This window comes from Caldicoprobacter faecalis (assembly GCF_900115765.1).
Taxonomy (GTDB): domain Bacteria; phylum Bacillota; class Clostridia; order Caldicoprobacterales; family Caldicoprobacteraceae; genus Caldicoprobacter; species Caldicoprobacter oshimai.
In genome coordinates, this window is the sequence record NZ_FOXR01000006.1 from 1 (window position 1) to 57,368 (window position 57,368).

General features: G+C 47.7%; 63 protein-coding genes and 1 pseudogene (1 of these 64 running past the window's edge). 61 read left to right on the forward strand and 3 right to left on the reverse strand.

The annotated features are described in order from the left end of the window. Positions 1-170 precede the first annotated feature (170 nt). From BM241_RS12745 to ylqF, 21 genes and pseudogenes are all read left to right on the forward strand, one after another. Positions 171-437 (forward strand): annotated as a pseudogene (locus tag BM241_RS12745) (transposase); the annotation flags it as partial. Positions 438-814: 377 nt separating this feature from the next. Then, positions 815-1,384, forward strand: coding sequence for a transcription factor FapR (gene fapR / locus BM241_RS03770; protein WP_025746435.1), 570 nt, complete (start codon positions 815-817; stop codon positions 1,382-1,384). Between the two features lie 23 nt (positions 1,385-1,407). Then, positions 1,408-2,409 (forward strand): phosphate acyltransferase PlsX, encoded by a 1,002-nt coding sequence (gene plsX / locus BM241_RS03775; protein WP_025746436.1) that lies wholly within the window; start codon positions 1,408-1,410, stop codon positions 2,407-2,409. A 1-nt stretch (position 2,410) separates the two neighbouring features. Beyond that, the gene (locus tag BM241_RS03780) at positions 2,411-3,406 is read left to right on the forward strand and encodes a beta-ketoacyl-ACP synthase III (RefSeq protein ID WP_092282059.1); all 996 of its coding nucleotides are present in this window, start codon (positions 2,411-2,413) and stop codon (positions 3,404-3,406) included. Positions 3,407-3,606: 200 nt separating this feature from the next. Further along, the gene (fabD, locus tag BM241_RS03785) at positions 3,607-4,557 is read left to right on the forward strand and encodes an ACP S-malonyltransferase (RefSeq protein WP_025746438.1); all 951 of its coding nucleotides are present in this window, start codon (positions 3,607-3,609) and stop codon (positions 4,555-4,557) included. Next, complete coding sequence (gene fabG, locus BM241_RS03790; protein ID WP_025746439.1) at positions 4,557-5,300, forward strand: 3-oxoacyl-[acyl-carrier-protein] reductase; 744 nt, start codon at positions 4,557-4,559, stop codon at positions 5,298-5,300. The genes fabD and fabG overlap by 1 nt, the downstream gene beginning before the upstream one ends. A gap of 1 nt (position 5,301) precedes the next feature. Next, the gene (locus BM241_RS12365; RefSeq protein ID WP_177206082.1) at positions 5,302-5,454 is read left to right on the forward strand and encodes a hypothetical protein; all 153 of its coding nucleotides are present in this window, start codon (positions 5,302-5,304) and stop codon (positions 5,452-5,454) included. Positions 5,455-5,459: 5 nt separating this feature from the next. Next, a complete protein-coding gene (gene acpP, locus BM241_RS03795) occupies positions 5,460-5,693 on the forward strand; it encodes an acyl carrier protein (RefSeq protein WP_025746440.1) in 234 nt (77 codons plus the stop codon). Between the two features lie 218 nt (positions 5,694-5,911). Continuing rightward, a complete protein-coding gene (gene fabF, locus BM241_RS03800; RefSeq protein WP_092282060.1) occupies positions 5,912-7,150 on the forward strand; it encodes a beta-ketoacyl-ACP synthase II in 1,239 nt (412 codons plus the stop codon). Positions 7,151-7,289: 139 nt separating this feature from the next. Continuing rightward, entirely contained in the window at positions 7,290-7,994 is a 705-nt protein-coding gene (rnc, locus tag BM241_RS03805; RefSeq protein ID WP_025746442.1) for a ribonuclease III, read from the forward strand. Between the two features lie 14 nt (positions 7,995-8,008). Next, positions 8,009-11,575, forward strand: a complete 3,567-nt coding sequence (gene smc, locus BM241_RS03810; RefSeq protein ID WP_092282061.1) for a chromosome segregation protein SMC — start codon at positions 8,009-8,011, stop codon at positions 11,573-11,575. 39 nt (positions 11,576-11,614) lie between these two features. Beyond that, positions 11,615-12,532: a signal recognition particle-docking protein FtsY gene (gene ftsY / locus BM241_RS03815; protein WP_025746444.1), complete on the forward strand. Its 918-nt coding sequence runs from the start codon at positions 11,615-11,617 to the stop codon at positions 12,530-12,532. A 237-nt stretch (positions 12,533-12,769) separates the two neighbouring features. Further along, the gene (locus BM241_RS03820) at positions 12,770-13,168 is read left to right on the forward strand and encodes a putative DNA-binding protein (protein WP_092282062.1); all 399 of its coding nucleotides are present in this window, start codon (positions 12,770-12,772) and stop codon (positions 13,166-13,168) included. Next, entirely contained in the window at positions 13,158-14,495 is a 1,338-nt protein-coding gene (gene ffh / locus BM241_RS03825; RefSeq protein WP_025746446.1) for a signal recognition particle protein, read from the forward strand. Before BM241_RS03820 ends, ffh begins: the two co-directional genes overlap by 11 nt. Positions 14,496-14,655: 160 nt before the next feature. Next, on the forward strand, positions 14,656-14,898 hold the full coding sequence (gene rpsP / locus BM241_RS03830; RefSeq protein WP_025746447.1) for a 30S ribosomal protein S16: 243 nt from the start codon (positions 14,656-14,658) through the stop codon (positions 14,896-14,898). An 80-nt stretch (positions 14,899-14,978) separates the two neighbouring features. Further along, a complete protein-coding gene (locus BM241_RS03835; RefSeq protein ID WP_025746448.1) occupies positions 14,979-15,206 on the forward strand; it encodes a KH domain-containing protein in 228 nt (75 codons plus the stop codon). Between the two features lie 33 nt (positions 15,207-15,239). Next, positions 15,240-15,764, forward strand: a complete 525-nt coding sequence (rimM, locus tag BM241_RS03840; RefSeq protein ID WP_242948242.1) for a ribosome maturation factor RimM — start codon at positions 15,240-15,242, stop codon at positions 15,762-15,764. Further along, complete coding sequence (gene trmD, locus BM241_RS03845; protein ID WP_092282063.1) at positions 15,754-16,500, forward strand: tRNA (guanosine(37)-N1)-methyltransferase TrmD; 747 nt, start codon at positions 15,754-15,756, stop codon at positions 16,498-16,500. The genes rimM and trmD overlap by 11 nt, the downstream gene beginning before the upstream one ends. Positions 16,501-16,628: 128 nt before the next feature. Continuing rightward, positions 16,629-16,973, forward strand: coding sequence for a 50S ribosomal protein L19 (gene rplS / locus BM241_RS03850; RefSeq protein WP_025746451.1), 345 nt, complete (start codon positions 16,629-16,631; stop codon positions 16,971-16,973). 449 nt (positions 16,974-17,422) lie between these two features. Beyond that, positions 17,423-17,947 carry a signal peptidase I gene (lepB, locus tag BM241_RS03855; protein WP_092282064.1) on the forward strand — a complete coding sequence of 175 codons (525 nt, stop codon included), beginning with the start codon at positions 17,423-17,425 and terminating at the stop codon, positions 17,945-17,947. A gap of 12 nt (positions 17,948-17,959) precedes the next feature. Further along, positions 17,960-18,811, forward strand: coding sequence for a ribosome biogenesis GTPase YlqF (gene ylqF / locus BM241_RS03860; protein ID WP_025746453.1), 852 nt, complete (start codon positions 17,960-17,962; stop codon positions 18,809-18,811). 3 nt (positions 18,812-18,814) lie between these two features. On the opposite strand, the gene BM241_RS03865 is transcribed toward ylqF, so the two are convergent. From BM241_RS03865 to BM241_RS03875, 3 genes are all read right to left on the reverse strand, one after another. Next, positions 18,815-20,344 carry a YifB family Mg chelatase-like AAA ATPase gene (locus tag BM241_RS03865; RefSeq protein WP_092282065.1) on the reverse strand — a complete coding sequence of 510 codons (1,530 nt, stop codon included), beginning with the start codon at positions 20,342-20,344 and terminating at the stop codon, positions 18,815-18,817. 17 nt (positions 20,345-20,361) lie between these two features. Continuing rightward, a complete protein-coding gene (locus BM241_RS03870; RefSeq protein WP_025746455.1) occupies positions 20,362-20,715 on the reverse strand; it encodes a YraN family protein in 354 nt (117 codons plus the stop codon). A 188-nt stretch (positions 20,716-20,903) separates the two neighbouring features. Next, entirely contained in the window at positions 20,904-21,548 is a 645-nt protein-coding gene (locus BM241_RS03875; protein ID WP_051456281.1) for a ribonuclease HII, read from the reverse strand. A gap of 158 nt (positions 21,549-21,706) precedes the next feature. On the opposite strand from BM241_RS03875, the gene dprA reads away from it, so the two are divergent. The 40 genes from dprA to spoIIIAE all read left to right on the forward strand — a co-directional run. Then, complete coding sequence (dprA, locus tag BM241_RS03880; RefSeq protein ID WP_177206083.1) at positions 21,707-22,813, forward strand: DNA-processing protein DprA; 1,107 nt, start codon at positions 21,707-21,709, stop codon at positions 22,811-22,813. Positions 22,814-22,826: 13 nt separating this feature from the next. Then, the gene (topA, locus tag BM241_RS03885; protein ID WP_025746457.1) at positions 22,827-24,935 is read left to right on the forward strand and encodes a type I DNA topoisomerase; all 2,109 of its coding nucleotides are present in this window, start codon (positions 22,827-22,829) and stop codon (positions 24,933-24,935) included. Then, the gene (trmFO, locus tag BM241_RS03890) at positions 24,928-26,253 is read left to right on the forward strand and encodes a methylenetetrahydrofolate--tRNA-(uracil(54)-C(5))-methyltransferase (FADH(2)-oxidizing) TrmFO (protein ID WP_025746458.1); all 1,326 of its coding nucleotides are present in this window, start codon (positions 24,928-24,930) and stop codon (positions 26,251-26,253) included. Before topA ends, trmFO begins: the two co-directional genes overlap by 8 nt. 63 nt (positions 26,254-26,316) lie before the next feature. Next, positions 26,317-26,847: an ATP-dependent protease subunit HslV gene (gene hslV / locus BM241_RS03895; protein WP_025746459.1), complete on the forward strand. Its 531-nt coding sequence runs from the start codon at positions 26,317-26,319 to the stop codon at positions 26,845-26,847. Positions 26,848-26,860: 13 nt separating this feature from the next. After that, complete coding sequence (gene hslU, locus BM241_RS03900; RefSeq protein ID WP_025746460.1) at positions 26,861-28,246, forward strand: ATP-dependent protease ATPase subunit HslU; 1,386 nt, start codon at positions 26,861-26,863, stop codon at positions 28,244-28,246. An 86-nt stretch (positions 28,247-28,332) separates the two neighbouring features. Then, positions 28,333-29,064: a GTP-sensing pleiotropic transcriptional regulator CodY gene (codY, locus tag BM241_RS03905; RefSeq protein ID WP_025746461.1), complete on the forward strand. Its 732-nt coding sequence runs from the start codon at positions 28,333-28,335 to the stop codon at positions 29,062-29,064. A gap of 26 nt (positions 29,065-29,090) precedes the next feature. After that, positions 29,091-29,549 carry a Fur family transcriptional regulator gene (locus BM241_RS03910; protein ID WP_025746462.1) on the forward strand — a complete coding sequence of 153 codons (459 nt, stop codon included), beginning with the start codon at positions 29,091-29,093 and terminating at the stop codon, positions 29,547-29,549. A gap of 160 nt (positions 29,550-29,709) precedes the next feature. Continuing rightward, entirely contained in the window at positions 29,710-32,136 is a 2,427-nt protein-coding gene (locus BM241_RS03915; protein WP_025746463.1) for a sugar phosphate nucleotidyltransferase, read from the forward strand. Between the two features lie 157 nt (positions 32,137-32,293). Then, positions 32,294-33,955 carry a ribonuclease J gene (locus BM241_RS03920; protein WP_025746464.1) on the forward strand — a complete coding sequence of 554 codons (1,662 nt, stop codon included), beginning with the start codon at positions 32,294-32,296 and terminating at the stop codon, positions 33,953-33,955. A 38-nt stretch (positions 33,956-33,993) separates the two neighbouring features. Further along, positions 33,994-34,368 (forward strand): YlbF/YmcA family competence regulator, encoded by a 375-nt coding sequence (locus tag BM241_RS03925; RefSeq protein ID WP_025746465.1) that lies wholly within the window; start codon positions 33,994-33,996, stop codon positions 34,366-34,368. Next, entirely contained in the window at positions 34,365-34,847 is a 483-nt protein-coding gene (locus BM241_RS03930) for a QueT transporter family protein (RefSeq protein WP_025746466.1), read from the forward strand. Before BM241_RS03925 ends, BM241_RS03930 begins: the two co-directional genes overlap by 4 nt. Positions 34,848-34,939: 92 nt before the next feature. Then, complete coding sequence (mltG, locus tag BM241_RS03935) at positions 34,940-36,142, forward strand: endolytic transglycosylase MltG (RefSeq protein ID WP_092282067.1); 1,203 nt, start codon at positions 34,940-34,942, stop codon at positions 36,140-36,142. A gap of 192 nt (positions 36,143-36,334) precedes the next feature. Continuing rightward, complete coding sequence (locus BM241_RS03940) at positions 36,335-37,573, forward strand: peptidase U32 family protein (RefSeq protein WP_092282107.1); 1,239 nt, start codon at positions 36,335-36,337, stop codon at positions 37,571-37,573. 148 nt (positions 37,574-37,721) lie between these two features. Then, positions 37,722-38,441, forward strand: a complete 720-nt coding sequence (gene sigK / locus BM241_RS03945) for an RNA polymerase sporulation sigma factor SigK (protein ID WP_025746469.1) — start codon at positions 37,722-37,724, stop codon at positions 38,439-38,441. Between the two features lie 89 nt (positions 38,442-38,530). Next, positions 38,531-39,022: a YqeG family HAD IIIA-type phosphatase gene (locus BM241_RS03950; RefSeq protein ID WP_025746470.1), complete on the forward strand. Its 492-nt coding sequence runs from the start codon at positions 38,531-38,533 to the stop codon at positions 39,020-39,022. Continuing rightward, positions 39,019-39,876, forward strand: a complete 858-nt coding sequence (gene aroE / locus BM241_RS03955) for a shikimate dehydrogenase (RefSeq protein ID WP_092282068.1) — start codon at positions 39,019-39,021, stop codon at positions 39,874-39,876. The genes BM241_RS03950 and aroE overlap by 4 nt, the downstream gene beginning before the upstream one ends. A 98-nt stretch (positions 39,877-39,974) precedes the next feature. Continuing rightward, complete coding sequence (gspE, locus tag BM241_RS03960; protein ID WP_092282069.1) at positions 39,975-41,669, forward strand: type II secretion system ATPase GspE; 1,695 nt, start codon at positions 39,975-39,977, stop codon at positions 41,667-41,669. Between the two features lie 73 nt (positions 41,670-41,742). Continuing rightward, positions 41,743-42,798 (forward strand): type IV pilus twitching motility protein PilT, encoded by a 1,056-nt coding sequence (locus tag BM241_RS03965; RefSeq protein ID WP_092282070.1) that lies wholly within the window; start codon positions 41,743-41,745, stop codon positions 42,796-42,798. 137 nt (positions 42,799-42,935) lie between these two features. Next, positions 42,936-44,054 carry a type II secretion system F family protein gene (locus BM241_RS03970; protein WP_051456282.1) on the forward strand — a complete coding sequence of 373 codons (1,119 nt, stop codon included), beginning with the start codon at positions 42,936-42,938 and terminating at the stop codon, positions 44,052-44,054. Between the two features lie 32 nt (positions 44,055-44,086). After that, on the forward strand, positions 44,087-44,428 hold the full coding sequence (locus tag BM241_RS03975) for a type II secretion system protein (protein ID WP_025746475.1): 342 nt from the start codon (positions 44,087-44,089) through the stop codon (positions 44,426-44,428). Positions 44,429-44,572: 144 nt separating this feature from the next. Beyond that, a complete protein-coding gene (locus tag BM241_RS03980) occupies positions 44,573-45,331 on the forward strand; it encodes a prepilin peptidase (protein WP_092282071.1) in 759 nt (252 codons plus the stop codon). A gap of 6 nt (positions 45,332-45,337) precedes the next feature. Then, complete coding sequence (locus tag BM241_RS03985; RefSeq protein WP_025746477.1) at positions 45,338-45,799, forward strand: type II secretion system protein; 462 nt, start codon at positions 45,338-45,340, stop codon at positions 45,797-45,799. After that, entirely contained in the window at positions 45,796-46,572 is a 777-nt protein-coding gene (locus BM241_RS03990; RefSeq protein WP_025746478.1) for a type IV pilus modification PilV family protein, read from the forward strand. The genes BM241_RS03985 and BM241_RS03990 overlap by 4 nt, the downstream gene beginning before the upstream one ends. Positions 46,573-46,620: 48 nt before the next feature. After that, positions 46,621-47,076, forward strand: a complete 456-nt coding sequence (locus BM241_RS03995; RefSeq protein WP_025746479.1) for a PilW family protein — start codon at positions 46,621-46,623, stop codon at positions 47,074-47,076. A 13-nt stretch (positions 47,077-47,089) separates the two neighbouring features. Continuing rightward, the gene (locus BM241_RS04000; protein WP_092282072.1) at positions 47,090-48,364 is read left to right on the forward strand and encodes a pilus assembly PilX N-terminal domain-containing protein; all 1,275 of its coding nucleotides are present in this window, start codon (positions 47,090-47,092) and stop codon (positions 48,362-48,364) included. 65 nt (positions 48,365-48,429) lie between these two features. Beyond that, positions 48,430-49,371, forward strand: coding sequence for a type IV pilus biogenesis protein PilM (pilM, locus tag BM241_RS04005; protein ID WP_025746481.1), 942 nt, complete (start codon positions 48,430-48,432; stop codon positions 49,369-49,371). A gap of 4 nt (positions 49,372-49,375) precedes the next feature. Continuing rightward, the gene (locus tag BM241_RS04010; protein ID WP_025746482.1) at positions 49,376-49,906 is read left to right on the forward strand and encodes a PilN domain-containing protein; all 531 of its coding nucleotides are present in this window, start codon (positions 49,376-49,378) and stop codon (positions 49,904-49,906) included. Between the two features lie 30 nt (positions 49,907-49,936). Beyond that, on the forward strand, positions 49,937-50,548 hold the full coding sequence (locus tag BM241_RS04015; RefSeq protein ID WP_025746483.1) for a hypothetical protein: 612 nt from the start codon (positions 49,937-49,939) through the stop codon (positions 50,546-50,548). A gap of 113 nt (positions 50,549-50,661) precedes the next feature. After that, on the forward strand, positions 50,662-50,997 hold the full coding sequence (locus BM241_RS04020; RefSeq protein WP_092282073.1) for a late competence development ComFB family protein: 336 nt from the start codon (positions 50,662-50,664) through the stop codon (positions 50,995-50,997). Further along, entirely contained in the window at positions 50,969-51,517 is a 549-nt protein-coding gene (locus tag BM241_RS04025; protein ID WP_177206084.1) for a shikimate kinase, read from the forward strand. The genes BM241_RS04020 and BM241_RS04025 overlap by 29 nt, the downstream gene beginning before the upstream one ends. Then, entirely contained in the window at positions 51,501-52,391 is an 891-nt protein-coding gene (locus BM241_RS04030) for a TIM barrel protein (protein WP_092282075.1), read from the forward strand. Before BM241_RS04025 ends, BM241_RS04030 begins: the two co-directional genes overlap by 17 nt. Positions 52,392-52,438: 47 nt before the next feature. Continuing rightward, on the forward strand, positions 52,439-52,903 hold the full coding sequence (aroQ, locus tag BM241_RS04035) for a type II 3-dehydroquinate dehydratase (RefSeq protein ID WP_025746487.1): 465 nt from the start codon (positions 52,439-52,441) through the stop codon (positions 52,901-52,903). Further along, positions 52,900-53,361 (forward strand): aminopeptidase P family N-terminal domain-containing protein, encoded by a 462-nt coding sequence (locus tag BM241_RS04040; protein ID WP_092282076.1) that lies wholly within the window; start codon positions 52,900-52,902, stop codon positions 53,359-53,361. Before aroQ ends, BM241_RS04040 begins: the two co-directional genes overlap by 4 nt. Next, positions 53,321-53,878: an elongation factor P gene (efp, locus tag BM241_RS04045; RefSeq protein ID WP_025746489.1), complete on the forward strand. Its 558-nt coding sequence runs from the start codon at positions 53,321-53,323 to the stop codon at positions 53,876-53,878. Before BM241_RS04040 ends, efp begins: the two co-directional genes overlap by 41 nt. Positions 53,879-53,950: 72 nt before the next feature. Further along, positions 53,951-54,367, forward strand: a complete 417-nt coding sequence (locus BM241_RS04050) for a CD1247 N-terminal domain-containing protein (RefSeq protein ID WP_092282077.1) — start codon at positions 53,951-53,953, stop codon at positions 54,365-54,367. A 105-nt stretch (positions 54,368-54,472) separates the two neighbouring features. Beyond that, positions 54,473-55,465, forward strand: a complete 993-nt coding sequence (gene spoIIIAA, locus BM241_RS04055) for a stage III sporulation protein AA (RefSeq protein WP_025746491.1) — start codon at positions 54,473-54,475, stop codon at positions 55,463-55,465. 15 nt (positions 55,466-55,480) lie between these two features. Then, complete coding sequence (locus BM241_RS04060; protein ID WP_025746492.1) at positions 55,481-56,005, forward strand: hypothetical protein; 525 nt, start codon at positions 55,481-55,483, stop codon at positions 56,003-56,005. A gap of 18 nt (positions 56,006-56,023) precedes the next feature. Continuing rightward, positions 56,024-56,221, forward strand: a complete 198-nt coding sequence (gene spoIIIAC, locus BM241_RS04065) for a stage III sporulation protein AC (RefSeq protein WP_025746493.1) — start codon at positions 56,024-56,026, stop codon at positions 56,219-56,221. Between the two features lie 12 nt (positions 56,222-56,233). Further along, positions 56,234-56,626, forward strand: a complete 393-nt coding sequence (gene spoIIIAD, locus BM241_RS04070) for a stage III sporulation protein AD (protein ID WP_092282078.1) — start codon at positions 56,234-56,236, stop codon at positions 56,624-56,626. A 13-nt stretch (positions 56,627-56,639) separates the two neighbouring features. Then, a protein-coding gene (spoIIIAE, locus tag BM241_RS04075; protein WP_092282079.1) for a stage III sporulation protein AE crosses the window boundary here: on the forward strand, positions 56,640-57,368 show its 5' portion. 465 nt of this gene lie beyond the right edge of the window; 729 of the gene's 1,194 nt are visible here — the first part of the coding sequence; the start codon lies at positions 56,640-56,642; its stop codon lies beyond the right edge, outside the window.

Consider the following 57,368-nt stretch of genomic DNA (forward strand, 5'->3'; position numbering starts at 1 on the left):
GCTCTTTAAGCCTGGTAGTAGGGCTATTGGCTTGCCCCACAGGTGTGAGGTACACACCACACCTGTGTTGCCCTATTGAGTGGAATATCCACCCAGTAGGGAAGACGGCCTGAAATTCGGAGCTGTCAAGAATCCTCGCCCCTTCCAGGGCGGGGAGAAGTCAAAAGGGCGAAGCATATTTTGTCCATCCTTACTCATCGTGGGAAAGAACAAGCAATGAAAGGCAAAACGGGATTATAAGGCGTTTTATTCCCAAAGGCAAAGCGATAAAAGATGTACCGTTATCAGAGGTGAAGGAGGTAGAAAGATGGATGAACCAATATCCCAGGAAGGTACTGAACTATAGTACAGCAGAGGAATGTTTTTACAAGGAGCTATTGAAGATATGCGAGGGAAAAGGCAAAGTGCTAGAGGAACAGTATGTCCAGGCAAGCTAATACAGCAGATATTTAAAGAGAAGAATGTAAATGATAGTGTATAGTTAAGGCCTTTTGGCCAGGCATGCCAAAAGGCCTAGGGACAATTATATTATTTGCGTAGGTTGTCAAGGTCGGGTAGTATTTTCTCGCTTACACTCGAAAATCTCCACCGTTCCCTTGACAATGTAAGGTTTTATAGTTCGTATAAGAGTAAAAATTTGGATATCTATATCATACTTTTTCTTAAAAAGTGTTGCATTTAATATTGCAATTTAGAAAATAACACTCGTATCAAAAAACTATTGCATTCTACCAAAAATTTTTGTATACTACTTTTAGTACCTGGTATTAATATTAGCTAATGAACCCAAAATATACTTTGAGGTGATTTATAGATGGCGCGGTTGAACCTCCCTAAAAAGGCCAGGCAAAGGGCGCTGATGGAGCGCCTTAAGGCTGATCCCTTTTTAACTGACGAGGAGCTTAGCGATATCTTTCACGTAAGCGTACAGACCATTCGTCTAGATAGGCTTGAGTTGGGGATTCCCGAGCTTCGTGAGAGGATCAAAAGCGTTGCAGAGCGGAATTACGAAAAGATTCGCGCCATCGGCGGTCAGGAGATCGTGGGAGAGCTGATTGAACTGGAGCTGGGCAAAAGCGGCATTTCAATATTAACCCCGACTGAGGATATGGTATTTCAAAAGACCAAGATAGTGCGAGGGCATTACATCTATGCCCAGGCTGAGTCCCTGGCCATTGCGGTGATTGATGCCAAAGTGGCTTTGATAGGCGTAGCCAACATAAAGTATAAGACGCCGGTTTACCTGGGCGATAAGCTGGTTGCCAAAGCGGAAGTGGTAAGGCGCAGAGGTAACAAGTATTTCGTGTGGGTAAAGACAAAGGTAAACCATCAAGAAGCCTTCAGAGGGAAATTTATACTGGTTTCAATAGATGATGATCAATAGGAGTTTACAGGAGGGTTTATATTATGAACATAATCGTGGATGCCATGGGGGGAGACAACGCTCCGGGCGAGATTGTACAGGGGTGTATCGATGCGGCGCGTGAATACGGTATTTCTCTCACCCTTGTGGGAAAAGAGGATGTCGTATGGGGGGAATTAAAAAAGCGGAATGCGCCGGAAGGTAAATTTACAGTGGTTCATGCCCCGGAAGTCGTCGAGGCCGATGATGCTCCGGTGGCCGCTATAAGGGCGAAGAAGGATTCGTCAATGGTAAAGGGACTTGAGCTGCTCAAACAGGACCCCAAAGCCGTGTTTGTGTCGGCCGGGAACACGGGGGCTTTGATGGCCGGTGGGCTCCTTAAAGTTGGCAGGATAAAAGGGATTGATCGGCCTGCCCTTGCGCCAATGATACCCAATTTGAAGGGAAGCACACTGCTCATAGATGCGGGGGCCAATGCCGAGTGCAAGCCTCAAAACCTCGTACAGTTCGCCGTGATGGGTTCCATATATATGGAAAAGGTGATGGGCTATAAAAATCCCACGGTAGGGCTGGTCAACATAGGGCAGGAGGAAACCAAGGGCAATGAGCTGACCAAAGAGGCTTATAGGCTGCTTAAGGCCGAGAAGTCAATCAATTTTGTTGGCAATGTCGAACCGAGGGATATGCTGGAAGGCGTGGTGGATGTCCTGGTATGCGACGGGTTTGTGGGCAACGTCATATTGAAGCTTACCGAAGGCGTGGCCTTGGGCCTGTTTCAAATGCTGAAGGAAGAGCTCACAAAAAACGCCGTGACAAAGATGGGGGCTCTGCTGCTCAAACCCGGGTTTAAGAGGATCAAAAAAAGGATGGATTATGCCGAGCATGGCGGTGCTCCTCTTCTGGGTGTAAAAGGCGGGATTATAAAGGCTCATGGCAGCTCGGATGCAAGGGCAATTAAGAATGCGGTGCGCCAGGCCATGCTGTTCATTCAAAACAACGTGCTGGAGACCATTACCGATTACGTGAGATCGTCTGAGGAGGTCTAGTATGGCAAAGTTATTTCATGGCGGCATAATCGCCACTGGAAGTTATGTGCCAGAAAAGGTCATAACTAATCATGACCTGGAAAAGATAGTTGACACCTCTGATGAATGGATTGTAACCAGGACCGGTATTCGGGAGAGGCGCATTGCCGATAAGGATACTGCCACATCTGACCTGGCTACCATAGCTGCGCAGAGGGCGCTCGAGAGCGCACGCCTCACAGCGCAGGATATCGACATGATCATAGTTGCAACCGTCACCCCTGACATGCATTTCCCATCAACTGCCTGCCTGGTTCAAAAAAATATAGGCGCAGTGAATGCTTCGGCTTTTGACCTGGAAGCTGCATGTTCGGGCTTTTTATACGGAATAGTTGTGGCCAACCAGTTCATAGCCACCGGGCTTTGCCGCAATGTGATGGTGATCGGCGCCGAATGCTTGAGCAAGTTCGTCAACTGGAAGGACCGCAACACCTGCGTCCTTTTCGGCGATGGTGCAGGAGCGGTTATAGTAAGCCGAGTGGAGGAGGGCTATGGCTTTCTCTCACAGATTCTGGGGGCCGATGGTACCGGTGCCAGCCTTCTCATGCTGGAGGCGGGAGGTTCAAGGCGGCCGGCTTCTTTTGAGACTGTCGAAAAGCAGCTGCATTACATCCACATGGAGGGGAGCGAGGTTTTCAAGTTTGCCGTGCGCATTATGGCCTCCATGGCTGAAGAGGCTGTAAAGAGAGCCGGCCTCACCAAAGAAGAAGTGGATTTCTTGATTCCCCACCAGGCCAATATAAGGATTATAGAGGCGGCGAGAAAGCGGCTCGAGCTTCATGAGGATAAGGTATACGTCAACCTGGACCGTTACGGCAACATGTCGGCGGCTTCCATACCTGTGGCGCTGGATGAGGCGGTACGATCGGGGCTTATTAAAAAGGGCGACAACATAGTCATGGTAGGTTTTGGCGGCGGCCTTACCTGGGCTGCGTGTGCCATGAGATGGGCGGTCTAAAGCCCCGTGGAACTGTTCTGAATTGAGTTGGCCAAGTTGCCGTGTTTTTTTAACAGGTCTATAGCGGTGGAAGCTACGGCAAAGGATGCAAAGCAGTTGATAAAAATGGTTGAGAAAATCTGTAGTTGAGATTTTAATGGGCGTTAATACATAAATAGTTAACATGAAGATTGCGGCATATAAGAAAGAGGAGGTTTCATATGAAAAATAAAATTGCCTTTGTATTCCCAGGTCAGGGAGCCCAGTATGTGGGCATGGGCAGGGAGCTGTATGACAACTACCATGAGGTCAAGGAACTGTTTGAAAAGGCCGATGAGATACTGGGCAGGAATATTACCAGCATATGCTTCGAAGGCCCCGAAGACGAACTCAAGAAGACAGAGAATACCCAGCCGGCAATACTCCTGGTGAGCGTGGCTGCCATGATGGTACTTGAAAAACACGGCATTTATCCTGATATGGTTGCCGGGCTGAGCCTGGGCGAATACGCAGCTTTGGTGGCGGCAAATTCGATATCCTTTGAAGACGCGCTCCCATTGGTCATGAAGAGAGGACAGTTCATGCAGCAGGCGGTTCCCTTGGGTCAAGGAATGATGGCTGCCGTGCTGGGCCTTGAGCGTGAAAAGGTGGAGGAGTGTTGCAGGCTTGCTTCGGATGCGGGGGTTGTGGAGCCGGCAAACTATAATTGCCCTGGCCAGATCGTGATATCAGGACACGTAGCTGCCGTGGAGAAGGCCTGTGCCATAGCCAAGGAGATGGGCGCAAAGCGAACGGTACCGTTAGCGGTCAGCGCGCCATTCCATTGCTCACTGCTCAAGCCGGCAGGGGAAGCCCTAGAAAAAGAGCTTGACAAGATACACATCAAAGACCCAGAGATTCCGGTGGTGTCCAATGTAGAGGCCCTTCCTGTGCGGGATGCGGCGCATATACGGAAGCTACTGGTGCAGCAGGTCAGCAGCCCTGTACGGTGGGAGGACAGCATCCGGTACATGATAAAGCAAGGGATTGAGGTGTTCGTTGAGGTAGGGCCAGGTAAAGTTCTCACCGGCTTTTTGAAAAAGATATCCAGCGAGGTAAAGGTAAAGGGATACAATGTGGAGGACTTAAAGTCGCTTGAGAGCACCTTAAAAGAACTGGGAGGGACGATGTGATGGAGCTAGAAGGCAGAACGGCCCTTGTAACCGGAGCTTCACGGGGCATAGGCAGGGCGATTGCCGTATACCTGGCTGAGCTGGGGGCACAGGTGGCTGTCAACTATTCAAGCTCCGAGCAGCGCGCAATTGAAGTGGTTGAGGCTATAAAAGAGAAAGGTGGCAGGGCTATTGCGGTGAAGGCCGATGTGTCAAATCTACAGGAAGTAGAGGCTATGTTTGAGAAGGTGCTGAATGAGTTCGGGGATTTGCATATACTGGTCAACAATGCCGGGATCACCCGCGATGCGCTGCTCATCAGGATGAAACAGGAGGACTGGGATGCCGTGCTGGATACCAACCTGAAAGGGGTGTACAATTGCTCCAAAGCCGCGGCCAAGATTATGATAAAAAAGCGAAGGGGCAAGATAATAAACATATCCTCTGTGGTGGGCGTGGCGGGTAATGCAGGGCAGTCCAATTATGCTGCGGCCAAAGCAGGAGTTATAGGCTTTTCAAAGGCAATAGCGCGGGAGCTGGCGCCGCGCAACATACAGGTAAACGTCGTGGCACCAGGGTTTATAGAAACCGATATGACCGCCGCGCTGCCGGAGTCTATAAGGCAGGAGATGCTCAAGCAAATACCTTTGGGAAGATACGGCGATCCCATGGATGTGGCCTATGTGGTAGGGTTTTTGGCATCCGATAAGAGTCAGTATATTACGGGGCAGGTAATACATGTTGACGGTGGAATGATAATGTAATATGATTGGTATTAAAAGCAATCATAGCATGAATGGTTCGAGTGATGTCATTGCCTGCAGTAAACAATTGGTAAAAGCACAGATTGAACTGCCAGTGGTTATAGCTGTGGATGCTGTAAAAGTGGTACAAAGTTCAAGCATTGAAGGGAGGTGAAAAGGATGATTTTTGAAAAGGTAAGGGACATAATTGTAGAGCAGCTGGGAGTTGATGCTGAGGAGGTCACTTTGGACTCCAAGTTTATCGATGACCTCGGGGCCGATTCTCTGGACATCGTAGAGCTCATCATGGCTCTGGAAGAAGAGTTTGATATGGAGATTCCTGACGAGGATGCCGAAAAGATCTCCACGGTGGGGGATGTGGTGGAGTACATCAAGGCTCATTCAAAAGAGTAACAATTAAGAGGGTTCCCCTCTTTGTGGGGAACCCCAATTTAATATCTGAAGCCTCATCTGGACTCATTATTTTTATAATAAACATCCTTGGAATTATGTGATGGGTTATCGAAAGCATTCAAGTTTGGAGCCAACTTAATTTCTTGTAAAGGGATATGAGCCAAAGCTTTTAATTAATAGACCAATTTGACTTTTGCGAGATTTCAGGAGGTGTGTGTGTGAACAGGGTTGTAGTAACCGGTTTGGGAGTTATTTCCCCGGTTGGCAATACGGTTGAGGATTTCTGGACGGCTCTTTGCAATGGACAGAGCGGCGTTGACAGAATCACGGAATTTGATGTGAGCGAGTTTCCGACGCAGATAGCTGCCACTGTAAAGGGCTTTAAGCCGGAAGATTATATGGATAAAAAAGAAGCTAAGCGTATGGATAGATTTACCCAGTTTGCGGTGGCGGCCGCTTTTATGGCCATCCAGGATGCTCAGCTCAATTTAGATAAAATCAATAAGGAGCGGTTTGGGATTATACTGGGTACCGGCATTGGGGGCATTCAGACCCTGGAAGAACAGTTCGGGGTGCTGATGCAAAAAGGGCCGGGTAGAATAAGCCCGTTCCTGGTGCCTATGATGATAGCCAATATGGCGGCTGGCCAGCTGGCAATCATGGTGGGAGCCAAGGGCATTAACTGCACGGTGGTAACCGCATGTGCTTCGGGGACACATGCCATTGGCGAAGCCTTTAATGCCATACGCCATGGTCAGGCCGATGTTGTGATCACAGGAGGAAGCGAAGCTCCTATTACCAAAATTGCTTTGGCTGGTTTCTGTTCGATGAAGGCGCTGTCCACCAGAAATGACGATCCAAAGGCTGCCTGTCGTCCCTTTGACAGGGATAGAGACGGGTTTGTGATGGGCGAGGGCGCAGGTATACTGATTTTGGAGAGCCTGGAGCACGCATTGAAAAGGGGAGCCAAGGTTTTGGCTGAGGTGGTGGGATACGGCTCTACCGATGATGCATACCATATAACGGCACCGGCGCCGGAAGGCGAAGGAGCTGCCAGGGCTATGAAGCTGGCGCTGGATAGTGCCGGTGTATCACCGGAAGAAGTGAGCTATATAAACGCCCATGGTACTTCAACGCCTTACAACGACAAGTTTGAGACCATGGCCATAAAGCGGGTGTTTGGCCGGCATGCTTACAGGCTGGCGGTAAGCTCCACCAAATCCATGACCGGCCATCTTCTGGGAGCAGCGGGCGGTGTGGAAGCCGTGGCACTGGTAAAATCTATCGTAGAGCAGTTTGTTCCGCCAACCATCAACTATACCAATCCTGATCCCGATTGCGATTTGGACTATGTCCCAAACCATGGACGGCCCTGGGAGATCGAGTACGCCATGTCCAATTCATTTGGCTTTGGCGGGCACAACGCCTGCATCTTGATGAAGAGATATCGAGGATAGCTCAAGCTAAAATAGATTTCCATTCACCCATAGAATAGAGCCTTCTGGCTCTATTTTTTTGCTTGACAAACTCTGCACTGACAATATAATCTAGCATAGGAACCGGCTGGTTTTTATTTGACATTGAGAGGAGAAGGGTATGTTATCCGAGAACAGGGAACGCCAGTTGCGGGAGTTTGAGAGTGTCCTGGGATATAGATTTGAAAATATAGAGCTGCTCAATACTGCATTGACCCACAGCTCGTATGCCAATGAGCGAGGAGGGGGAATGCAGCATAACGAAAGGCTCGAGTTCCTAGGCGATTCGGTATTGAGCTTGGTGATAAGCGAGTATCTGTACAAGAATTTTCCTGATCTTCCAGAAGGCAGCCTGACAAAGATAAAGGCATTTGTGGTGTCGGAGGTGTGCTTGGCTGAAGCCGCCAGGCGCATTGGTTTGGGGCAGCAACTGCTGCTTGGAAGGGGAGAAGAGCACACAGGAGGACGAGACAGGGCTTCCATACTGGCAGACGCTTTTGAGTCCACCATAGCCGCGATTTTTTTGGACGGAGGATTGGAGCGCGCCAGGGAATTTGTGCTGAAAAGCCTATCAGGGTTTGTTTCAGATGTCTTAAGCGGTAAGGGGCTCAGGGACTACAAGACCGACCTGCAGGAGATTCTGCAGAGTCAATCCGATGAGGCCATCGAGTACAGGATTGTGGGAGATTTAGGTCCTGACCACCAGAAGATATTCATTGCGAGGGTGTATCATGGCGATAAGCTGCTGGGAGAAGGTATAGGCAGGAGCAAGAAGGAAGCCGAGCAGCACGCTGCCCAAAAAGCCTTGGAAGACATGGGAAAGTAAAGAGGTGTGAGGTTTTGTACCTGAAACGTTTAGAAATATATGGGTTTAAATCCTTTGCCGACAGGGTGTGCATAGAATTTGATAAAGGCATAACTGCCATCGTGGGTCCAAATGGCAGCGGGAAGAGCAACATAGCCGATGCCATACGCTGGGTTCTAGGCGAGCAAAGCGCCAAATCCTTGCGCGGTGGCAAGATGGAGGACGTCATATTTTCGGGGTCCCAGACCAGAAAGCCCCTGGGGTTTGCGGAGGTGACTCTTGTACTGGACAATTCGGATGGCGCGTTGCCCACCGAGTACTCTGAGGTGTCGATAACCCGCCGGGTTTTCCGTTCGGGCGAAAGCGAGTATTATATAAATCGCACGCCATGCCGTTTAAAAGATATAGTTGAACTGTTTGTGGATACCGGCATAGGCAAAGAGGGATATTCCATAATAGGCCAGGGCAGGGTTGAGGAGATCCTCAGCATGCACGCCGAAAACCGGCGCGGCATTTTCGAAGAAGCTGCCGGCATAATGAAGTACAAGCTGCGCAAGGAAGAGGCACAAAGGAAGCTTGAGAAGACGGAGGAAAACATAGTTCGCATAGAAGACATACTTGCCGAGCTGCGCCAGCAGTTGGAGCCTCTGGAAGCCCAGAGCCGGGTGGCGCAACAGTATTTGAAACTGCGGGAACGGCTCAAGTTTCTGGAGATCAACAGGTTCATCCACCAATATGACAGGTATATGGCCAGGATAAACGAAGTTGATACCCAGATTCAGCTGCTGGATAACGACATGGCCTCTCACAGGCAGCGGCTGGAGCAGGCGGAGAAGGAAAGGCTGATGCTGCAGCAAGAAATGGAAAGGGCGCAAAAAGAGATAGAGCAGCTGGTGGACCAGCGGTATGCCCTTATTCAGGAGGTTGAAAAGGTCAAAAGCCATATTCGGTTGCTGGAGGAGAGGATAGGCCAGCATGAGAAGGACAACGAGAGGCTTCAGGCCGAGATAGAGCAACAAAGCCTCTATATAACCCGCAGCGCTTGCGAGAAGGATGCCTGCATTAAGCAGCTTGCAGATCTGGAAAGGTCGGTTGAGGAGAAAAAGCGCTATCTTGAGAGGTTGACTTCAGAGTTGACGCATCTTCAGGAAGAGCTGCTCTCAAAACAGCAGCAGCTGGATGCTCGACGCGGCGATGTTGCGCAAGTGCTGGACAGGCTGGCAGAGTGCAAGAACAGCGTCACCAGGTACCGCACCCTGAAGGAAAATCTGGAGGAGAGGTATAACAGCGCGGAGCAACTGATACGTTTCAAACTGCAGCAGAAAGACGCGCTGATGGAAAACCAAAGGCGGATTAGGGAAAGGCTTGACGCCATCATATCAAAGAGCCATGATGTGCTGCAGCGCAGGGAAGAAGCGAAAGGGCTCATAAATGAGATGAAGGCCGATATTGCTGAACAACGTAACCTTCTTCAGATACGAAAGCAAAATCTGGAAGGTATGAAATCCAGATTTCACCTGCTGAAGGACATGGACCAGGCCCATGAAGGATTCAGCAGGAGCGTACGAAAGATCTTTGAGGCATGCAGGCAGGATAAGGCTCTGGCTGAACGGCTGTGCGGGGTAGTGGCCGACCTTATAGAAGTACCCGAGGAGTATGAGCTGGCCATTGAAACGGCGCTGGGAAGCAGCCTTCAGCACATAGTGACCGAGACCGAAGAGGATGCCCGGTACATAATAGAGTTTTTGCGAAGAAATGGCTATGGCCGCGCCACATTCCTGCCGCTGACCTCTATTCAGCCCAGAAGTTTGAACGAGCATGAAAGGGCAGCCCTTGAGCTTGATGGATGCATAGGCATAGCCTCACAGCTGGTGAAGTTTGACCCCAAATACTCGAGGGTGGTTGAGAATCTCCTGGGCAGGGTGGTGGTCACCGAAACGCTGGCTCAGGCCATCTCCATGGCCAGAAAGTATTCCTATTCCTTCAGGATAGTGACGCTCGAGGGGGATATAATACATCCCGGCGGATCCATAACCGGGGGAAGCAGCGGTACCAGGAGTACCGGCTTATTGAGCCGAAAGAGGGAGATCGCCGAGCTCAAGGAGGCGATTGAGCGGGAAGAAGCCAGCATAGTTGATGGGCAAAGCAGGCTGGGTATGCTCGAGCAGCAGTATGCTGAGCTGGAGAAGCAGCTGGGCCAGCTGGATAAAGAGGTTCATCGGCTGGAGCTGGCAAAAACCGCGGAAAAAGAGAGGCTACAGCATGCAACCGCCGAGGCCTTGAAGCTGGAGCAGGAGATATCGCATCTGCAAGAGGAGCGCAAGGGGCTGGAGGAGGAGTTAAAGCGTGTTCAGGCCTTCATTGAGGACAGGCTGAAAGAGATTGAGCGGCTGGAAAGTCAGAGCGCTGATGTTCGCACCGTCATCGAGGCTATGGAATCCAGCCTGAAGGGGCTTATGAAGGATAAGGAGGACCTTGAAAAGCGCATTGCCGATACGCGGCTTGATTTAACCGCGCTTGAACTTAATGCGGAAAACTTAAGGCAGCGTATAAAGCAGCTTGAAGCCGATGTATCCCACAGGAAAGAGAGCATTGCAAAAAAGCGGGAGTTGATGGAGAACAACCGGCAGCAGATGGTGCGATGCCAGGAAGAAATGCAGGGGCATTCGGCAGCGCTTGTGCGCCTCAAAGAGGACATAGAACGGTTAAGCGATGTGTTGAAGCAGAGAGAAAGCGAAAAGGAAGAGCGCTCCAAGCGAATGGAAGGCCTGCAGGGCGATATAAAACAGCTTTCTGGCGTTGTTGAGGAAATAGTGGATAAAAAGCACCGGTTTGAGGTGCAGCGGTCCAGGCTGGAGGCAGAGCTGGAAAACCTTCAAAACAACATATGGGATGAATACGGCATCACTTATAGCGGTGCCCTTGCCTATCTGGATAAAGACCTTAAACTGAATAATATAAACCAGGAGATTCAAAATATTAAGGAAAATATACAGTCCCTTGGCCAGGTAAATGTAAGCGCTATCGATGAATACAAGCGCATAAAAGAGAGGTATGAGTTTCTGGAATCGCAGAAGTGCGATTTGGTCGAGGCAAAGCGCAACCTGAACAATATCATACAGGACGTAACCAGGGTGATGGAACAGAAGTTCCGTGAAGAGTTTGAGCTGATCAATCAGCAATTCCAGCAGGTGTTTTCACAGCTGTTTGGAGGAGGGGTGGCCGAGCTGGTACTGGAGGACCAAGCGGATGTCCTCGGGTGCGGTATAGACATCATAGCTCAGCCTCCCGGCAAAAAGCTGCAGAGCCTGTCGCTGCTGTCGGGTGGAGAAAAGGCATTGACGGCCATTGCCATACTTTTTGCCATATTGAAGCGAAAGCCCACACCGTTTTGCGTGCTGGATGAGATTGAAACCGCTTTGGATGAAGCCAATCTGGTCAACCTGGGGCGGTTTATAAAGGAGTTTTCCCGCGATACCCAGTTCATCATAATTACTCACAGGAGGCTTACCATGGAAGTGGCCGATGCCCTGTATGGCATAGCCATGGAGGAAAAAGGGGTGTCCAAGCTGGTTTCTGTGCGGCTTGATAAAGCCAGTTGATGCTTTACTGCACAAGATATCAAAAGGGGAGTTGGCGTTATGGAGAGGAAAGGTTTTTTTAGCAGGTTAAAAGATGGGCTGAGCAAGACTCGAAAGAACATAACCGAGAAGATGGACCAGCTGTTTAAATACCACAACGAGGTGGACGATGAACTGTTTGATGAACTGGAAGAGCTGCTCATACTGGCGGACGTGGGCGTGAGCACCACCACAAAGCTGATGGAGAAGATTCGAGAGCGCGTCAAAGCCGAAAGGATAAGGGAGGCCCAGAGAGTACGGGATATCTTAAAGGAGGAAATTATAGCAATACTGGGCGATCAGGAGGAGTTCGATCCGAGCTATCCCGCGGTTTTCCTGGTAGTGGGCGTCAATGGGGTGGGTAAGACCACTACCATTGGCAAGCTGGCTCATATGTATCAAAAACAGGGCAAGAGGGTGCTCATGGCAGCGGGAGATACCTTCCGTGCTGCTGCCATCGAGCAGCTTGAAATCTGGGCAAACCGTGTGGGCTGCCAGCTCGTGCGCCATACCGAAGGTTCCGATGCTGCTGCCGTGGTATTTGACGCCGTACAGGCTGCAAAATCCAGGGGCATTGATGTGCTGATATGCGATACTGCAGGAAGGCTGCACACCAAGAAGAACCTCATGAACGAGCTTGAGAAGATAAACAGGATCATTGACCGGGAGTACCCCGAGGCCCACAAGGAGGTATTTCTGGTGTTGGATGCCACCACCGGCCAAAACGCCGTCTCCCAGGCCAAGATGTTCAAAGAGAAGGTGGACGTGACGGGGATCATACTCACCAAGCTGGATGGGACGGCAAAGGGCGGCATCATAATAGCCATCAAGTCTGAACTGGGTATCCCCATAAGGTTCATAGGCGTGGGTGAAGGGCTGGACGACCTGCAGCGCTTTGATGCTCAAGCCTTTGTGGAGGCTCTATTTGACGAGGCATAGACAGGGTCTCCTGTGCTTTTAATGCTTTCTTAGAAACATGTAATTCACCTTTATCAGCGTATGGTGAGCTGGCGGTACATCCGGCATTTTCATCCAAGCAGGTGTTGTATATATACCGTTATACCACCATACTACTTAGAATTTAACATGATCATGCTAAAAAGTACTTGTTTTACGAAGTAAATTAGGGTATAATATTTCGCTGTAAAGCAAAAATACTTTACAGCGGGTGGATATATGGAAAAACTAGCCGAAGTAGCCCTGCTTCTGGATATTTACGGAGGGCTGTTGACTCCCAGGCAGAGGGATGTGCTTGACCTCTATTACAATTATGACCTCTCTCTGGCCGAGATTGCTGAAATGCATAATATAAGCAGGCAGGGCGTCTATGACCTGATTAAAAGAGGAGAGCAGGCGCTGTACGCGCTCGATAAAAAATTAAACTATTACAGGCGATGGACGGCGTTTGAGGACGGGATAAATGGCGTTATACAGGAGCTGGAGTGCATATGCAAGCTGCCGGATGAGAGCTTTGCAGAGTCGCCTGGCGAGATAAAGCAAAGGCTGATGAACATCAGGCAAAGGCTGATGGATCTGGGTGATACATGGATTGGGAGGTTAGAACATGGCGTTTGAGGGGCTGACGGGAAAGCTGCAGGCGGCGTTAAAGAAGCTGACAGGCAAGGGGAAGTTGAGCGAAAAAGACGTTAAGGAGGCCATGCGCGAGGTAAGGTTGGCGCTTCTTGAGGCCGATGTAAACTTTGTTGTGGTAAAGGACCTTGTGAAGAAGATTACCGAAAGGGCTGTTGGCCAGGAGATAATGCAAAGCTTAACTCCGGGGCAGCAGGTCATAAAGATAGTAAACGAAGAGCTGACTGCATTGATGGGTGGCACCCAAAGCAAGGTCAATATGGCGCCCAATCCTCCCACCGTGATAATGATGGTGGGACTGCAGGGATCGGGCAAGACCACAACGGCCGGCAAGCTGGCGGGTTATTTCAAAAAACAGGGGAAAAATCCCCTGCTGGTGGCCTGCGATATATATCGGCCTGCGGCCATCAAGCAGCTGCAAGTAGTGGGCCAAAAGGTTGGTGTGCCGGTATTTGAGCGTGGCCAGAAGGACCCGGTACAGATTGCCAGTGAGGCACTGGAGTTTGCCAAAAAGGAACAGAGGGACATCGTAATAATAGACACTGCAGGAAGGCTTCACATAAATGAAGAGCTCATGGAGGAGCTCTCAAGGCTCAAGTCTCAGGTTAAGCCCCATGAAATACTCCTTGTGGCCGATGCCATGACGGGACAGGATGCTGTAAATGTGGCCAAAAGCTTTGATGAGAGGCTGGGTCTGGATGGGGTCATACTGACCAAGCTGGATGGAGATACCCGTGGCGGTGCCGCTCTGTCCATAAAGGCCGTTACAGGCAAGCCCATCAAATTCATCGGAACCGGTGAAAAGCTGGAGGACCTGGAGCCTTTCCATCCTGATCGTATGGCGTCGCGCATTCTCGGAATGGGGGATATACTCACCCTGATAGAGAAGGCCCAGGCATCCATCGATGAGAAAAAGGCTCAAGAGCTTGAGCGAAAGCTCAGGGAGCAGCAGTTCACCCTTGAGGACTTTCTGGATCAGCTTCAACAGCTTAAAAAGATGGGGTCTCTGAGCGATATCATAGGGATGCTGCCAGGGGTTGACGTGCAAAAGCTGTCAGCTGCCGGTGCGCTGAACGAAAAGGAGCTGGTCAAGGCCGAAGCCATAATCCAGTCCATGACCCCTGAAGAGAGGCGTAATCCGTCTATCATTAACGCCAGCCGCAAGAGGCGTATTGCCATGGGCAGCGGTACCACCATCCAGGATGTGAACAGGTTGCTCAAATCCTTCGAACAGTTCAGGAAGATGATGAAGCAGGTGTCCAGCATAGAGAAGGCCGTGAAGCGAGGAAGGTTCAGGTTCCCGTTTCTATGATATGGTAAGCTGCGTGTGTGCTTTTGCGTGTGAACTGTTATGGGAGATCTTGAGCATTTGAAGGAGTTTTCCGTTATAATCGAGAGCATTCAGCTGCCTGCAAGACAGGGTGGCTGGTGACAAAATAGAACTCTAGGTTGCAGGAAATGGAGGTGAGATCGTGGCAGTAAAGATAAGGCTCAAGAGAATGGGTGCCAAGAAAACGCCCCATTATCGCGTGGTGGTGGCCGATTCCAGATCGCCGCGGGATGGCAAGTTCATAGAAGAGATTGGATATTACAACCCGCTCTCTGACCCGGAAGAGGTCAAGATCGATGTGGAAAAAGCGCAGGCCTGGTTGAAGAAAGGTGCCCAGCCCACCGATACAGTAAGAGCACTTCTAAAGAAATGTGGTGTACTATAAGCTACGCCATAGGCTATAACAAGAGCCCATTGGACATAACACATAACAATATATGAAAATATTATGGAGGTGCTTGCAAGATGGGAGAACTGGTAAAGTTTATCGCTCAATCTCTGGTGGATAATCCTGATCAGGTGAGCGTAAACGAGGTGCGCGGTGAGCAATCGATAATCATCGAGCTGAAGGTTGCTCCTGAGGATATGGGCAAGGTGATTGGCAAGCAGGGGCGTATTGCCAAAGCCATTCGCACGATTGTGAAGGCCGCTGCTGTGAAAGAGGGAAAGAAAGTCATAGTTGAGATCATATAATTGCCCGCTTTGGGCAGGAGGTTTTTTTAAATAATGTCTTTGCGCAGGTACCTTTCCGTCGGGTATGTGACAAAGCCCCAGGGCATCAAAGGCGAGGTAAAGGTGGAGCCGCTCACTGACGACGTGTACAGGTTCGATGACCTGGACGAGGTGTTTTTGAAGAGAGGAGACAGGTATATACCTGTCAAAGTCCTGGGCAGGAAATATATAAAAAACTTTGTGATACTGAAGCTTGAAGGGTTTGACGATAGGAACCAGGCCGAAACCCTTCGTGGTGAGTATCTGTGGGTCTCCAGGGAGCAGGCACGGCCTCTGCCAGAGGATACTTACTACATTGCCGACATCGTTGGGTGCTGCGTTGAGACCAGTGATGGGCGCTTTTTGGGGCGCATCACCGGAGTTTTGCATACCGGCAGCAATGATGTCTATGTGGTAAGGGACAGGGAAGAGGTGTTAATTCCCGCTCTAAAGAAAGTTGTGACCCATGTGGATATTGAAAATAGGAAGATAGTGGTAAATGCCGACGAGCTAGAGGGGCTGTTGCCCGATGAAGATTGATGTCCTCACCCTTTTCCCTGACATGTTTATCCCCATGTTATCCAGCAGCATTATAGGAAGGGCTGTTGAAAATGGCCTGCTTAAGGTAAATCTGTACAACATAAGGGATTTTGCAAAAAATAAGCACAAGCAGGTGGATGACTATCCCTATGGTGGAGGACACGGGATGATACTTGCGCCCCAACCTTTATTTGATGCCCTGTATCACGTTTTGGAAAGCTGTCAGGATAGCAAGCCAAAGGTAATACTGATGTCACCGCAGGGAAAGGTACTCAATCAAGAGCTGGCCAAGCAGCTGGCACAGGAACAGCATATGGTGATCATATGCGGCCATTATGAAGGGGTGGACCAAAGGGTCATCGACAAGTTTGTAGACCTGGAGGTCTCGATAGGGGATTATGTCCTTACAGGCGGAGAACTTCCTGCCATGGTGCTTATCGACTGCGTGGCACGGCTGATACCCGGCGTGGTTGGCAACCCGGAATCTACTAAGGACGAGTCCTTTGCCCGGGGGCTGCTGGAGTATCCCCAGTATACAAGGCCTTACAACTACGAGGGCTATACCGTGCCGGATGTCCTGCTGTCGGGCAACCACCAGGAGATAAGCCGTTGGAGACTGAAGGAGAGCCTGAGGAACACCCTGAAAAAGCGGCCTGATCTGCTGGAAAGGGCTGAGTTATCGCCGTATGAGATTGAGCTGCTTAAAGAGGTAAAGCAGGAGATGGAAGGCTCCTGAAGATATGAAAAGTAGGTATTGCAAAGTAGAGCATGTGTGCTATATAATGAATTTCATGGCTTTGCGAGGTCAGCGTATTGGCTGTGCACATAAAGTTATGCCTAGCGGAAAGGAGGTAGGAAAGGGCCATGGATATCATAAAGGCTATAGAGAGCGAACAGATGAGAAAGGATATTCCAGAGTTCAATGTAGGGGATACGGTCAGGGTGTACGTAAAGGTAGTCGAGGGAAATCGCCAGAGGCTTCAGGCTTTTGAAGGAGTTGTTATACAGAAGAAGAATGGCGGAATCCGGGAGACCTTCACCGTGCGAAGGGTTTCGTATGGCGTGGGCGTTGAGCGAACGTTCCCGCTGCATTCTCCCATGATCGACCACATAGAGGTCATCAGGAAGGGTAAGGTGCGCAGGGCCAAGCTGTTCTATTTGAGGAACAGGGTGGGCAAGGCCACCAAAATCAGAGAAAAGGGCTTCTGATTCAACGACAATATGGGACTGCCAGCAGTCCCATATTGCTTTGTATGGACTTTGGAAAGCTTGAGGGGATCAGTAACTTGAGGCACAGCGATAAACCCTCGTCTATTTCACAAAGATGTTTTCAATGGTATTGAACAATGGCTTCACGGAGGAAATTTTATTCTGTGATGGATTGCGAAGATAGGCCTGGAAAGCCACTTCTTTTAAGAGACGGATGAAAGGTGCTTTAAGAGCTTGGCCTGAACCATGATCAGGCCATAGGGCTGGACCGGCCCGAACTGAAGTCTCTGGAGATGGATAGATCGGCAGTAGGGAGCAATCCCTATATCTAAGTCTCTCTCGATAAAGGAGGAGGCCTACTTTTTTAGAAGTGGGAGGAGGCCACATTGAATAATGTGGGGATTAAAATTAAATAATGCGAAAATTAATAAAAAAGACAGGTGAAACGAATGGGGGAAGCTAAAAAAAGCGAATGGATGGAGTGGCTGGAGTCCATCGTTACTGCCTTGCTACTCGCATTCCTATTGCGCTTGTTTGTGTTTGACGTGGTGCTGGTGGAAGGGTCGTCGATGCACCCCACACTGGAATCAGGCGATCGGCTTATTGTAACCAAGCTGAGCTATAAATTCAAACAGCCTCAGCGGGGAGATATTGTGGTGTTTAAAAATCCTGACAATCCCAGGGTAAACTATATAAAGAGGGTAATAGGAGTGGAAGGGGATACTGTAGAGATAAAGGATGGCAATGTGTATGTAAATGGCAAGGCGCTGATAGAGCCGTATATTGCGGAACCGACTATGGGCGATTATCCCAGGACTGTTGTGCCAGAGGGTACCATCTTCGTAATGGGGGACAACCGGAACTTCAGCCGCGACAGCAGAAATTCTCATGTGGGTTTTATCCCTATGCAAAACATTATTGGCAAGGCAAAGATAAGGATATGGCCTGTGTGGGCCGTCACAACATTTAAATAAAGGGGAGACGAAATGGGTCCGCATATTCACTGGTATCCCGGCCATATGAACAAGGCCAAGAGGGTCATCCAGGAGAGCATAAAGCTGGTAGATTTGGTCATTGAGGTGCGCGATGCTCGCGTTCCAAGAAGCAGCACCAATCCGGAATTCGTGACGCTTTGTAAGAATAAGCAGCGCCTGATACTTCTCAACAAGGAGGATTTGGCCGACCCTGCTATGACCCAGCGCTGGGTCGATTTTTTTAAGAGCCAGGGCATGTGGGTAGAGGCCATCAACTGCCTCGATATGAACGATATAAACCAGCTCAGAAAAAGCATAATACAGTTTGCTGAGGAAAGGCGAAGGATTGTGTATCAGCAGAAAGGGATCTACAAGCCCACCAGGGCGATGGTGGTGGGGATACCCAACGTAGGCAAATCCACTGTTATCAACGGCCTGGCCAAAAGCGCCAAGGCCAGGGTAGGCGACAGACCCGGCGTGACTCGAGGGAAACAGTGGATAAGGGTCCATCCTTACGTGGAGTTTCTCGACACGCCCGGGCTTTTGTGGCCCAGAGCGGAGGATCAGACAGCTATGCTGCACCTGGCATATATAGGGTCCATCAGCGACGACGTCATAGATATGGTAGAGGTGGCTGTGAGCTTTATTGATACGCTCAGAGGCCTGTATCCTCAAGCAATCAAGAAGAGATACGGCATTGAGGATATAGAAGGCATGGACGGTTATAGTATGCTAGAAGCTATATGCCTGAACCAGAAATGGATTCGTGCCGGAGGCAACCCCGATGTGGATAGGGGGGCCAGGCAGCTGCTTCAGGATTACCGCTCTGGCAGGCTGGGAGCGCTTACGCTTGAAACCCCGTAATTTTTACAGCCACAGCCGGCGGTCCAGCTTTCTGTACTGTATGGCCTCTGCCAGGTGGTGATCCTCTATATGCTGGCGCCCTTCCAGGTCGGCTATGGTTCGGGCCACTTTTAGTATTCTGTCATATGCCCGTGCGCTTAAGTTAAGCGATGTAAAAGCTTTACGCAGCATCTTTTTCTGGCTGCTGCTTAAGGTGCAGTATTTCTCCACCAACCTCGAATTCAGCTGGGCATTGTAAAATATTCCTTCGCTTCTATAGCGCTCAAGTTGGATTTGCCGCGCCCTGTTTACCCTGTCTCTTATCGTTTTAGAGGTTTCAGGAGGCCGATGGCTGGTGAGCTCATCAAATGAAATGGGCGGGACCTCTATTTGAATGTCAAAACGATCCATCAATGGCCCCGATATCCTGCTTAAGTATCGATTTATTTGCAAGGGGGTGCACGTGCATTCCTTTGAGCTGTCGCCCAAAAATCCACAGGGACAGGGATTGGCCGCGCCGATGAGGGTAAATGAGGCCGGAAACACTGCGGTGCCGTTGGAGCGGGATATGGTCACCCTGCCGTCTTCCAGCGGTTGTCGCAATGCCTCCAGTACCTCCCTTTTAAATTCCGGCAGCTCGTCCAAAAACAATACGCCATGGTGGGCTAAACTGATTTCGCCCGGCTTGGGGATCTTGCCACCGCCTATCAGTGCAGCGGCCGAGATGGTATGGTGCGGTGCACGGAATGGCCGCACCCTTATGAGCCCGTCGGAGGCTTCAAGCATGCCCGCAGCGCTGTATATCTTTGTGATCTCTAAGGACTCCTCGTATGTGAGTTCGGGCAGTATCGATGGCATCCTCCTAGCCAGCATAGTTTTACCCGAGCCAGGTGACCCCACCATGAGCACGTTGTGGCCACCTGCTGCCGCAATTTCAAGGGCGCGCTTGGCGCCCTCTTGCCCTTTTACATCGGCAAAGTCTTCCATTGGCTGTTGCTCAAGGTTTGTGTCAAAGTTGAAAGGGCCTTTATAGGGAATGGCGCTCTTTTCTTCTCTGAATATGGAAACCAGCTCGGCAAGCGAGCTTATGGCATACACCTCTATATCTCTTACATGGCTGGCCTCAGGGGCATTTTGTGGCGACAGAATGACGCTGTGGATGTGATTTTTTACCGATAGAAGAGCGGGCAGCACGCCGTGAATAGGTTTGATGCTTCCGTCCAGCGAAAGCTCGCCCAAAAAAACGCTGCCCGCAAGGCGGTGATAGGGGATTTGGCCGGTGGCTAGGAGTATCGATACCGCGATGGCCAGGTCGTGGGCCGGCCCCTCTTTTTTGGTATCTGCCGGCGCGAGGTTTACGGTGATGCGCTTCATGGGAAATTCAAGCCCGCTGTTCTTTATTGCTGCCCTTACGCGCTCCTTGGACTCCTTTACTGCAGTATCGGGCAGGCCCACAATGTCGAATGCCGGCAGGCCGTTGGATATATCCACCTCGACTTCTACGATATACCCGTCTATCCCAAACAGGCCCGCACTTTTTACCTTTGCTAGCAAGGCAGCTCCTCCTTTGCTCAAAATGCGTTGATGATGTGGTTGAACTGACATGAACCATCTGAGTTTACCATCACTTCTACCACGTCGAAGCGACAATTGACGTCTTTAATGCCTTTTTCTTTCATGTAACATTGGGCTATTTTGAAGTATTTTTTCTGCTTTTTGGATGTCACTGATTCGGCCGGCAGTCCAAAGCTCAAGCTGCGACGGGTTTTTATTTCAACAAATACTAAAGTGTTACCATGATATGCTATGAGGTCCATCTCGCCTATAGAGCAGCGGTAGTTGTGCTCAATGATGTTTAGCCCTTTCTTATGCAGGTACTCAGCTGCCCTTTCTTCGCCCCACCTACCAAGCTCTTTGCGGTTCACCTGTGGGTCCTCCCTCTTAAATAGTGGCAACGGCTTTTCAAAGCTTTGTACTAATGATTTTATGGTCGGCGGTTTTAGGATGGTGTTGGGGTTGTTCGCATTTATAACGCTGGTTCCACTAGCTCGTAGTTTTGCTTGGACACCTTTTACAGACACAAGGTTATTTTAAGCCAACAGGTTCTGGCATTTCATCGTATGAATTTTGTGCAAAAGGTCTTGCGGTGTATGGGAGACAGCCCAAACTTCTTTATGCTCTCTATGTGCTGTTTTGTGCCGTAGCCTTTGTGGTTTTCAAAACCATATTGGGGATAGATATGTGCCCATTTTATCATCTCGCGGTCTCTGGTGACCTTGGCGATTATGGAGGCGGCGGCAATTGCCTGCGAACGCACATCGCCCTTTATGAGGGGAAACTGTGGGATTGTACAGTTTTTGAGCTCAAGGGCATCTATCAGGAGGCAATCGGGGTTAGGATGACAGCTGGCTATTGCCTGCTCCATGGCCTTGCGCGCAGCGTTGAGTATGTTGATCCTGTCTATCTCTTCTGGCTCCACGCGACCTATACCCACCGCGATAGCCTTTGACATTATTATGTCATATAGCTTTTCACGTTTGGCGGGTGAAAGCCGCTTTGAATCCCTGATGGCGAAGGAAGAATCCACTATGCCTTCGATGAGCATTCCTTTTGGTAGAATCACGCAGGCGGCCACTACAGGGCCGGCCAGCGGCCCCCGGCCCACCTCGTCGACGCCTCCTATTAAGCTGTACCCCATATTCCAAAACTTGATATCTTCAAACGATATGCCTGTCTTTGCGCTTATTTCTACTGCCATCTCTTTCTACTCCTTATCGAAAATTGTATCACAATGTACCAGCATTTGACAAGCAATTTCACCTGCATATGTGGTTTTGGCAACTCTTGCTTGACGCAGTGCTGTGTCAAATGTATCATAAGAGATGAAAAAGTCGATTGGTATGGGGGAGAATTACGGTGGGGGAGATTTCAGACAAGGTGTACTGGGTATGGTTGTCCAGCATACCTGGTATAGGCGCAAAGCGGTTTTACTATCTGGTAAAGAGGTTTGGCAGCCCCAAAGCGGTTTGGGAGTGCACCACCGATGATATTTTGGATGCATGCAGGTTGATTGGCGATAAAGTGGTGCAAAATGTCATAACTCACAAAAGTGCAGTACACCTTAAAAGGGCCCAAAAAATTGCTGAGGACCCTGCTATTAAAGTAATAACTTTGATAGATGATGAATATCCTAAACTTTTGAAGACCATATATGATCCTCCACCGGTGCTTTATTGCAAGGGACAACCTCTGAAGGAGACGCCCTTCATGGTTTCAATCGTGGGTTCAAGGAGGACTTCGGAATACGGCAGGCAAATGGCTGAAAAGTTGGCTTATGAGCTGGCGTGTGCCGGAGTTACAATAGTGAGCGGCCTTGCACGCGGAATAGACACCATGGCGCACAGAGGTGCCATACGTGCCGGTGGCTATACCATCGGAGTTCTGGGATGTGGAGTGGATGTGATATATCCTAGAGAAAATAAGAAATTGTTTATGCAGATGGAGCAGTATGGTACCTTGATAAGCGAGTACCCTCCGGGCACGCAGCCTGCTGCCAGCAATTTCCCAGCAAGGAATAGGATCATAAGCGGACTCTCACAAGCTGTGCTGGTAGTGGAAGCTGGCAGTACCAGTGGGGCGCTTATCACCGTTGATTTCGCTTTAGAGCAGGGCAGGGACGTGTATGCCCTGCCGGGCAACGTCACCAGCCCTTACAGCAGCGGTACAAACCAGCTGATAAAGGAAGGGGCAAGGCCCGTGACGTGTGCCGACGATATCCTGGAAGACCTGGGTATAACCGTCAACAAAAAGGCCAAACAGCCCTCTATGACGTCCTATCAGCTGGATATTTTTGAGATGGAGGTGTATAATGCCCTTGAAGATGGTGAAAAGCAGTTAGAAGAATTGGCTGCCATCACAGGGTTTGATATAGGTAGGCTCAATGCTATTTTGACCCTTCTTGAGATGAAGGGCATAATAAAGCAATTACCTGGCGGAAAATTTGTCAGGCAGTGTATGATTTGAATGGAGGGATAAAGTGGCACAGGATTTGGTTATTGTAGAGTCTCCTGCTAAGGCTCGAACCATAAAAAAATTTTTGGGCAGTAAATATAAAGTTGAGGCTTCCATGGGTCATGTGAGAGACCTGCCCAAGAGCGAGCTGGGAGTGGATATCGAAAACGATTTTGAACCCAGATATATAACCATAAGAGGGAAGGGGGAGATAATAAGCAGGCTCAAGAAGGAAGCGCAGAATGCAGAGAAAATCTATCTGGCTACAGACCCTGACAGGGAAGGAGAAGCTATATCGTGGCATCTGGCACACCTGCTGGATATAGACCCCAACAGTACTTGCAGGATAGAATTCCATGAGATTACACAGCAGGCCATAAAAAATGCCATAAAGCATCCAAGAGCCATCAATATGTGTCTGGTGGATGCTCAGCAGGCGAGGAGAGTTTTGGATAGGGTAGTTGGGTACATGATAAGCCCTCTGCTGTGGCGGAAGATCAAAGGGGGGTTGAGCGCCGGCAGGGTGCAGTCGGTGGCCACCAGAATGGTATGCGAGAGGGAACGGGAGATTCAAGAGTTTGTTCCAGAGGAATACTGGACGATAACTGGAAAGTTTATAAAACGGGACGGCAAAGCTTTTGAAGCCGATTTTTACGGCACGGCAGATAATAAAATTACCCCTAAAAATGAAGAAGAAATAAAAAGCCTTATTGAAAAACTTAAGGCGGCGGAATATGTCGTTCGGAGAGTTAAAAAGGGCCTTAAAAAGCGCGGCGCTCCACCGCCGTTTACTACCAGCACTCTTCAGCAGGAGGCTTACCGGAAGCTGGGCTTTACCACACAAAAAACCATGATGGTTGCCCAGCAGCTTTATGAAGGCGTTGAGATTAAGGGCGAAGGTGCAGTAGGATTGGTGACGTATATCCGCACCGATTCGACGCGGATAGCTGAGCAAGCCCAAAAGGAAGCTCTGGAGTATATAAGGGAAAAGTACGGACAGCAGTATGTTCCCGAGGAGCCCAACCAGTATAAGACCAAAAAAGGCGCCCAGGATGCCCACGAGGCCATACGGCCTACCTCCATATTGAGGGAACCGGAATCCATAAAGGATTCCTTGACCCACGACCAGTACAGGCTTTATCGCTTGATATATGAGCGGTTTTTGGCCAGCCAGATGGCTCCGGCGCTGTATGAAACCATGACAGTAGAGATCGCCGGAGACAATGGATACATGTTCAGGGCAGCCGGATCGCGCAAGACCTTTGCCGGTTATACCGTTATCTATATGGAAGGCAGCGATAACGAACCGGCCGAAAAGGAAAAGGAGGATGTAGAGCTTCCAGAGGTGAGCGAAGGCGAAAGGCTTACGCTGGAGAAGCTGTTGCCTGAGCAGCACTTTACCCAACCGCCGCCGCGATATACCGAGGCATCGCTGGTCCGTGCCCTGGAGGAGATGGGGATCGGCAGGCCTAGCACCTATGCTCCCACCATTGCAACCATCATTGCGAGGGGCTATGTGGTGAGGGAGAAGAAGAGCCTGGTGCCAACCGAACTGGGATTCATAGTAAACGACCTTATGATGACGTATTTCCCGGACATAGTGGATTATAAATTCACGGCCGAGATGGAAAAGCAGCTGGACGAGGTTGAAGAGGGCAAGAAGGACTGGCGGGAGATAGTCAGAGAATTTTACATTCCTTTCCAAGAATTGCTCAAAAAAGCGGATGAAGCCATATCTAAGATAGAGATCAAAGATGAGGTATCGGATGTCAAATGCGAGAAATGCGGGGCAAATATGGTCATCAAGACGGGACGGTATGGCAAATTTTTGGCCTGTCCAAACTTTCCAGAGTGCCGCAATACAAAGCCTTATGTAGAGGAGATTTCGGCTCGGTGCCCTAAGTGCAACAGCGCTATCGTTGTAAAGTATACCAAAAAGGGCAAAAAATTTTATGGCTGCGAAAACTATCCCGAATGCGATTTTATATCATGGGACATGCCGGCTGATGAGAGGTGCCCGAAATGTGGGGCTTTTATGGTGGTCAGGCAGAGGAAAAACGGGGAAGAGTCTCTGGTGTGCACAAACAAGGAGTGTAGATATCGTCAGGAAAGAAGTGAGGCAAGCCATGGATAAGGTGGTTGTAATAGGTGGCGGGTTGGCCGGGTGTGAAGCGGCATGGCAGCTTGCACGGGCGGGTATCCACGTTGAGCTGTATGAGATGCGGCCTCACAACATGACGCCGGCACATCATACCGAATATCTTGGAGAGCTGGTGTGCAGCAATTCGCTGGGCTCTTTCAGGTTGGAGAACGCCTCCGGCCTTTTGAAAGAGGAGATGCGGCTTCTTGGCTCCCTGATAATAGAAGCGGCCGATGCCACCAAGGTACCGGCCGGTGGAGCGCTGGCGGTTGACAGGCAGCTGTTTGCACAATACATCACCGATAAGATTCAAAGTCACCCCTGCATCTCCTTAATCCGTGAGGAGGTAAAGTCGATACCCCAGGATTGTTATGTGGTTATAGCAACAGGGCCGCTGTCCTCGCCAGCTATTTCAGAAGCCATAAAACGACTGGTCAACCACGAATATCTTTATTTTTTTGATGCCGCAGCTCCCATTGTGGTGAGAGATTCGCTGGATTTTAACAAGATATTTAAGGCATCAAGGTATGGGCGAGGTGAAGACTACCTCAACTGCCCCATGACGAAGGAGGAATACGAGAGGTTCTGGCATGAACTGGTAAACGCAAAGACGGTGGCATTGAAGGAATTTGAGGATGAAAAGGTGTTTGAGGGATGTATGCCCATTGAAGTTATGGCCAAAAGAGGCATAGACACTCTGCGATTTGGTCCCCTAAAGCCTGTAGGGCTTCGTGATCCAAGGACGGGGCAGGAACCATATGCCGTTGTACAGCTCAGGCAGGACAACCGCAGGGCTACCCTATATAACATGGTAGGTTTTCAGACCAACCTGCTGTTTGGCGAACAAAAGCGGGTTTTTTCGATGATTCCAGGTCTGGAGAATGCCGAGTTTGTGCGCTACGGGGTGATGCACCGCAACACTTACATCAATTCGCCCAAGCTACTCAACTCGTATTACGGCTTAAGGAACAATCCCTATATATATTTTGCGGGGCAAATCACCGGCGTAGAGGGGTACGTGGAGTCGGCTTCCAGCGGGCTGGTGGTAGGGCTTAACCTGGCGCTGATGCTCCATGGCAAGCAGCCCATCGATTTTCCGGATACCACCGCCATCGGAGCGCTGGCCCATTATATATCCGATCCGCGTATAGAGAACTTCCAGCCTATGAACAGCAATTTTGGCATCATCGCGCCACTCGACAAAAAAGTGCGTTCAAGGCGCGATAGAAATTTGATGATTTCTGAACGGGCGTTACAGACAATTAAGCAGATCATAGAAAGCAGCGGGCTGGATTCTGTCAGAATACATTGAAATTTTTGAAAAATTGTGATAATATTTGTATGTTTAGTAAAGAGGGAAGGGGAAGCTACTGTTATGCTTAGAGGGACTACTATCATTGCAGTGCGAAGAGGCGACAAGGGCGCTATTGGCGGCGACGGCCAGGTGACGCTGGGACAGAGCACCATCATGAAGCAGAGTGCGCGCAAGATACGAAGATTGTACCACAACAGGGTAGTGGTGGGATTTGCCGGGTCGGTGGCCGACGCTTTTACCTTGAGCGAGAAGTTCGAAACCAAGTTGGAGGAGTATTCGGGCAACCTGCAGAGGGCGGCCGTCGAGCTGGCCAAAGAGTGGCGTGCAGATAAAGTGCTGAGGAAGCTCGATGCAATGCTGATTGCCATAGATTCAAAGGATTTGCTCATCATTTCAGGCACCGGCGAGGTCATTGAGCCGGACGATCAGATTGCTGCCATAGGGTCGGGGGGCAATTATGCTTTGGCAGCTGCCAGAGCGCTTGTCAACAATACCCAACTTGAGCCGGTGGAGATAGTCAGGAAATCATTAGAAATAGCTTCTTCGATTTGCGTTTATACCAACGACAATATCTATGTAGAAGAGGTATAGGAGGGGGAGACCGTTGGCTGAATATTACACTCCAAGAGAGATAGTCGAGCAGCTTGACAAGTACATAATCGGGCAGGATAAGGCCAAAAGGGCTGTTGCCATAGCTTTGAGGAACCGGTACCGCCGGAGCAAGCTCGACCCGAAATTGAGGGATGAGATCACGCCAAAGAACATAATACTGATGGGGCCTACCGGTGTAGGCAAGACGGAGATTGCGCGACGTTTGGCCAAGCTTGTAAATGCGCCTTTCATAAAGGTAGAAGCCACCAAGTACACCGAGGTAGGCTATGTGGGTCGAGACGTGGAATCGATGGTTAGGGACCTGGTTGAAGAGGCCATCCGCATGGTTAAAAACCAGAAAATGGAAATGGTGAAGGAAAGGGCGGCTCGGGCCGCCGAGAATCGCATACTGGACATACTCCTTCCTCCTAAAAGGAAGAGGGCCCAGAATCCACTGGGCATGCTGTTTCCAATGGATCAGCCAACGGCTGAGGAACAGGAAGAGCCTGATGACTCCATGGCGCATACCAGGGAGAGGTTGAGGGAAAAATTGCGCAGCGGCGCTCTGGAGGATAGCCCTATAGAGATCGAGGTGGAGGACTCCAAATTCGCCAGTTTCGGATTCATCCCCGGTATGGGCAATGAAGAGGTGCTCATACAGATACAGGACGTATTTGGTAATCTATTTCCTAAGAGGCGAAAGAAGAAGAAAACCACCGTTCGAGAGGCACGGCGTATATTTGAACAGGAAGAGGCCCAGAAGCTAATTGACATGGATGAGGTGGTGGAGGAGGCCATTCAGGCTGTAGAACAGCACGGTATAATATTTATCGATGAGATTGATAAGATTGCCGGGCGGGAGACCGGGGCAGGGCCCGATGTCTCCCGTGAAGGGGTACAGAGGGACATACTCCCCATTGTAGAAGGTACTACGGTGATGACCAAGTACGGCCCTGTAAAGACTGACCATATACTGTTTATTGCGGCTGGAGCCTTCCATGTGTCCAAGGTGTCCGACCTCATACCTGAGCTTCAGGGCCGATTCCCCATAAGGGTGGAGCTAGAAGCCTTGACAAAAGAGGATTTCAAGCGTATACTCACTCAGACCGAGAATGCCATAATCAAACAGCAGATCGCGCTGCTGAAGGTAGAAGGTGTAGACCTTGAATTTACCGAGGATGCCATCGACGAGATAGCCGATATCGCTTATATAATGAATCAGACCAGCGAGAACATAGGCGCACGGCGTCTGTATACCGTGGTAGAAAAGCTGATGGAGGATATATCCTTTAACGCAGATAGCCTGGCGGGACAAAAGGTTGTGATAGACAGGGAATACGTGAGAAACAGACTCCAGGACATAGTAAAGCAGAATGACCTTCACAAGTTCATCCTGTAAGTATGGTGTTGCCATGGTAGAGCGTTATTAGGTAAAAGGATTTTCTGAGGCGGTATTTACGTATTCAGCAGAAAGTGGGGCTAGGTATGTCGGACAATTTATTGGAGCGAATAAGAAAATTCAATCAGATATTCCAGAGTAGTGAAGCCTGCGGAATAGATTTGGCGCACCTGTGTGAGATATTGAGCAGGCTGCTTGAAAGCAGCGTGCTGCTGCTGGATGACAGTGGCTGTGTTATAGGTTGTGCGCCTGCGCGGTCAGGTGAGAACACTGCCCAGAAGGTGCATGTTTCGGCTGATTATAATAACATCTTGCTGCGGATTCGCAGCACCATGGCAAACGTTGTGGAGCATACCCAGGAAGGCAAGCGAAAGCTCACCATTGTTCCGATATACTCTGGAGGGAAGAGGTTAGGGACTCTTATTTTCGAGCGCTCCGACCTAAAGGAATTTGTGGATGATGACCTGGTGCTGGCCGAGTATGGCGCCACCGTGGTCGGGTTGGAGATAATGCGCTTGAAGATGGAGCATATGGCGGAAGAGGTGCGAAAGAGGTCGATGGCCGAAATGGCCATAGGGACCCTTTCCTACTCTGAACGTGAAGCAGTGGAGCAGGTGTTTAGGGAGCTGGATGGTAGTGAGGGCCTGGTGGTGACCAGCAGGATAGCTGACCGAGCGGGGATTACGCGCTCTGTTATAGTAAACGCCTTAAGGAAACTTGAAAGCGCCGGGATAATCGAATCCCGGTCGCTTGGGATGAAGGGTACTTATATCAAGGTACTAAACGACAAGTTCTTATCGCAGCTACATAAGGCATAAATAACTTTTAAGAAAGAAGTGAATTTATGTCCAACGACGATATGAACAGGATCAAAGAAATTCTTAAAGAAAAAGGATATAAATTGACTCCGCAACGCAGGGCTACCCTTGAGGTGATCATGAATAACAAGGGCAAGCACATGAGCACAGAGGAGATTTACTTTCATGTGAAGAAGATATGCCCTGAAATCGGTTTGGCTACCGTATACCGTACCATGCTCTTGTTCGAGGAGTTGGGAATACTCTATAAGCACAACTTTGATGACGGCAAGAATCGCTATGAGCTGAGTACCATGAACGACGATCACCACCATCATCACCTTGTGTGTTTAAGCTGTGGTCAGGTGATAGAGGTGGAAGAAGACCTGCTGGATTCCCTGGAGGAAAAAATCGAGGAAAAGCATAGATTTAAGATTGTCAATCACAACGTGAAATTTTTTGGTTACTGTTCAAAATGCAGGCATAATGATGAAGGCTCCGTTTAAATGGAGCCTTTGCTATTTTTGGGTTATAGCTGGAGTCCAGCCAGATGTTGTAAAGGTGATTTTTCAGTTTAAGGGTTTGAATAAGCCGTTTAGTTAATACACATACTAAAAATACGCTTCTACGCAGCACTATTTGACAATAGCTAGAAAGGATGATACGGTGAAAGGGATTATTATGGCTGGAGGCTCTGGCTCTCGCCTGCGACCTCTCACCTGTGATTTGCCCAAACCGATGGTGCCTGTGATGGTCAAGCCTGTTATGACATACAGCATAGAACTTCTGAAAAAATATGGCATTAAGGACATAGGCATAACCCTCCAGTATCTTCCACAGGTAATAGAGGATTATTTTGAAGACGGCTCGAAGTTTGGGGTCAAGCTCCATTATTTTGTGGAAGAGACTCCGCTGGGGACAGCGGGCAGCGTGAAAAATGCCGAAAAATTTTTGGATGAAACCTTTGTCGTTATCAGCGGAGATGCTCTGACAGATATTAACATAAGCAAGGCAATAAACTTCCATAAGGAGAAAAAAGCTATAGCCACTCTTGTCCTCAAGAGGGTGCAAATGCCTTTGGAATACGGTGTGGTGATCACCGACGAGAGCGGTGCAGTAACCCGCTTTCTAGAGAAACCCAACTGGAGTGAGGTCTTCAGCGATACAGTAAATACTGGTATATACATTTTGGAGCCTGAGGTCCTTACTTACTTCAAAGCGGGACAAAAGTTTGACTTCAGCCAGGACCTGTTCCCATTGCTCCTTGAAAAAGGCAAGCCCGTGTACGGATATATAACCGACGAGTATTGGTGCGATATAGGAAATCTTCAAACCTATCTTCAGGCCCATTACGATATGCTGTCTGGCAAGGTTAGATTCCCTATGCCCGGCCAAAAGATAGGTGAGAATATATGGGTGGGTGAAAATGTTGATATAGATCCTGGGGCCAGGCTGGAAGGGCCCTGCTATATCGGAGATCACACACGTATCAGAGAAGGGGCTTACATTGGGCCGTTTACTGTAGTTGGGCGCTACAACGACATCGGACCTCACACCAGCATAAAGAGGAGCGTGCTGTGGGATTACAATACCTTAAGCAGGTGCGTTGAGATACGCGGAGCTGCTGTGTGCAACAAGGTGGACATAAGGGAAAGGGTGTCAATATACGAAGGCGCAGTAGTTGGCAATGGTTGTACCTTAAAGCCCAGGGTCAGCGTCAAGCCCGATGTGAAAATATGGCCAGAGAAAGTAATCGAGCACGGAACCACGGTACAGTCCAATGTGATATGGGGTACGCGATTTAGTAAGACCTTGTTTGGTAAAAACGGTATAACGGGAAAGCTCAACGTAGATTTGGATCCGCGCTTTGCTGTACGCCTGGGCGCGGCTTTGGGGGCCGAGCTTAAACCCAACAAGCGAGTTGCAGTAAGCTGCGATGATAATACCGGTAGCGCCATGTTAAAATACGGCATGATATCGGGACTGTTGTCCTCGGGAGTAGAGGTGCTGGATTTAGGGATACTCACAACCCCTATCCTGCGGTATATGGTACCATATTTCGGCTTGGACGGAGGGATACACGTCTTTGAGGACAAGAAGGTGGACGGCAATGTGGGCATCCATTTCGTCGATAAGAACGGGGGTAATTTTTCGCCAGCTTTTGAGCGCCAGATTGAGAACGCATTTGTAAGGGAAGACTTCCAGAGGGTTGCGGCAGATAAGATACCCAAGGTGCAGCACTTTTTCAATATTCCCTTATTTTACGCCAAGACCCTCGAAAAATTGGTGAATGCGGATGTCATAAGAAATTACGGCTTCAAGGTGCTGCTTTCCACCCCCAGCAAGTTGGTTGCCTCAATTGCCGAGACCATATTCAGCGATGTGGGTTGTGAAGCCCACATAGTCGAGGATGATATACCTCTTGAACTTGAAAGAGCAGAGCGTGAGCAGTATAGCCTGGCATGCCATGTGGACAGCAACGGGGAAGAGCTGGAACTGTATGATGAGAGGGGCAAGCGGATTTCCAAAGAAATGTCTGAGGCTGTAAGGAGCTTTTTGTGTTTGAATACCACCGATAAAAAAGAGGTGGTAGTGCCTTACACAGCTCCCACTGCTATTGAAACAATGGCACAGTCCTTCAAAGGAAAAGTCATACGCACCAAGACCAGCCGTTATGCCCTAATGAATGAGGTGATAAAGCGGGAAGGGAATGGCAGCGAAATATTTTTGCTATACTCCGATGCTTTGGCCATGCTGCTCAAACTTTTGGAGGCTTTGGCTAAGGAGCGCAAGACTCTGTCAGAGCTTATCAGTGCCATACCGAGATTTTACATGACAGAAAAGGTCATAGAATGTCCCTGGGAGGATAAGGGCAAGGTGATGCGCTGGCTTATACAGGAGGAAACCAGAGGAAACAATGTGGTCGAACTCTTTGAAGGCGTAAAGGTGTATCACAAGAACGGCTGGGCTCTGGTGCTACCAGATTCAGAGGAAGCAGTGTGTAGGATTTACAGCGAAGGGGTGTCGGAAGAATACGCCGAAGAATTGACAAAGTTTTATGAGGACAAGATCAACTGGGCGAAAAAGCAGTGATGGACAACTTGGGTTCAATAAAGAGGAAGCTGACTCATCCCGGGAGTTGGCTTCCTCTTTTTTGAGTTGCACAGCCAGTGTAAATACTGTATAATTGAAATTATGATAGCAATGTTCGGTAAAAAATATAAGATTTGAAGGAGGATAATGGGTATTTGTGGCGTCAAAGAATGTACTGAAGATTATACCACTGGGTGGAGTAAATGAGATCGGCAAGAATATGACAGTTTTTGAGTACGGTAATGATATCATCGTGGTGGACTGCGGGGTCAGTTTCCCTGAAGACGATATGCTGGGCGTTGACCTTGTCATACCCGATATATCTTATCTATTGAAAAATAGGGAGAAAGTAAGAGGATTTATTCTGACGCATGGGCATGAGGACCACATTGGTGCATTGCCGTATGTTCTTAGAGAGATGAACGTCCCAGTTTACGGTACCCGTTTAACTCTTGGGCTGGTTGATATTAAGCTAAAGGAGCACGGCATCAATAAGGCTATTTTTAATACAGTAAAGGCAAATGATGTGTTAAAACTGGGCGCATTCACTGTGGAGTTTATTAAGACCAGCCATAGCATAGCTGATTCGGTGGCTTTAGCTATACATACACCTGTAGGAGTAGTTGTACATACCAGCGACTTTAAGATAGACTATACCCCGATAGACGGTCAAGTCATAGATTTAGCAAAATTTGCCTTATTGGGCAAAAAAGGTGTACTTGCTCTCCTGGCTGACAGCACCAATGTAGAAAGGCCAGGCTATACCATGTCCGAAAAGACGGTGGGGCAGACCTTTGAGTCCATTTTTGCCGACGCGCCGGGCAGGATCATAGTGGCTACTTTTGCGTCCAACATACACAGGATTCAGCAGATCGTCAATGCGGCCATCAAGTACGGGCGAAAGGTGTGTATATCCGGCCGTAGCATGGCCAACGTGGTAGCAGTTGCTATGGAGCTGGGTTACCTCAATATACCTAAAAAGACGCTTATAGAAGTGGATAAGGTCGATAGCTATCCGAACGATAAGGTCGTGATAATTACCACCGGTACCCAAGGAGAACCCATGTCTGCGTTGACGCGTATGGCTGCTGCCGAGCATAAAAAGCTGGAAATCATACCTGGGGACCTGGTCATAATATCGGCAACGCCCATACCCGGAAATGAAAAGCTGGTGTATAAGGTGATAAACCAGCTGTTTCAGAGGGGAGCCAACGTTATATATGAGTCTTTAGCAGATGTTCACGTTTCGGGCCATGCTTGTCAAGAGGAGCTTAAGCTGATACATACACTGGTGAAGCCCAAGTTCTTTGTGCCGGTGCACGGTGAATTCCGACACCTGAAGCAGCATGCCCTGCTGGCAGAATCCCTGGGCATGCCAAAAGAAAACATATTCCTGGTGGATATCGGTACAGTGCTTGAGTTTACACACAATTCCTGCAGGGTGGCTGGAACAGTTACTGCGGGACGGATATTGGTGGATGGACTGGGCGTTGGAGATGTAGGCAATATTGTTTTGCGCGACAGAAAACACCTCTCACAGGATGGCCTTATCGTTGTGGTGGTCACCATTTCAAGGGAGACAGGCGGCGTCATTGCTGGGCCTGACATCATATCCAGAGGTTTTGTCTACGTGAGGGAATCTGAAGGGCTCATAGAGCAGGCACGGCAGGTGGTGAAAGAGACGCTGGACAAATGCGAGCAGCAGAACATCACCGATTGGGCTACTTTGAAAACCAATATCAGGGATGAGCTGAGAAATTTCCTTTATGAGAAGACCAAGAGAAATCCGATGATATTGCCTATCATCATGGAGATATGAATGCTTTATATAATCCATGAGGATGGGAGGTTGCGGGTATGAACGTATACGATAAGGCTCATGAATTGGCCAGGGCGCTTTCGGCAAGCAAGGAGTACAGGGATTACAAGGCGGCAAAGGAAAAGATTTATCAGGATGAAGCCAACAAAAGGATGCTGAAGGACTTCAAAAAGCGGCAGTTTCAGCTGCAGGCCGCATTTCTGAGCGGCAAACAGCCTAATGAGGAGGAACTGGACAAGTTCAGAAAACTTTCGGAGCTTATACAGCACTCACCCGCTATAAGCAATTTTTTGCAGGCGGAATATCGTTTGAATACTCTTATATCGGATATATACAAGATATTGAGCGAAGCTGTGGATATGGACCTGGATTTTATGCAGGAAGATGAGAAAGAAGGGGATAAAGAGAAGTGAAGGGGTTTAAAATTTCTACCCGTTTTATTGCACGGGCGGCCGTCATTGCCGCCGTATACACGGTATTGACCATGGCCCTTCAATCGATATCTTTCGGTCCCATTCAATTCAGGATAGCCGAGGCGTTGACGGTACTTCCATTTGCAGATGCGGCTGCCATCCCGGGGGTTGCGCTGGGGTGCCTGTTTGCTAATCTGGGCAGCCCATTGGGATTGGTGGATATCCTGGGTGGTAGCTCTATTACGTTGATATCGGCATACCTTACGTATAAGGCGCCCAACCGTTATGTGGCTTTGCTGCCCCCTATAGTTTTGAATGCCATTGGTGTACCCATTTATCTGGCACCAGCTGTTGGACAGCCTTACTGGTTGGTTGCCGTGCAGGTGGGAATGGGGCAGCTTGTCGTGATCGCTGTACTAGGCCTTCCCATATTGTCACTCTACGAAAGGATAATAAGTAGATTTCCTATCAAAGATTAACACAATTTTAATATTTTATTAACCTCCTCCACCTTGTCAAAAGATATATAAACCTATATAATTAAGATGACAATACAGGTGGAGGTTGGAAAATGTCTCAAATTACGGTTGCTGGGAAACAGAAGAATAAAAAGGAAATACATCCTTTTGTAAAATATTTACTAAGAAGGCTGTTAATATATTTCATCAGCCTGGGAATAGTGCTGGGTACTGTTTTGTGGGCAGTACGTCAAGTTCAGATATTGTTGTTTGAACCGGTGGATGCCAACGATAAAACCGCTATAACAGTAGAGATACCGATGGGGACTTCTGTCCGGGGTATTGCTGAAATACTCTATGAGAAAGGCCTGATTCGCAATGCTGGAGTTTTTAGATTTTTTGTTGAGCTTACTGATAAAGCCTCAAAGCTCAAAGCAGGACGGTACATGCTTTCCAGGAGCATGACCCCGCAGCAAATTTTGGATGAGTTGATAACCGGCGAGGCGGCGGTGGATACAGTCAGGATTACCATTCCTGAAGGTTTCAGCATACGCGATATAGCAAATTATCTGCAGAATTTTGAAAAGGATGGCCAAAAGGTATTTAAATTTACAGCTGAGCAGTTCATTGATGCCGCTAAGCAGTTTGATAAGTTTGCAGAAGACTATACCTTCTTGTATGAGATACCCGAAGCCAGAAGAAGCGGGGAATATCCTCTGGAGGGTTACTTGTTTCCCGACACCTATATAGTCTATGTTGACTCTACCCCCGACGATATCATAAGAAAAATGCTGTCGACCTTTGAAAGGAAAGTGTATTTTGCGGAATTTCAGAACGTCCCTCTTCTTACAAAGATAGAGGAATTGGGGATGACTCTGGATCAGGTCATCACTCTGGCTTCTATAGTACAGGAAGAGGCTGCCGTGAAGGATGAATTCTATAAGGTCTCTGCGGTGTTTCACAACAGGTTGAATATCGATATGCCCCTTCAGTCCTGCGCGACAGTGCAGTATGCTCTGGGGAGTTCTGAAAGGAAACCTTTCCTGACCAATGAGGAGATATCAATAGACTCGCCATATAATACGTACAAGCACAAGGGGTTGCCTGTGGGGCCAATCGCCTCGCCAGGGCAGCTGGCTGTAGAAGCGGTGCTTTATCCAGAGAAAGAGTTTATGAATCCCGAAAAGCCTGTACTTTTCTTTGTGTACGCCGGAGATAACCGGCATGAGTTTAATTACACCGCGGAGGAGCATGCTAAAGCTAAACAGAAGTACGAAAGGCTGTGGAAGGAAAGCCAGAATCAAAATCAGGAATAGCGCGAGCATCTGGAGCTCACTCTAATGAGTGGGCTCTGTTAATTTGGGGTATTAATTTATGGAAAGTCCAATTCGTATGTGCTCTTGTTTGAGAAGCTGTGCATCAAGATGGGATTTTTGTTTTCTGTAGAGCAGGAGCCGATTGAGATTGTGCATAAGAATTTGTCATTTCACGAAAGGATGGGAGCCAAGATGAAGATACCCGAGCTTTTGGCACCGGCTGGTGACCTGGAAAGGTTAAAGATTGCGGTGGCGTATGGTGCCGATGCCGTGTATATAGGCGGTAAAAGGTTCAGCCTGAGAGCATTTGCTGACAATTTTGAATGGGATGAAATAAGGGAAGGCGTGGAATACGCCCATAGATATGGTCGCAGGGTATATGTCACATTGAACATATTTGCCCACAACGAAGATTTAAACGGAGTTGATGATTATATTCGCTTCCTTGCAGATGTTGGGGTGGATGCGGTTATAGTCTCGGATCCGGGGATCTTGTCCATAGTAAAGGACGTAGCGCCCGACATGGAGATACACCTGAGCACGCAGGCAAATACTACCAACTGGCGGAGCGCCGTTTTCTGGCATAGGCAGGGGGTAAAAAGAATAATAATGGCAAGGGAGCTCAGTTTGGATGAAATAAAGGAGATAAGGGACAAAACTCCCGATACCCTTGAGCTGGAGGTATTCGTTCACGGTGCCATGTGCATCTCCTACTCCGGCAGGTGTCTGCTCAGCAACTACCTTGCCGGGAGGGATTCCAACAGGGGAGCGTGTGCCCACCCGTGCCGTTGGAAGTATTACCTTGTGGAGGAGAAAAGGCCGGGGGAGTATCTGCCGGTTATGGAAGATGAAAGAGGAACGTATATACTCAACTCTAAGGACCTGTGCATGCTGGGACATATCCGAGAACTGATAGATATAGGGGTTGATGGCTTTAAGATTGAGGGCAGGATGAAGAGCAGCTATTATGTCGCCGTTACTGTAAAGGCTTATCGCCAAGAACTGGATGAATACAAGAGAGACCCGGAAGGTTATCGCTTTGATCCGCGGGTTCTTGAAGAGGTGAAAAAGGCCAGCCATCGTCCATTTACTACGGGGTTTTATTTTGGCAACCCCCAATCCGATGCGCAAGAGTATTCAAGCAGCCAGTACATCAGGGAATACGACTTTATAGGGCTGGTGCTGGATTATGATGAACAGAGGAGCATGGCCCTGGTTGAACAGCGTAACCCCTTCAAGAAGGGGGATAAGGCTGAAATACTCCGCCCCCACGGAGATTTGTTAAATTATACCATTGATCAAATATTCGATATTGACGGGCAGCTTATAGATAGCGCTCCGCACCCTCAGCAAAAGGTGTATATCCCCATGCCGTATCGACTTGAGAGATATTCCATGTTGAGGAGAAAAAGGGAACATAAAGAGGCGTAAAGTGCTGTCATCCTGTATAAATGCAGGCGAAACAATAAAAAATTGCTGGGTGGTAAAAAGAAACAAGCACATTCCCCGGTGCAGTTACATATTATATAAGGTGACCTGTTTTTTCTGGACGGTGTAACTGCATTTCAGGGGGTGTTATATGGTGTTATCCCTCATTGGGAGTCTACTTTATCTGTTACGTTATGCCTATCTGCTTGTATCCCACATATCGGGTGGCGGTTCTTTCCCCAGGCCATTAAGCCCTGAGGAAGAAGAATACTACATTAAAAAAGTGATGGAAGAGGGAGATGAAGAGGCCAGAAATATTCTCATAGAACACAATCTCAGATTGGTAGCGCATATTGTAAAGAAATACAGCAATTTTGGCAAAGATGTGGATGACCTAATCTCAATAGGAACCATTGGCCTTATAAAAGCCATATCCACTTTCGATTCAAGCAAGAAGACCAGGCTTGCGACCTATGCGGCCCGTTGCATTGAGAATGAAATCCTTATGGCCATCCGTGCAGATAAAAAGGCAAAGGGAGAGGTGTCTCTCCAGGAACCTATAGGCATGGACAAAGAAGGAAACGAAATATCGCTTATGGATATCCTGGGTACTGATCCGGATGCTGTGATAGACGAGGTTGAGTTAAAAATGCAGATTAGAAATTTATACAAAAAGATGAACGCAGTGTTAAAAAAGAGAGAAAGAATGGTTCTAGAAATGAGGTACGGCCTATTCAACGGTAAACACAGGACGCAGAGGGAAGTAGCTCAGATGCTTGGTATTTCAAGGTCGTATGTATCCAGAATTGAGAAAAGGGCCATATCAAAGCTGAGCAAGGAATTTGGCGTTGGGGGCTGTCATTCAAGTTGACAGCCTTTTAATTTTTTGTTAAATATTACATATAATAAAGTACGGTTTTGCTATCGGATATATGTGCCATGATACTAGAAGGGATTGGGATGTTTAGAAGGCTTAAACCTGATCAGATGGTAGAGTGTGTTTGCAATGTAAGGCTGGAGGAGTTAATGGAGCGAGGTATTTGCAATATAATTATAGATCTGGATAATACCTTGGCTCCATGGGGCGAAGACCAGATCATTCCTGAGGTTTATCAGTGGGTCAAGGCCGGCCATGAGATGGGTTTTAAATTTTGCATTGTATCCAACAGTAGCCCCAAAAGGGTACGTTATTTTGCCTCAAGATTGGGAATGCTTGCTGCTTTTAAGAGATGGAAGCCTTTCTCCCGAGCCTTTAAAAGTGCTTTGACGCAGTTAAATGGCAATCAACGCAACACCGCAGTGATAGGGGACCAGATTTTTACCGATATCTTTGGAGGCAACAGGCTCAACCTCTATACCATTCTGGTTGAGCCCATATCAAAGAAGGAGTTTATAGGAACCAGAGTCATGAGGTTTTTAGAAAAAACTATTATCAAGAGGAGGAAGCCATGAACATATCTCCGCGCACAAAGCTGGTGGGGCTCATCGGCCATCCGGTAGAGCATTCGCTGTCGCCCAAACTGCACAATGCCCTGTACGAAAAATATGGACTTGATTATGTGTACTTGGCATTCGATATTGCCCCTGATGATATTGCCGGGGCGGTAGAGGCGCTTAAGACGCTGTCGTTTAGAGGGTTTAATGTGACCATACCGTACAAAGAAAAAATCATCTGGTTTTTGGATTCGCTGGATACTGAGGCTGCAATTATCGGAGCGGTAAACACTGTGAAAGTAGAAAATGGAAAGCTTATAGGCTACAATACCGACGGGATGGGATTTGTGGATTCCCTCAAGCGCCGTGGGATAGTGCTTAAGGATAAAGTTGTACTGGTGCTGGGGGCAGGTGGCTCGGCAAGGGCAATATGCGTATATCTGCTCAAAGAAGGCGTAAGGAAGCTTTATATTCACAATCGGACTAGGGAAAGGGCTTTTGAGCTTATCAAGCACCTGGAGCGATTTTTCCCAGGCGTTTGTTTGAATTATCTTGCTAAAGAAAATATAAGGGATGTACAACCCGACCTGGTGGTCAACACCACGCCGTTGGGCATGTGGCCTCACACCCACGTCATGCCCATAGAAGATTATGATTTTTTACCCAGCATGACCGTTGTGGACATCATCTACAACCCTGTTGAAACCGCTTTTTTGAGAAAGGCCAGGCAGGCCGGGTGCATCGCGATAAACGGCCTTGATATGCTGGTGGGCCAGGCGATAAAGGCAATCGAGATTTGGACCGGTGTGAAGATGGATTATGAAGATGCCATCAGCATTTTGAGAAACGATAAAAATAAATTATTGTTGTAAAATGACAATTTGCGGTATATAATTTAAGTACAAATATATAGGAAAGATTTACTATATTTTGAGACTCATTTACTATTAATATTTAGGTGGAACGGTTTATGGGGGTTTACAGAAAAAGGCTGGGCGAGTTGTTGATTGAAAAAGGCATAATAACGCAGGAGCAGCTAAAAAATGCGCTTGCTATGCAAAAGTCCACCGGTAAAAAGCTGGGTGAAATACTCATCTCTCAAAATTTGATTTCAGAGGCCAAGATGGCCGAAGTTTTACAGGAACAGCTGGGCATTCCATTTGTCGATTTGAACAAAGTAGCGTTGGACCCAAAGCTTACCGAATATGTCCCCTTCATTCTTGCAAAAAGGCATTCCCTTATTCCTATAAAGCTGGAAGATGGAAAGCTGTACATAGCCATGGAGGATCCGCTGGATTTTGCGGCCATTGATGATGTAAAGCGCGTATCCAGGATGGATGTGGTGCCGGTCATTTCATTTGGCGAAGCCATCAAGAATGCCGTGCACAGGCTATACAGCATGGAGTATGCCGAGCGAGCTGTTCAGGATTACACAAAGGAGGTAAAGCTGGAGCAGCTTGCTCAGGAAGTGCAAAACAGCCCGCTGGATGACGATGTCAGTAATGCTCCGGTGGTAAGGCTAGTAAATTCCATTATCCAGCAGGCAGTCAACATGGAGGCCAGCGATATCCACGTCGAACCGCTGGATAACGAGACGCGGATCAGATTTCGAATTGACGGGATGCTGCAGAAGATACTCACCATACCCAAATATGTCCACCCGGCTTTGGTTACACGCATAAAGATCATGGGCAATATGGATATCGCCGAAAGAAGGCTTCCCCAGGACGGACGTGTGGATATGCGCATCTCCGAAAGGGACATAGATGTGCGGATCTCCACCATGCCTACTATTCACGGCGAAAAGGTAGTTTTGAGGATTTTGGATCAAACCAATTTCCTTCTTCCTAGGGAAAAGTTAGGATTTACAGAGGAGAATCTGGAGAAGTTTGACCAGCTGCTCAAAAATCCACACGGCATCATACTTGTTACCGGCCCAACCGGCAGCGGTAAGTCAACCACCCTTTATGCCATGCTAAATGAGCTTAACGATGAATCGGTAAACATCATAACTATAGAGGACCCGGTGGAATACCGTATGGAGGGGATAAACCAGATTCAGGTTAACCCAAAAGCGGGTTTGACCTTTGCCACAGGCCTTCGCTCTATAGTTCGCCAGGACCCTGATATAATCATGGTTGGAGAGATTCGCGACAGTGAAACCGCCGAGATTGCCATCCGTTCGGCCATTACCGGGCATCTGGTGCTGAGCACGCTGCATACCAATGACGCCGTCAGTGCAATTTCTAGGTTAATGGACATGGGCATAGAGCCCTATCTTATATCCGCTTCTCTTGTGGGGGTTATATCCCAGAGGCTTTTGAGAAAGGTCTGTAATAACTGTAGGGTTCCCCATGAGATTGAACCCCATCAGCTGGCTGCATTGGGGCTTAATAGCTTGTCTGGGGTGACGCTGTACAAAGGGGAAGGGTGCAGTGCTTGCAACTATACTGGGTACAAAGGACGGATACCCGTTCATGAGATTCTCGTGGTGTCAAAAGCACATCGCCAGCTGATAACACAAAAGGCCTCAATTGACGAAATCAGGGATCTGTCCATAAAAATGGGAATGAGCACTTTGAAGGATGAGTGCATAAAGCTGATGCTTAAAGGCCTGACGACGGTTGATGAGGTCATACGCGTATCTTATAGCCAGGATGGCTGACGCAATGGTTTTTGGCATCGCATCATCTGTGCCATTGGTTTCTAGAAACGCCACGGAAGGGGTACGTGGACTTATGGATATATACGACATACTCAGGAAAGCAGTTGAACTCAAGTGCTCCGATGTGCACATATCCGTCGGCATGCCTCCTGCCGTGCGACTGAACGGAAGCCTTATGAGGATAGCTGATGAGCCTTTAACTTCCGATCAAACCCAGCAGTTTGCAAGAGCGCTTTTGAATGATGAGCAGTGGGAGGTTTTTCAGGAAAAGGGCGAGATAGATTTTTCGCTTTCCATAGCAGGAGTGCACAGGTTTCGCGTAAACGCGTATAAACAGAGGGGCAGTTGCAGCCTGGCCATAAGGTTGGTCAACTCAAGGATTCCCAGCTTTGAGGAACTGGGATTGCCGCCGGTGGTACAGGAGTTTGCATACAAGAAAAGTGGGCTGGTATTGGTAACCGGACCTACAGGCAGCGGCAAATCCACTACTTTGGCAGCGATAGTTAACAAGATAAACATGGAAAGGGCTGTCCATATCATTACTCTGGAGGAGCCCATAGAGTATCTGCATCGACACCAAAAAAGCATAGTCAATCAGAGGGAGGTGGGCAGCGACACCAAGAGCTTTGCTGCAGGGTTGAGAGCGGCGCTGCGCCAAGACCCAGATGTTATCTTGATAGGCGAGATGAGGGATTTGGAGACTATTTCTATAGCCCTTACAGCTGCCGAGACTGGTCATCTGGTGCTGTCCACACTGCACACCATCGGAGCGGCCAAGACCATAGACAGGATCATTGACGTCTTTCCGCCGCATCAGCAACAGCAGGTCAGGTTTCAGCTGTCGACGGTGCTGGAAGGGGTTATCAGCCAGCAGCTTATTCCGCAGAAAGATGGCTCGGGTAGGGTAGCAGCTGTGGAAGTTATGGTGGTCACGCCCGCCATACGCAATCTGATTCGCGAAGGCAAAACCTATCAGATAACCAACGTCATTCAGACGGGTGCCAGGCTGGGCATGAAAACTATGGATCAGGCACTGCTGGAGCTGTACAGCAAAGGGGTTATATCAAGGGAGGATGCGCTGGTTTATTCAGTGGATATGGAGCACATGAAAGCTTTGATAAACGGTTAATGCTGTTGCTGTAACTAAGGGTTCCTATGAGGAAGGGGTGATATAGTATTGCCAGGTATAAATACATAGCCAAAAACATGCAAGGGGCTACAGCCAGCGGGACGCTTGAGGCTTCTACCAGAAGGGATGTCTACCGCTTGCTTAGGGAAAGGGATTACTATCCGATTAAGATAGAAAAGGTGCTTCAAGTCAAGGATATAAAGGACTTGAGCCTCAGAACGAAAATAGCCTCAAAGGATATTGCCGTGCTGTGCAAGCAGTTTTCTACCATGCTTGAGGCTGGGATCCCTATAGTGAGGTGCCTGGACATACTCTCGAAACAGCTATCCAACAGGGTTTTGCGCAGGCTATTTACCGAGATGTATGCCGAGGTGCGCACCGGCAGGACGCTTACCGAGGCGCTTGCACGTCGAAGCCAGTACTTCCCATCGCTGTTTATAAGCATGATTGAAGCCGGCGAAACCAGCGGAACGCTGGATGTGGTTTTAAACAACCTGGCACAGCACTATGAGAAGGATTACAAGCTAAGGCAAAAGGTAAAAAATGCAATGACATATCCTGTCATAGTGCTCATAGTAGCGGTAGCGGTGGTATATTTCCTGCTCACCGTTGTTGTTCCCACTTTTATAAGCATTTTTAACCGTGGAGATATGGTACTTCCTCTGCCGACGCGTATGCTTCTGTCGCTGAGCAACTTTGCGACCAGATACGGCATGATTGTATTGCTGTGCATCGTATTAATGGTTTTTATCCTTTATATAGTTCTTTCAAGAGGCAAGGGACGCCTCAAGTGGCATGAATTTTTGCTAAAAATGCCTGTAATGGGTACTGTGATAACCTATATGATTTCAAGTCGGTTTTCTGCAACGCTGGGTATACTGCTCAGGACTGGGATCCCGCTTGTCCAGGCGTTGGACATAGTCAAGAAAGTTGTGGGAAACGAGGTAGCGCAGAAAGGGCTGCAGCAGGTGCAGGACATGGCCAGAATGGGAGGAGGCATATCAACACCTCTTGAACAGCTCAAACTGTTTCCTCCCATGCTGATACAGATGCTGAAAATTGGTGAGGAGTCGGGAACGCTGGATGAAATGCTTCTCAAGACGGCAGAGTTTTACGAGGGCGAGCTGGAGGCCAGCTTAGTCAGGTTGACCACTCTACTTGAACCAATGCTTATAGTGTTGCTGGGCGGCGTGGTTGCATTCATAGTGCTGTCCATAGCCTTGCCCATGTTTGAGATGACCAATATTTTGGGTTAAATAAACTTAAATAATGAAAGGAGAGGAGAAATATGTTTAAGAAGTTTAGGAAAAACAAGAAAGGCTTTACCCTTATTGAGTTGGTTGTGGTGATAGGCATACTGGGCGTTCTGGCATTGCTTGTGGTGCCGAATGTGGTGAATAGGATTGATGAGGCTGAAAAGAATGTAGACATGGCAAACGTTAAGCTACTTCAAAAAGCTCTTGATATGTACGTAATAGATAATCCAAATGCAACACTTAAGAATAGCTATAATTTAGAAGATTTGACAGATTTATTAGTACCCGAATATTTAGATGAAATTCCTGAATTTAAAACTATAACTGTAACTGTTAAAAAAGAAGGTAATAGGCTTGTTGTTGAAACCCAGTAAAGTGATACTTAATAATGAAACATTACGGTATTCTTGTAATAAATTGAAGCAGAATTCAAATATTAAAAAGGTTGTGTTGTTTGAATGGTAATAAATCTCAATTAATTTAGATGAAGATATATTAGACTAAAATGAGGAAACAAAATGGATTTACTGATCATAACACTTGGCCTTTTGGTAGGCAGCTTCCTCAATGTGTGCATATACAGAATACCGCGCGGCGAATCAATAGCCTTGCCGGGTTCCCGGTGTCCCCACTGCGGGATTCGGCTTAAGCCTTTAGACCTTGTACCGGTTTTAAGCTTTGTATTTTTAAAGGGCAGGTGCAGGTACTGCAGCCAGCCCATATCCTGGCGCTATCCTGTGGTTGAGCTGCTGACAGCCTTGCTTATCTGGCTGGTATATGAGGTGTACGACATAACCCCCACCGCAGCGTATTATGTTGTAATCGTCTGTATCCTCATAGTTGTGGCTTTTATTGACCTGGAGTACCAGGTTATTCCTAATGGTTTGGTGTTAAGCCTGATAGGTACAGGCTTAGGATTTAAGTTGCTGGACGGCGGGGCAGGCTTTATAGATGGTTTGTACGGGCTTGTGGCCGGTGGGGGGCCTCTCCTCCTTATCGCCGTCATTTCCCCCTTGTTATTTCATAAAGAAGGAATGGGCGGAGGGGATATAAAGCTTATGGCGTCTATAGGATGGTGTCTGGGTTGGCGCCTTGTTCTCCTTTCATTTGTTATTTCTATATATATCGGTGGCCTTATAAGCCTATTGTTGCTGGCTTTTAAAGTTAAGAAAAGGGGAGATTACATTCCGTATGGTCCTTTTATAGTTATGGCTACTGTGGTGTCTATGCTGTGGGGGGATGGTGTCATTAGTTGGTATATAAATAACTTCTGGTGATAAAACATGGAGGATTGTCGTGGTTTAACCCTTATCGAACTTGTGATAACGCTGGCTATAATTGGAATTTTGCTCGGGATTGCTTTGATAAATCCTAGGCCAGCCGTTGACGACGCTGTCCTTGAAGCTACGGCCCACCGTATAGCGCAGGATATCCGTTTGACCCAGCAGCTGGCTTTGACGAATAAAAGAGATTATTGTTTTGAAATATACATCAGGGAAAAATACTATATAATAAGGCCGTCAGATCCTACAAAGGGAGCATTTAAAAGGGAATATATAGACCCTCATATCACGCTATCTGTTATAGGTTTTGATAAATCATATGACGATTCTTACTTAAGAAAGCTCGTATATAATCCGGCGGGCACTCCTTTTACAACCGGTACAATTATCCTAACTAACAGCAGCGGCAAGAAAAAGGAGATTACCGTAATGGTGGGCACGGGAAGGGTGAGGATCTATTGAAACTGAATACCACGAAAGGCCTGACTTTTGTAGAAATCCTGGTAGCCACAGCCATAATAGCGCTCGTGGCAGAAATGTTGCTCACCGTTTTCGGCTTTTCATTTAAACACAACCGTGAAGCTGAGGCGACGCTGGAAGCGACATTCATTGCGCAGAGAAAAATGGAGATGCTGCAAGGGATGGATGCGCTTTCAGCGTACAATGAGGGGAGAAAGGGTATAAGACAAAAGTTTATGGAGAAGTATGTAGAGGTTACATGCAGGCCATACTTGCCTGACGATTGCCATGTATTTGACGTAGTGGTTAAAAATGAAGAGGGAAGGGATGGCATTCTGTACGCTGCCCCTCCTGACAATGCGGATGTCTTCTTGATAGAGGGTTGGACCGATGACATATTTTTAGAGATTTCAATATTTGGAAATAGATATGAGATAATTTCTCCAGATAGTCCAGATAAAAAAGCGGTTACAGGATGGCTGCCTGGTGATACAGAAAAAGTGGTTGTTATGATAAATGGTGTAGAATATTCTCTTGATAAGGGTATACTCATTGACATTTCTTCTGCCGGACGAGATGTGGAGGCAAGGGTTTACGACACAAATAATAATTCATCACTCATTAACGTAGAAGGTACAGGGGTGATCGTGAAACGGTATACAAATTATTCTTACAGGGACTATTCTACCGTCCGGGCTCAGGTTAAGGTTTTCGATACTCAGGACGATGCACGGCCCAAGGCTGTTTTTGAGAGCATACTTCAACTGAAAAATTGATTGGCCTGTATGTTTTTTATTCCTAAATGGAGAGGGGACCTAAAATAGATGCATGGTGACAAGGGTTATTCCCTCGTTGAGCTATTAGCAGCACTTGCCATATTGACAGTGGTTATAGGGGTAGGGTATTCGATATATCTAATGAGCGTAAAGGGGTATACGCTGGAAGTTAGCAGGGTAGAGGTACAGCAAAACGTGAGGTCAGCTGCTTCATACATTCAAAGGAAGCTTTTGACGGCATCGGAAGGCGAGGTATCCATAGAGAAGAGAGACGGTTTAGAAACCCTGAGGGTTAAAGATGAGTGTTTCAATCTTAAAGATAAAACGTTGCGGGTAAATTTGGACTGTGGGTCATCGAAGTCGCCTTTTAGTCCTTTGGCTGAAGGGATTGAGGAGTTTACCTTTAAAAAGGATGGCAAAAAAGTCGAAGTGACCATAGCAGGAGGGAATCAAGAAAGAGGAGATTACTTTGCTATTACCTTTGAGGTTCTCCTGAGGCGATAAAGGAGAGGTTAATATGGGATTTGGAAATTCCAAAAATGAACTATTTAAAAGATTTTGTTGTATGGTAAATTCTGACGGTTCGGCATTAATCGTGGCGGTATTGACTTTGATGGTGACTTTTACGCTGGGCACAGCGCTTTTATCGGTCACCGCCTCGAATTTTTATATGGATCAGGCTGAGCATGACTATCAGGCAGCCTATTATATAGCAGAGGGTGCACTGCGCCATCAACTGGAGTACATGAAGTTGCAGATGGAAGATTTATATGAAGCTAAAGTTTATAATAGTTCTGCTCAATTTTTTAGTGATTTTGAGCAAAAACTTTCTTCGAAAAGATATGCATTAGATTTTGGAATGGTTAATAACAAACCTGCCAAAGCTCTAGTGATTATAGAGACTGTTACAAGAGGAGAAGATTCATGGGAATTTAAGGTAAGCGTTACTGGAAGCGTGGGGAGAATAAGCAGGACACTGGAAAGTACGGTAAGGATAAAATATGTTCCTCAAAGTTCTGGGAGTTTGGCTGCTTTGTTTGATCATGCCTTGTTTGCAAATGGAGATATTATCCTGAAGGGAAATGCCAGTGTGCAAGGTGATGTGGGTATAAATCAAGGTAAAATCACTACTAGCGGTAATTCTAAAATTGAGGGGGCTCAAAAAAACAATTGTGGACTTAATTTACCACAGATTGAATTTCCTTCAGACCTGGAGTATGCTGATGAACCTGAGATTAAGAATAAAGATGGGATTATAGATGGAGGGAAAAAGTATTCTAAAATAGAAATTAATGGAAACAAAAAGCTGGTTATCCAGCTGAATGGCGATACAGTTATTTACACGGATGAGCTTATATTAAGCGGTGGAAGCGCCAAAATTGAGCTAAAGGGAGAAGGAAGATTGCTGTTTTATGTAGGCAAAAATCTTAAACTTGACGGTCTAATAAACATTAAGGAGCTTGACAAAAAAAATATTGAGGGAGGAGATCCTAAAAAGTTAATTTTGATTTATGGTGGAAGAAATTCAGAATTTGGTGATGACCAAGGAAATGGTAAAAATCAAATAAAAGCCGAATTTTATGGAGCTATATATGCTCCTAACGCTAATTTCAAGCTAAATGGCAACTGTCACATAGAAGGAAGTTTAGTAGCCTCAACAATAGAAATGAACAGTGGTACTGTAATATTCCGTAAAGTTTATGACGAAAAACACCCTCTTCCTATAATGGATTATGAAGATATAATTTTGGGAGAAGAGGTGTTTTCAATAGTATCTTATACAGAAAAATAGTGAAATAGTATGTTTTCTCATATAGGTATGGCAAGCTAAAAATTTAGAAAACGAGGGAATTTACAATGCTAAAACAAAACAACAGCATCTTGGGCGTAGATATCGGTTCCAGATTTATCAAAATGGTACAAGTTATGCAAAATGAAAATTCCAGTGAACATATAAAGCTTTTAAAATGGGGCTGCATTGAAGTTTCGGATATAGATGACGAGTTGGCTGGAAACAGGGAGAGTGAGTCTTATCTTGCACAGGCCATCAAGGATTGCTATAAGCAATATGGGTTTAGTACCAAAAAAGTGAGCCTGTGCCTGTCGGATTCGTCTATCATTTTCAGAGATATAGGGCTTCCGGAGATGAAGGATGAAGAGATAAAGGAAAATATAAAGTATGAGATGGCTGAGTACTTTTCAATAGATCCCGATAAATATGCCATCGCCTACAGGATACTGAAAAGGGATGGAAACGAGGGCAGGACGGTGCTGCGAGTGTTGGGCGTGGCGGCTCCTTTGGATCTGGTGGCAAGGTATGTGCGAATTCTTAAAAAGGCTGGATTAAAGCCCGAATACGTCGATATCAATATAAATGCCTATTTGAAGGCAACAAAGCTTTTGAATGAGATAGATAATATATCATCGAGCCGTGGAGTGTGTATCATGGATTACGGGTACAGTACACTGACCATATCCGTATTTGAGGGCGGAGCGCCTTTTGTCACCAGGACGGTGGATAAAAGCTGGGAAGCGGAAAATTTTGATGCAGTTGCGGCAGCTTTAAATCAAGTACTCGATTATTATTACAGCAGAAACTATACTTCGCGTATTGAGAAGGTGTGGGTTGTGGGAGGTGGCAGCCTTATAAAGGATCTGTGTCAATATCTATCATTCCAGACCGGTACGGATGTAAGGAGGGTAACTCCTCAGATGCTCAAGATAGAGTATGATAACGGCCAAGATTTTCCGGTGGGCATTTATTTTAAATCCATAGGTACCGCCATAAGAGAGGGCTGAGAGCATGAACGATATAAATTTGCTCAAGGATTTCTATCGCCCCAGGAAAACCATTAGAATTACATTGTTCATATTTGTTGCAGCCGCGGTTGCCGCTTTATTCTCATACTTTGGCATCGTCGTACCCTTGAGAGAAAAGCATGAGCTGGCTCTTATGGCATCGAATTTTTCGCAGATGAACGGCGAGTATGAAGCAATTGAAAAGGAATATACCGAACTTTCTAAACGCATGGAGGAGCTAAAAGAAAAAGCCAGCGGTATCAATCCCTTGATAGCCGGGCGGCAGTGGAGTGAGGTCTTCACACTTCTTGAACAGGCAATACCGCAGGGTGCGGCTTTGCGCAGCCTTTCATATGATGGAGATGCTGTGGTGCTGGAAGGTATCGCAACCGACGATGTCGAAATTGCTCGATTTATAGTAAACCTTAAAAAAACCGGTCTGTTTTCAACCGTCAGCCTCAAGAGGATTGATGGTGATGAAGGCGGACAGCTATTTCTCATGAACTGTAAATTCAATCCTTTGGACCACAAGTGACGGTAAATACGGCAGAAGGGTGATCGAAAATTGATACAGCTTACGAAACGGGAAAAGGTGTTCATTGCGATATTCATTGTGGTATTGGTTGTGGCAGTGTATTACGTATATTTCTACCAACCGCTGGTAAGGGATATAGAAGCCATGTCGGCCGAGATAGAGGCGGTCCAGGACATACCTGTGCTGAGCAAGTCAAAGCAGGAGCAGCTGGCAAGCCTTAAGCATGAGCATGAAGAGCTTTCAAAGCGGGTATCAGAAACGCTGGAGAGCTTGCGATCGCCCGACGACCAAGCCGGTCTGGTGGTGCATCTGTATCGGATTTTTTCGACCCGCTCGATCAGGGAACACATAGAGTTTGGGGATCTGGAGCAGCATACCGATTTTTCAGTGATGCCCGTCAGCGTGACTTTGAGTGCCAGTTACAGCGATTTTAAGTATATATTGAGGCAGCTTGAACAATCTCCTTATAAAAACCATATTCAGGCTTTGACGGTACAGGCACTGGATGGAGGCAGTACTGTCACCGTTAATATGTCCATCAAGTTCTATTTCAAGCCTATGCCGGCTGGACAAGAGCTGAACTATCCCTTTATGGATGGTTTATACGGTAGGCCCAATCCATTTCAATTGCCCGGGCAATAACTCTACTTTGAAGAAATGGCAAGGACATATGGCTCCGATTTCTATATGGCCAATTCAGATGAATGTGTGGTATAATTGTGGCAGCAAACTGTTTTTGAGGGGATTGGAGCGGTATGGCGGAGAATTCAAATGAGCTGACAAGGCCCAAAAATTATATGGAAGACGTGGTGTTTAAACACCTGGATAGTATCATCGCCAGCACAGACTGCTGCAGATGCCAGCGTTGTCGCATGGACATCGCTGCTTATGCACTAAATCAGCTTCCCAACAAATATGTGGTTACCCGCAAAGGAGAGGTATATTCCAAGATGCTTGAGCTTCAGCAGCAGTTTGAGGCCGATGTCATCATTGCCATTGTCAAGGCCATTGAGGTGGTAAAGAAAAACCCGCGGCATGACGATGAGGTGCTTGTCGAGAAAAATGAAAGCAAGAGTGAGCAAGTGCAATAACATCATATTAATTGGCTTTATGGGCACCGGCAAGACCACGGTAGGGAAGCTGCTGGCGCAGCGTATCGGATACCGCTTTGTTGATACTGATCAGGTAATCGAGCAAGAAGTAGGGCTTTCAATACCCGAGATATTCTTAAAGTATGGGGAACAGCACTTTCGCCAGCTGGAAAAGCAGGCCATCCGGCGAATTCTTACTCGCTCTGGCATGGTGCTTGCAACCGGTGGCGGGGCGGTGATGGATCCCGCCAATTTTTCGTTTTTGAAGGAAAAGGGATGTGTAATTGCGCTGGATGCGAGTGAAAATACCCTGTGGGAAAGGCTTAAAGCTGCGAAAGACCGACCAATGCTTTTTTCTGATAATCCACGGGAGAAAATGAAAAGCCTACTTGAAATGCGCCGTCCCGTCTATTATAAAGCCCATTTTGTTTTGCCTGTGGACGGGAAATCACCACAGGAGGTGGTGGACGACATCATCGCCATAATAAAACCAGAGGGAGGGGATGACCATACTGAATGATGTTATAAGATTTGGGCCGGCTGGGAATTCTGATTCATTCTATGAGCAGGGGTACAAATCCAGCGTGGACATGCCCAAATGGCTTCACGACATGGGCCTTACCGCCTACGAATATACCTGTACCCACGGGGTGAACATTGGTGAGGACACTGCCAGGGCTATCGGACAAGAGGCCCGAAAATGGAATATAGCGCTGAGCGTCCATGCGCCTTACTACATAAATCTGGTGGCGAAGGATAAGGATAAAAGGGCTAGAACTAAGCGGCACATGATGGATTCGCTTAGAGTGGCGCGCTGGATGGGCGCAAAGCGTGTGGTCTTTCACCCAGGTTCATGCTCAAAGATGGACAGGAGGACAGCGCTTGACATAGCGATTGATTTTCTGAAGGAGATTATCGACGAAGCCAGAGAGTTTATCGAAGAGGGGATACATCTTTGTCCCGAGACCATGGGTAAGGTAAACCAGCTGGGAACGGTTGATGAGGTGCTTGAGATGTGTTTGCTCCATGAGTCGCTCATACCTACGCTGGATTTTGGCCATATAAATGCCATGGGGCGCGGAAGCATCAGGTCGCGAGAGGATTACCTGAATATCATAAACAGGGCAAGAGAGGTTTTGGGGGAGGACAGGGCCAGATACTTCCATTGCCACTTCAGCAGGATAGAGTATTCAAATGGCGGGGAGAAAAGGCATTGGACCTTGAAGGATACGGAATATGGACCCGAATTTGAGCCGCTGGCCGAAGTGCTGGTGTCACTTGATTTGAAGCCCATAATAATATGTGAGTCCAGGGGAACCATGGCGGAAGACGCTGCACAGCTTAAAAAGATTGCCGACCAAAAAATCCATCTATTCAATGCTGGCATTTTGTGATAATATATTGGAGTGGAATTTTTGGTTTGGGCAGGGGTGCGCACAAGATGAGGGTGTTAGTGATAAATGGGCCCAATTTAAATCTTCTGGGCCAGCGTGAGCCTTCAGTGTATGGGAGTACCAGCCTGGATCATCTGGTAAGCATGTTAAAGGATCATGGCAAGGACCTGGGGATACAGGTGGATCACGTCCAATCCAACAGCGAAGGGGACATCATAGATGCTCTTCACAATGCCAGAGGCAGGTATGATGGCGCCATTCTCAACGCAGGTGCGTATACCCATTACAGCTATGCCATACGCGATGCGGTGGCTGCTGTGAAGCTGCCGGTCATAGAGGTACATATATCCAACGTATATGCCAGGGAAGAATTTCGCTCACGATCGGTGATAGCCCCGGTGTGCATAGGCCAGATCAGCGGTTTGGGTGTGGAAGGATACCTGTTGGCTTTGGATTATTTTGGTAAATATTTTAAACAGGTTGGACAAACTGATGGAGATGATAACACATGAAGATACCGGTGAGCAGATTGCTGGACCAAATGGAGAACCATGATGGAGGTATCAATGCAGCCCTGATCACCAACCCTGAAGATGTGGAATACTATTCCGGCTTTAGGGGAAATGGTGCTGTGCTTTTCGTGCATTCGCTGGTGCGCTACCTTATCGTTATCGATTCTGACGATAACCAGCAGTGTACGACAGATTGTTCGGGCTTTAAGGTTCTCAGTGCATCCTGGGACGAAGCCGTCAGTTTTCTTTCCGAATTGTGCAGCAAATTAGGAGTCCATAGCATATGGTTTGAAGAAAAGCATATTAATAAAGAAGAATACAGATTGCTAAAAGAGTCGTTAAATGGTGTGGAGCTCATACCGGGTGATGATTTTATCGAAAAAACTATTCTTAGGAAGGGAAGTGGTGATTATGGAGATGATTGCAGCAGGCGATTTCAGAAAAGGCGTAACCATTGAATTGGACGGGCAGGTATATACAATTGTCGATTTTCAGCACGTAAAGCCTGGAAAGGGCGCTGCATTTGTGCGTACCAAAATTAAGAACATAGTGACAGGTAACGTACTTGAGCGCACATTTAACCCTACCGAGAGAGTGCCCAGAGCTCATATAGAGACCAAAGAGATGCAGTATCTGTACAACGATGGCAACCTGTACTATTTTATGGATACCGAAACCTATGAACAGATACCTTTAAACAGGGATCAAGTGGAAGACGCCATGAAGTATATAAAGGAAAACATGATCGTCACCATCAAGTTTTATAAAGGAGTGCCTTTTACGGTGGAGCCGCCCAACTTTGTGGAGCTTAAAGTTATCGATACCGAGCCGGGCGTAAGGGGAGATACGGTGACAGGTGGTAGCAAACCGGCGACTTTGGAAACAGGGGCTGTCATTCAGGTTCCGCTGTTTGTCAATACTGGGGACGTGATCAGGATCGATACCAGAAACGACGAGTATATAGAAAGGGTTTAAGGGGAATAGTATAAAGTGAAATCATGCGTTTCAAGCCGGGATAGTTATACTATTTTAAAGGGAGGAAATTAAATGAACAACAATTTAGGAGAAAAGATGTCCTACATCAAAGGGTTGGCAGAAGGATTGGGGCTGCAAAAAGAAGATACAAAGGAAGCCAGGATACTTATAAACATCATCGAACTGCTGGAGGACGTGGTTGATGCCATCGATGCGCTTGAAGCTTCTCAGGCAGAGCAGGATGACTATCTTGATGCACTCAATGAAGATTTGACGAATATACAAAACGACATATACGGTGAAGATGAGGACGAGGATATGGATGAAGAGACCAACTATGTGGAAGTGACCTGTCCTCACTGCCATGAAACCGTATACTTTGATGAGGAGATGTTTGAAGAAGAGGATGACATTATCTGTCCCAACTGCAAAAAGCCAATATATGAAGAAGGGGAAGAGGAGTACGCCGAAGACGAAAGTGAGGAATGAACTGTTAAACAGAAGCTGGTGCAAAATGCACCGGCTTTTTTATTTTTGGTGATATTCTTTCCCTGCCTGACATAGATATTTATTAAAAGGGAGGACGAGTTGTATATGGAATACAGCAGATGGCCTTCCGGCGTTGCGTGGAAACGGGTAATACTCGATGCGCTGCCCGAAAACATTCAGAGGGTAATAGATGGAATTCCACAGGATATTGCCGAAAGCCTGGAGGAGATTCGGATACGGGAAGGACGGCCGATTGTCATACATGGCCGGGGCAAGAGCTATTATTTGGGGGCCGATGGGGGGCTGTGGCCTTCACCTGAAAAGGCCTATTATGTAACCCACAGGGATGTCCAAAGCATACTGCAGCGCATATCCAACTATTCCATATACGCGGTGGAGGAGGAATTGCGCAACGGATACATAACTTTGAGGGGTGGATACCGGGTGGGTCTGGCCGGCAAAGCCGTATTGGAAGGAGGCAAAATAAAGACATTAAAATACATAAATTCTTTTAACATACGCATATCCAGGGAAATAATAGGGGTTGCCGACAAAGTCATCCGCTACATCGTTTCAGGGGCAGAGGTGTACCATACCCTTGTGCTGTCTCCACCCCAAATGGGCAAGACCACTCTGATCCGCGATATTGCCAGGCAGCTAAGCGATGGTTTTCCAGGCTTTAGAGGCATAAAAGTTGGGATCGTGGACGAGCGTTCTGAAATAGCAGGGTGCTTCCAGGGCGTTCCACAGAACAACGTGGGACTTCAAACCGATGTACTGGATGCCTGCCCGAAGGCCGAGGGCATTATGATGCTCATTCGCTCCATGTCTCCTGCCGTTATAATAACCGACGAAATTGGCAAGGCGGAAGATGTGGAAGCCATTGAAGAGGCCCTTAATGCAGGTATAAAGATAATTACAACGGCCCACAGCAGCGATATAGGGGACGCACAGCGCCGGCCCATTCTCTCAAAGATTCTGGATAAGAAGATATTCCAAAGAATTATTGTACTGGGGAGTTCTCTGGGGGTGGGCACGGTTGAAAAGATATATGACGGCCACACTTTAAATAATCTGCTGGATAGGCCGATTCGTTGAGAGGGGGTAGCTGGGATGGTTTTTATCAAGATATTATCCAGCCTGGTGATAGTGGTGTGCTGTTCGTTTCTGGGGCTGCAGGCCGCAAATGCATATGCACTGAGGCTCAAGGAGCTCAGGATGCTGCGGATGGCATTTGCGCACCTGGAGAGCGAGGTTATAAACTACGCTACCTTTTTGCCCGAAGCGGTGGAAAGGGTGGCCGCTCTTTTGCACGGGGGAGTAAAGGAGTTTTTTTGTGACTTTAGCCGCAGGTTACAAAAAAGGAGCGGTGACACCGCTGCCGAGGCATGGGAGAAGGCCTTGAAGGGCTGGAAAAAACATCTGCATATAACGATGGAGGATACTCAAATTCTCCTGACCTTTGGGAAGGTGCTGGGAGTAAGCGATAGGGAGAGCCAGCAGAGGTATTTTCAAATCATTCAGAGCCAACTGAGAAACCAGGAGCAGAAGGCCGAGGAGGCCTGCTTGAAATACCAGACCATGTACAGGAATTTAGGGGTGTTAGGCGGGTTGGCCCTAGCCATCATACTGCTGTAACGGGGGGTGTGCATCACGATGAGCGTCGATATAATCTTTAAAATAGCTGCCATAGGCATATTGATCTCGGTACTGAACCATGTGCTCAACAGGGCGGGACGGGAGGAGATATCCATGATGGTCACTTTAGCGGGTATAGTGGTGGTTCTGCTAATGGTGATAGACATGATCAGCAAGCTGTTCAACAATGTCAAGAGCATATTCCAGCTTTACTGAGGAGTGCAGACAATGGATGTAGAGGTTTTTCAGCTGGTGGGATTGGGGATAGTGGCAGCCATTCTGGCCCTGGTATTGAAGCAGCACAAGCCTGAACTTGGCTTATTTATAGCAATTGCTGCAGGGGCCATAATACTGCTCATGGTGACGGGAAGGCTTGTGGCCATAGTTACCGTGCTGGATGACATGGCCCGGCGGGCCAACCTGGACCAGGCGCACCTGTCTGTGGTGCTGAAGGCCATAGGCATTGCTTATATTACCGAATTTGGTGCCCAGGTATGCAAGGATGCGGGGGAAAACTCCATAGCTTCCAAGATAGAGCTGGGCGGTAAGATTATAATACTTAGTTTGACCCTTCCCATCCTTGTGGGATTGATTGAAGTGATATTGCAAGTTCTCACTTGAGGGGAATAAAGACATGAAAGCCTGCTGTATCTTTTTGCTGTTTTTGATGTGCCTGCCGGTGACGGCATTTGCGCAACCTGATACTTATGGCGGTCCGGAGGATATAAGAGAACAAATGCAGTTAGCCATAGACCGACAGCTGGAAGGGCTAAACGTTGAAAGATGGGATGAGTTCATAGAAGAGATTCAGCAGCAGGGCAACCCGGCCTTCCAGGAGGGCAATGCCCGTGACCTGATAAAAAAAATATTAACAGGCGAATTCAGCTTGAACCTCAGAGACTTCTGGATTCATATAACCCGCATCTTTTACAGAGAGGTTATGGCAAATTTAGGCTTGATGGCAAAGATAATCGCTCTGGCCGTGGTCTGCGGCGTACTTAAAAACATGCAGGATTCATTTCAGAGCGTTTCGGCGGCTGAAGTAGCTTATTTTGTATGCTACATGGTGGTGATGCTCATGGTCATACACAGCATCATGTCGGCGATGGAGATTGGGAGGAGAGCCGTCGACGCCATGGCTTCATTTACCCAGAGCTTTTTTCCTGTCCTGCTGGCACTGCTGGTCTCGGTAGGCGGAATTACCTCTTCTGCGCTTTTGAACCCCACCATCGGCTTATTGGTAGGTTTCATGGGCATGGTGCTCGAGCATGTCATGTTTCCTTTGATACTTGCTTCGGTAGTCATCATTATGATAAACCACATCAGCGACAAGGTTCAGCTCAATCGCTTGAGCTCGCTGCTA

What these genes read in the sequence shown, in the direction of transcription:
- fapR (WP_025746435.1), top strand. Translation starts at nt 815, where the DNA reads ATGGCGCGGTTGAACCTCCCTAAAAAGGCCAGGCAAAGGGCGCTGATG.
- plsX (WP_025746436.1), top strand. Translation starts at nt 1,408, where the DNA reads ATGAACATAATCGTGGATGCCATGGGGGGAGACAACGCTCCGGGCGAG.
- BM241_RS03780 (WP_092282059.1), top strand. Translation starts at nt 2,411, where the DNA reads ATGGCAAAGTTATTTCATGGCGGCATAATCGCCACTGGAAGTTATGTG.
- fabD (WP_025746438.1), top strand. Translation starts at nt 3,607, where the DNA reads ATGAAAAATAAAATTGCCTTTGTATTCCCAGGTCAGGGAGCCCAGTAT.
- fabG (WP_025746439.1), top strand. Translation starts at nt 4,557, where the DNA reads ATGGAGCTAGAAGGCAGAACGGCCCTTGTAACCGGAGCTTCACGGGGC.
- BM241_RS12365 (WP_177206082.1), top strand. Translation starts at nt 5,302, where the DNA reads ATGATTGGTATTAAAAGCAATCATAGCATGAATGGTTCGAGTGATGTC.
- acpP (WP_025746440.1), top strand. Translation starts at nt 5,460, where the DNA reads ATGATTTTTGAAAAGGTAAGGGACATAATTGTAGAGCAGCTGGGAGTT.
- rnc (WP_025746442.1), top strand. Translation starts at nt 7,290, where the DNA reads ATGTTATCCGAGAACAGGGAACGCCAGTTGCGGGAGTTTGAGAGTGTC.
- ftsY (WP_025746444.1), top strand. Translation starts at nt 11,615, where the DNA reads ATGGAGAGGAAAGGTTTTTTTAGCAGGTTAAAAGATGGGCTGAGCAAG.
- BM241_RS03820 (WP_092282062.1), top strand. Translation starts at nt 12,770, where the DNA reads ATGGAAAAACTAGCCGAAGTAGCCCTGCTTCTGGATATTTACGGAGGG.
- ffh (WP_025746446.1), top strand. Translation starts at nt 13,158, where the DNA reads ATGGCGTTTGAGGGGCTGACGGGAAAGCTGCAGGCGGCGTTAAAGAAG.
- BM241_RS03835 (WP_025746448.1), top strand. Translation starts at nt 14,979, where the DNA reads ATGGGAGAACTGGTAAAGTTTATCGCTCAATCTCTGGTGGATAATCCT.
- rimM (WP_242948242.1), top strand. Translation starts at nt 15,240, where the DNA reads ATGTCTTTGCGCAGGTACCTTTCCGTCGGGTATGTGACAAAGCCCCAG.
- trmD (WP_092282063.1), top strand. Translation starts at nt 15,754, where the DNA reads ATGAAGATTGATGTCCTCACCCTTTTCCCTGACATGTTTATCCCCATG.
- rplS (WP_025746451.1), top strand. Translation starts at nt 16,629, where the DNA reads ATGGATATCATAAAGGCTATAGAGAGCGAACAGATGAGAAAGGATATT.
- lepB (WP_092282064.1), top strand. Translation starts at nt 17,423, where the DNA reads ATGGGGGAAGCTAAAAAAAGCGAATGGATGGAGTGGCTGGAGTCCATC.
- ylqF (WP_025746453.1), top strand. Translation starts at nt 17,960, where the DNA reads ATGGGTCCGCATATTCACTGGTATCCCGGCCATATGAACAAGGCCAAG.
- BM241_RS03875 (WP_051456281.1), bottom strand. Translation starts at nt 21,548, where the DNA reads ATGGCAGTAGAAATAAGCGCAAAGACAGGCATATCGTTTGAAGATATC.
- trmFO (WP_025746458.1), top strand. Translation starts at nt 24,928, where the DNA reads ATGGATAAGGTGGTTGTAATAGGTGGCGGGTTGGCCGGGTGTGAAGCG.
- hslV (WP_025746459.1), top strand. Translation starts at nt 26,317, where the DNA reads ATGCTTAGAGGGACTACTATCATTGCAGTGCGAAGAGGCGACAAGGGC.
- codY (WP_025746461.1), top strand. Translation starts at nt 28,333, where the DNA reads ATGTCGGACAATTTATTGGAGCGAATAAGAAAATTCAATCAGATATTC.
- BM241_RS03910 (WP_025746462.1), top strand. Translation starts at nt 29,091, where the DNA reads ATGTCCAACGACGATATGAACAGGATCAAAGAAATTCTTAAAGAAAAA.
- BM241_RS03925 (WP_025746465.1), top strand. Translation starts at nt 33,994, where the DNA reads ATGAACGTATACGATAAGGCTCATGAATTGGCCAGGGCGCTTTCGGCA.
- mltG (WP_092282067.1), top strand. Translation starts at nt 34,940, where the DNA reads ATGTCTCAAATTACGGTTGCTGGGAAACAGAAGAATAAAAAGGAAATA.
- BM241_RS03940 (WP_092282107.1), top strand. Translation starts at nt 36,335, where the DNA reads ATGAAGATACCCGAGCTTTTGGCACCGGCTGGTGACCTGGAAAGGTTA.
- sigK (WP_025746469.1), top strand. Translation starts at nt 37,722, where the DNA reads ATGGTGTTATCCCTCATTGGGAGTCTACTTTATCTGTTACGTTATGCC.
- BM241_RS03950 (WP_025746470.1), top strand. Translation starts at nt 38,531, where the DNA reads ATGTTTAGAAGGCTTAAACCTGATCAGATGGTAGAGTGTGTTTGCAAT.
- aroE (WP_092282068.1), top strand. Translation starts at nt 39,019, where the DNA reads ATGAACATATCTCCGCGCACAAAGCTGGTGGGGCTCATCGGCCATCCG.
- gspE (WP_092282069.1), top strand. Translation starts at nt 39,975, where the DNA reads ATGGGGGTTTACAGAAAAAGGCTGGGCGAGTTGTTGATTGAAAAAGGC.
- BM241_RS03965 (WP_092282070.1), top strand. Translation starts at nt 41,743, where the DNA reads ATGGATATATACGACATACTCAGGAAAGCAGTTGAACTCAAGTGCTCC.
- BM241_RS03975 (WP_025746475.1), top strand. Translation starts at nt 44,087, where the DNA reads ATGTTTAAGAAGTTTAGGAAAAACAAGAAAGGCTTTACCCTTATTGAG.
- BM241_RS03980 (WP_092282071.1), top strand. Translation starts at nt 44,573, where the DNA reads ATGGATTTACTGATCATAACACTTGGCCTTTTGGTAGGCAGCTTCCTC.
- BM241_RS03985 (WP_025746477.1), top strand. Translation starts at nt 45,338, where the DNA reads ATGGAGGATTGTCGTGGTTTAACCCTTATCGAACTTGTGATAACGCTG.
- BM241_RS03995 (WP_025746479.1), top strand. Translation starts at nt 46,621, where the DNA reads ATGCATGGTGACAAGGGTTATTCCCTCGTTGAGCTATTAGCAGCACTT.
- BM241_RS04000 (WP_092282072.1), top strand. Translation starts at nt 47,090, where the DNA reads ATGGGATTTGGAAATTCCAAAAATGAACTATTTAAAAGATTTTGTTGT.
- pilM (WP_025746481.1), top strand. Translation starts at nt 48,430, where the DNA reads ATGCTAAAACAAAACAACAGCATCTTGGGCGTAGATATCGGTTCCAGA.
- BM241_RS04010 (WP_025746482.1), top strand. Translation starts at nt 49,376, where the DNA reads ATGAACGATATAAATTTGCTCAAGGATTTCTATCGCCCCAGGAAAACC.
- BM241_RS04020 (WP_092282073.1), top strand. Translation starts at nt 50,662, where the DNA reads ATGGCGGAGAATTCAAATGAGCTGACAAGGCCCAAAAATTATATGGAA.
- BM241_RS04025 (WP_177206084.1), top strand. Translation starts at nt 50,969, where the DNA reads ATGAAAGCAAGAGTGAGCAAGTGCAATAACATCATATTAATTGGCTTT.
- BM241_RS04030 (WP_092282075.1), top strand. Translation starts at nt 51,501, where the DNA reads ATGACCATACTGAATGATGTTATAAGATTTGGGCCGGCTGGGAATTCT.
- aroQ (WP_025746487.1), top strand. Translation starts at nt 52,439, where the DNA reads ATGAGGGTGTTAGTGATAAATGGGCCCAATTTAAATCTTCTGGGCCAG.
- BM241_RS04040 (WP_092282076.1), top strand. Translation starts at nt 52,900, where the DNA reads ATGAAGATACCGGTGAGCAGATTGCTGGACCAAATGGAGAACCATGAT.
- efp (WP_025746489.1), top strand. Translation starts at nt 53,321, where the DNA reads ATGATTGCAGCAGGCGATTTCAGAAAAGGCGTAACCATTGAATTGGAC.
- BM241_RS04050 (WP_092282077.1), top strand. Translation starts at nt 53,951, where the DNA reads ATGAACAACAATTTAGGAGAAAAGATGTCCTACATCAAAGGGTTGGCA.
- spoIIIAA (WP_025746491.1), top strand. Translation starts at nt 54,473, where the DNA reads ATGGAATACAGCAGATGGCCTTCCGGCGTTGCGTGGAAACGGGTAATA.
- BM241_RS04060 (WP_025746492.1), top strand. Translation starts at nt 55,481, where the DNA reads ATGGTTTTTATCAAGATATTATCCAGCCTGGTGATAGTGGTGTGCTGT.
- spoIIIAC (WP_025746493.1), top strand. Translation starts at nt 56,024, where the DNA reads ATGAGCGTCGATATAATCTTTAAAATAGCTGCCATAGGCATATTGATC.
- spoIIIAD (WP_092282078.1), top strand. Translation starts at nt 56,234, where the DNA reads ATGGATGTAGAGGTTTTTCAGCTGGTGGGATTGGGGATAGTGGCAGCC.